The following is a 53,588-nucleotide window of genomic DNA, read 5'->3' on the forward strand; positions in this document are numbered from 1 at the left end:
TGATTCCCTCCGCGAGCGGCCCGTCATACCTGCTGGGTATGGCGGGCCGCTTCGCGTGGTCAGCTGTAGTGACCCGTGATCCAGCGAACGACCAAGCGCAGCAACGGTGTGGCGACGCTCGGCGGGGTGCGCAGGTCGAGTGGCTGTCCGCGGAGCCCGCAGTGTGCGACCCGTGCGACAGTCGAAGCGGGCCTGCGGGCGCAGCAGGCGCGGCTCGACTGGTGTGATTGGTTGCAGCAGAGGTTGATTCGCGTCCAGCCGGGCTCAGGCGGCTAGCCCCAGCCGAGTTCGTGCAGCCGCTCGTCGCTGATGCCGAAATGGTGGCCGATCTCGTGCAACACGGTGACTCGGATCTGTTCCAGCAGTTGGGCGCGCGTGTGACAGTAGCGGGTCAGCGGGCCGCGGAAGATGTAGATGTGGTCGGGTAGATTGCCCAGCCCGTAGCCGGAGTCGCGCGCCGTGAGCGGCACACCGACATACAGGCCGAGCAATCCGGGTGTGCTGCCCGGTGCCGGCTCGTCCTCCACCGTGATCGCGACATTGTCGAGGCGGTCCAGCAGGTCCTGGGGGATTGTGTCCAGCGCGTCCGCGACGGCGTTCTCGAAGTCGTCCCGGCTCATCGCAATCGGCATGCGTGCAGACTAACCCGCGCCGTAACCCCTCGAGCGTCGAAGGTTACGTACGGCCCCCAGCCCGGACATGCGTCAGCCACGCCCCCGGAGTTGGGGAGCGCGGCTGACGGCGGGGGAGCGGAGGCTCAGTCCTGCTTGTCGTGCGGTGCCGGGTGACCGTAGGCGTGTGACGCCCCGATCTCCTCGGCGCCACCGTGAATGTGCCCGGACTCCGCCTCGTCGGGGTGCGACTCGATCGCCTCGGTGGCGTGACCGTCGTGGTGTGCTGCCGCCAGCTCCAGCGGGGTGACCGGCTCGATGCGGTCCTTGAAGAAGTAGTGCGAGACGCGGGCGCGGAGTCGTTCCTTGCGCGCACCCTTGCGGCGCACCCCGTGCTCGTCGGTGGCCGGTGGCAGCCCCATCGGCTCCGGCGACACGAAGTCGACCAACCGCCAGCGCTGGTAGGCGTCCAGTTCCTGGTGCACCTCGAAGAAGCGGCCCTTCCCGGTGCGCATCAGGCGACCCGTTTCACGACCGTGCAGGAGCAGGTCACGGTCCGCACGCTGCAGCGACAGGCACAACCGTTTGACGACCCAGAACACGACGATCGGCGCGACGATCAGCGCGACCCGGAAGGTCTCGGTGATGTCGTCGATCGACAGGTCGAACTTGATCGCGATGATGTCGTTGCCACATGCAGCGAACAGGATGCCGTAGAAGGTGATGGCTGCCATGCCGAGCCCGGTGCGGGTCGGCCGGTTGCGCGGGCGGTCCAGTAGGTGGTGTTCCTCGTTGTCGCCGGTCACCCACTTCTCGATGAACGGGTAGACGCCCATCACCGTCCACAGGATCGGGATCATCAAGATCGCCCCGATCATGATGTTGAAGCTCCACGTGCGATGGAAGAGATTGAATTCCAGGAAGCCCGGCAACAATCGCAACGCACCGTCGGCGAAGCCCATATACCAGTCCGGCTGGGAGCCGGCGGTGATCATGGTGGGCTCGTAGGGGCCGTACATCCAGATCGGGTTGATCGAGACCAGGCCGGCGATCAGTGCGGTGACACCGAAGACCACGAAGAAGAAGCCGCCGGCCTTGGCCGCGTAGACCGGCATCATCGGGAAGCCGACGACGTTCTTGTTGGTGCGGCCCGGCCCGGGGTACTGGGTGTGCTTGTGCACCATCACCAGGATGATGTGGGCCGTGAATAACCCGATCAGTGCCGCCGGCAGCAGCAACACGTGGATCGTGAAGAAACGGGGAATGATGTCCTGCCCCGGGAAGCCGCCGCCGAAGAGGAGGTAGCTGACGTAGGTGCCGATGACCGGGATGGACAGGATGAAGCCCTGCATGGCGCGGATGCCGGTGCCGGAGAGCAGGTCGTCGGGCAGCGAGTAGCCGATGAAGCCCTCGACCATGGCGAGCATCGCGAGCAGCAGCCCGATGATCCAGTTGATCTCGCGCGGCTTGCGGAACGCGCCGGTGAAGAACACGCGGAACATGTGCAGCGCGATGGACACCACGAAGATCAGCGCGGACCAGTGGTGGATCTGCCGGATCAGCAGACCGCCCTTGACATCCATCGAGATGTGCACGGTCGAGGCGAATGCCTCGCTCATCTGCACGCCCTTGAGCGGCACGTAGGAGCCGGTGTACGTCGTCTCGCCCATGCTCGGCACGAACCAGAAGGTCAGGAAGGTGCCGCTGATCAGCAGGATGATCAGCGAGTACATCGCGATCTCGCCCAGCATGAACGACCAGTGGTCCGGGAAGACCTTCTTCATCAGATAGCTGATGCCCTTGGCCGACCCCGTGCGCTCGTCAACCCAGCTGGCGACGGCGCCGACCGGGCCGCCGTCCTTGTTCGCGGGCGCGTCCTTCTTGTCGTCGGCACGCAGCGCGTCAGCTGTGCTGTGTGCCCTCTCCTGCCCGACAGCGGTCATCAGCCACGCTCCCAGAAGCTCGGGCCGACCGGTTGTTCGAAACCGTGCGGCGCGTAGAGGTACCCGTCATCGTCCACTTCGATCTGCAGTTGCGGCAACGGCCGCTTCGCCGGTCCGAAGATGACCTTGCAGTCGTCGGCCACGTCGAAGGTCGACTGGTGACACGGGCACAACAGGTGGTGCGTGGTCTGCTCGTAGAGGCCCACCGAGCAGCCGACGTGGGTGCAGATCTTGGAGAAGGCGACGACGCCATTCAGGCCCCAGTCGCGCTCCCGCGCACTCTTGATGAGGTTCTCCTGCATCGCGATCAGGATGACTGCGGCCTTGACCTTCTCGTTGGACGGCTCGGGCGTGTCATTGATGCCTTCGGGCAGCACGTGGAACACCGAGCCGAGGGTGACATCGGACAGCCGGATCGCGGTGCCATCGGGGTCGCGCATCAACCGGCGTGGACGGGTCACCACCTTGCCGTCCCGCATCTCCGGCTTACCGTCGGCGTTCAGCACCGGCACACCGGTGTCCCAAAGAGTGGTCTTGAGGTCGTGCACGTCGCCGCGGATGGGGCCGAGACCGCCGATGAGCTGCAGGCCGAGCGGCACGGCGAAGATGCCGAGAGCGCCACCCAGTGTGTACTTGATCAGCGGGCGCCGGTTGATCTGCGACCCTTCGGCGCCGCCGCTCATGACCGCGACGAATCCGGCGCGGGCCTCGTCACTGGAACGCATCGGGTGACGTTCTTCGACGACTTCCTCGTCGGGCATCAGCGTCTTGGCCCAGTGGATCGCGCCGAGGCCGATGCCGAGTAGTGAAAGCGCCAGGGTCACGCCGAGGGCGACATTGAGTGCGTGCACCTTGCCGAGGATCGGCAGGATCACATCGGCGTCCTTGCCGATCATCGCGTAGGCGATGACGAACAGCACGGTCGCGACCATCGAGATGGTGAAGAGCGCGGCCACCTGTCGTTCACTGCGCTTCGCAGCGGCCGGGTCGGTGTCGCCGAGGCGGTGCACATGCGGCGGCAGGCCCGGGTTCTCGAAGTGGGCGGGCGCGTGCTGCTCATCGCGGGTCGCGACTGCACTGCCCGACTCGTCCTGGCTCACGGCGGGCTCCTTCGGGATCGAGGCGTCGGTGTCGTCAGTCATCAGGCGGCCTTCTTACCGAGCCAGATGGCGATCAGGATCAGCACGCCGATGCCGAAGGTCCAGGCGAACAGGCCCTCGGGCACCGGGCCGAGGTTGCCCAAACTCCAGCCGCCGGGGCTGGGCTCAGTCTTGACGTTCTGCAGGAAGGAGATGATGTCCTTCTTGTCCTGCGGGCTGAGGTTGGAGTTGTTGAAGACCGGCATCGACTGTGGGCCGGTGAGCATCGCCTCGTACATGTGCCGGCCCGACACGTCCATCAGGCTCGGCGCGAACTTGCCGCGGGTCAGCGCACCGCCGGAGCCGGCGAAGTTGTGACACATGGCGCAGTTGACGCGGAACAATTCGCCACCCTTGGCAATGTCGCCGCCGCCGCTGGTCAGGCTACTGGGGGGAATCCCGGGGCCGACCCCGAGAGAGGCGACGTAAGCGGCCAGCTGGGAGATCTCCTCACTGCTGAACTGCACCTTGCCCTGCCGTGCTTGCACCGCGGGGTTGGCCAGCGGCATACGGCCCGTGCCGACCTGGAAGTCGACCGCTGCGGCGCCGACGCCCACCAGCGACGGGCCGCCGTCACCACCGGCCGCTTCGAGACCGTGACAGGTGGCACAGTTGGCCAGGAAGAGGTTGTGACCGGCCGCGACAGCCTGGGTGTCACCGCTGGCCGCGTCGGCGTTCTTCGGGGCGAATGCCGCGTAGAGACCGCCGGTCAGGATCAGGCCCAGCAGCAGCACAACCGCTATTGCTGCCGGATGGCGGCGGCGGGCAACGAGGGAACTCACGAAGTCGTCCTGTCGTCGGGGGTGGAGTAGTGGATGAGCAACATCGGAACGCTCCTCATCACTTGAGCAGGTAGATGGTCGCGAACAGGGCGATCCAGACGACATCGACGAAGTGCCAGTAGTAGGACACGACGATCGCGCCGGTGACTTGGTGGTGGGTGAACTTCTTGGCGGTGAAGGTGCGGCCGATGATGAGCAGGAAGGCCATCAGGCCGCCGGTGACGTGCAGCGCGTGGAAGCCGGTCGTCATGTAGAACATCGAGCCGTAGGCGTCGGAGTTCAGCGAGATGCCGTCGCCGAACATGTTCGAGTATTCGAGGACCTGGCCGGAGACGAAGATCGCACCGAAGAGGAAGGCCAGGACGTACCACTCGCGCATGCCCCAGGTGGTCACCTGCCACAGCCGGCCGTCGCGGTGCGGCTTGCCCGCCTCCGCCTTGAACACGCCGAACTGGCACCAGACCGAGGAGATCACCAGGATGCAGGTGTTGCCGAAGGCATAGCCGACCTCGAGGTGGCTGGTGCGTTCGTGCCACAGCGGCCCGGCGACGGAGCGAATGGTGAAGTACATCGCGAACAGCCCCGCGAAGAACATCAACTCACTGGCCAGCCACACCATGGTGCCGACTGCCGTCAGGTTGGGTCGACTGACAGGTCCATGACCTGCCGGGATCCGGGAATCGCTCGTATGAGCCGTCGTTGCGGTCGCCACGATCGCCATTATGGCCCTAACCGGCCCGGCGCGCGCGCGCGACCCCCTAGCGAGTTCTGTTTCGTGTCAGCCGAACTGCGAGATGGTGCGGCGGCGGCGAGAATCGGCCCGGCATTCTTAGGTGCGCCTTCCTCCAGGACAACGCCCGGCTGCCGTCATACGTTCCCGCCCGGGCCAGTAGCATCCTGGGTATGACGTCCTCCTCCGCAGTGGCACCCGCGGGCAATGCGACCGACGCGGTGCGTCACCTCACCGTCCTGCTCTACAGCGATGACATCGCCACTCGCGATGCGGTCCGGCTGGGTGTCGGCCGCCGGCCGGCGAAGGATGTGGAGATCGACAGCTGGCGTGAGTGCGCGACCCCCGCGGCGGTTGTCGAGGCCGTCGACAACGAGCGCTACGACCTGCTGATCCTCGACGGGGAGGCAGCGAAGCTGGGCGGTCTGGGCCTCTGCCGGCAGCTGAAGAACGAAGTCTTCGACTGTCCGCCGGTGCTGGTGCTGACCGGCCGTCCGTCCGATGGCTGGCTCGCGGTGTGGTCGCAGTGCGACGCGGCGGTTCCGCACCCGATCGACCCGCTGGCGATCGGGTCGGCGATCGCCGACCTGGCGCGCCGCGGTCCTGTCGGCGGCTGAGGGCGCTCGGATGGCAGCCGACGTCTCCTGGCCACGACTGCTGAACACGCTGCTGGACGGTGTCGACCTGTCCACCTCCGAGACCGAGTGGGCGATGAACCGGATCATGTCCGGGGAGGCGACCGGCTCGCAGATCGCCGGATTTCTGGTGGCATTGCGCGCCAAGGGGGAGACCGCCCCCGAGTTGCGGGGTCTCGCGGACGAGATGATCCGGCACGCGGTGCCGATCGAGGTGCCGGGCCGGACCCTCGACATCGTCGGGACGGGCGGCGACGGCGCACACACGGTCAACATCTCCACGATGTCCGCGATCGTGGCTGCCGGTGCTGGTGTCACGCTGGTCAAGCACGGCAATCGGGCGGCATCGTCCAGTTCGGGTGCCGCGGACGTGCTGGAAGCCCTCGGCATCCGGCTGGACCTCACGGCGCCCCAGGTCGCCCACGTGGCGCGGGAGGCGGGCATCACCTTCTGTTTCGCGCAGACCTTCCACCCGTCGTTCCGCTTCACGGCGCCGACGCGCAGCGAGCTCGGCGTCCGCACGGCGTTCAACGTGCTCGGCCCGCTGACCAATCCGGCGGGTCCGCGCTACGCCTCGATCGGCGCTGCCGACCCGCGCATGCTGCCGCTCATGGCGGGGGTGTTCGCCGACCGCCGTCGCAATGCCGCAGTGTCCCGCGGCGACGACGGTCTGGACGAGGTGACGGTGACGACCACCTCGACCGTCCACTGGGTCAGTGACGGCGAGGTCAGCGTCCACTCCATCGATCCGCGCGACCACGGCGTGAGCATCGCGCAGCTGGAGGCGCTGCGCGGGGGAGACGCGGCATACAACGCGCAGGTCGCCCGCGACGTGCTCGCCGGTGCTCCCGGTGCGGTGCGGGACGCCGTCGTGCTCAACGCCGGACTTGCGCTGGCAGTCGTGGCTGCGGGGGAGCAGCAGGGCCGGTTCGGCGGATATGACGACCTGAACGCGGCGCTGGACGCGGGTATGGCGCAGGCGCGTCAGTCGATCGACACCGGCTCCGCCGCGGCAGTGGTCGACCGCTGGGCCGTGGCCACCGAGCAGGTCCGGGCGTCGGCCTAGTCGTCCAGGCCGATGGCGAAGGCCGCGCCGAGGTCCTGGCTGGAGTAGGTGCGGAACGCGATGTGTGTCTGGGAGTCGCGCACGCCCTCGACCTTGTTGAGCCGGTCGGCGATGACGTCGGCGAAATCCTCGTGCCGGGGCACGCGCGCAACCGCGATCAGGTCGATGTCACCGGTGACGCTGTAGACCTCGGCGATGCCGTCGATCTCGCAGATCTCCTGGGCAACTTCGGGGATGCGGTGCACGTCCGCCTTGATCATCACGATCGCAGAAATCATGGACGTCAGCTTAGAGGCACTACGCCGTCGCCCGGCGGCGCACGGTGGACTCCTCGAAGCCCACGGCGTTGCCGCGATCGAGGGTGTGGTCGAGATCGGCCTGCGCGCCGGCCGCGCCGCCGACCGGGCAGATCCACACCCCGTCGATGTCGACCAGACGGACGCCGGGCTGTTCCAGCCAGCGCAGCACCTTCTCGGTTTCCTCGGGTAGGGCGGCCGGCACGGGCGCCTCGGGCCGCCGGACGTGCTCGGCGCTCTCGCGCAGCGCCGCGATGTAGCTGCGGGTGTCGGCGCGCGGCGGGCACACCGTGGCGCCGGCGAAGCGGCCGTAGCGCACGCAGGTGAACTCCCAGCCGCCACCGACGGCCGGGGCCGCGGCGACGATCTCCGGGCTGGTGGCCAGCGGGGTCATCCGCTGGGTGCGCGCCGCGGCACGCACCAGGGCGAGCATCCGGTCGCGGACCACCGCGGCGTCCTCGAAGCGCTCGTCGGAGGCGAGCCGGTCGAGCCGCGCGCCGAGAGCTGCGAGCACCTCGTGGCCGTCGCCGCCGAGCGCGTCGGCGACCCGGCGTGCCACCACCGCGTAGTCGTCGGGTGACTGACGGCCCTCGCAGGGCGCGCCGCAGCGGCCCATCTCGGCGAGGGCGCAGGCGGATCCGCTCGCCGCGCGGCTGAGCCGTTTGGTGCACTGCCGCAACGGCACCACCTCGTGCACTGCCGCGACGGCCTCCTCGGCGCCGCCTCGGGAGCCGAACGGTCCGGCGTAGGTCGCCCCGTCGTCCTTGACCGCACGGACGATGGACAGCCGGGGGAACGGCTCGGCCGTGAGCTTGACCCACATCGCCCGCTCCGGGTGCCGGGAGCGGCGGTTGTAGCGCGGCTTGTGCTCGGCGATCAGCCGCAGCTCGCGCACCTGGGCCTCCAGCGTCGTCTGGCACACGATCGGCGTGACCGACGTCGCCAGCCGGACCATCTCGGCCATCCGGGTGCGCTGCTCGCTGGCGGTGAAATAGCTGCGCACCCGTCGCTTGATGTCGACCGAGGTGCCGATGTAGAGAGGCTCGCCGTGCTCGTCCTTGAAGACGTAGACGCCCGGTGCCGACGGCAGGGTGTCGGCCAGGAACCGCTTGCGGCGCTGCTGCGGCGTCACCCGCGAGGAGTAGGACCGCAGCTCCTCCAGGGTGTGCACGCCGAGGTTGCCCACCCTCTCTATGAGTCCGTGCAGCACGTCGACAGTCGCCTGCGCGTCGTGCAGCGCCCGGTGGTCGGGGGTGACCCGCGTGCCGAAGACACGCGCCAGGGAGGACAGCTTGTGGTTGGGCGCCTCGTCGCGGGTGACCAGCTGGCGTGCCAGGTGCACGGTGTCCAGGACGGTGCTGTTGGGCCAGGCGAGTCCGAGCCGCTCGCAATTGACCTTCAGGAAGGTGATGTCGAACCGCGCGTTGTGCGCCACGAGCACCGCGTCGCCAATGAACTCCAGGAACGCCGGCATCGCCTGGCCGATGTGCGGCGCGGACGCCACCATCGGGTCGGTGATGCCGGTGAGCACCGAGATGAAGGCCGGGATCGGCTCACCGGGGTTGACGAGCGTCTGGAACTCGCCGAGCACCTCGCCGCCGCGGACCTTCACCGCGCCGATCTCGGTGATGCGGCAGTCGGTCGGGCTGCCACCGGTCGTCTCCAGGTCGAGGACGACGAAGGTGACCTCGGCCAGCGGGGTGCCGAGGTCGTCGAAAGTCGCCTGGATGGCTGCCGGGGTCGTCATACCCACGAACGTAGGTGTGCGGTATGACAATCCACGCAAGGCGCACCGTCAGCCGGTCAGCAGGAGCACGGCGACGGTGAGCATCGTGACGCCGATCAGCACGTCGAGGACGCGCCAGGTGACCGGCCGGCTCATCAGCGGGGCGGCGAGGCGGGCGCCATACCCGATGGTCGTGAACCAGCCGATGCTGCCCAGGCAGGCGCCGGCCGCGAACCACCAGCGGCCGGTGGCTCCCTGCTGGTTGGCGACGTTGCCGAGCAGGAGCACCGTGTCGAGGTAGACGTGCGGGTTGAGGAAGGTGATCGCGAGTGCGGCACCCACCACCGAGCCCCGGCTCGCGGCGCCCTGTGAGGTCAGCGTGCGTGGGTGGCGGGCGGCCAGCAGGGAGCGGACCCCGAACCAGACGAGGTATGCCGCGCCGGCCCAGCGGCATACCTCCAGGACGGTCGGGTGACTGCGGATCACCGCACCCACGCCCGCGACGCCGGCGTTGATCAGCGAGACGTCGCCGGCGATGCAGATCAGCACGACGTAGCCGATGTGCTGGCGCACGAGGCCCTGGCGCAGCACGAAGGCGTTCTGGGCGCCGATGGCGGTGATGAGCGACAGGCCGGTCACCAGGCCGGTCAGCAGGACGGGAAACATGATGCGGCCACCGTAGGAAGCGGTCGCTCATGCAGTCCACCGAAAGATTCTGATGAACCATTAGCATCTCTTCATGCTGGACGATCGATTGCAAACCCTGGTGGCGGTCGCGGACGAGGGGACGTTCGAGGCAGCGGCACGCCGGCTGCACCTGACGCCGTCGGCGGTCAGCCAGCGCATCCGCGCCTTGGAGCGTATGGCGGGAGTCGTTGTGCTGCAACGGAGTTCGCCGGTGCGCCCGACTGTCGCGGGTGAGGTGCTGTTGAAGCTGGCCCGGCAGCGTGCCGCCCTCGAGGCCGAGGCGCTGGAGCAGCTCGGCCTGCGGGACGGCGGCGCGGAGGAGCTCGCCGTCGCGGTGAACGCCGATTCGCTCGCGACCTGGTTCGGTGGCGTCCTGGAGGTGGTCGCGAGCTGGCCGGACGTCGCCCTGCGGTTGCGGGTCGAGGACCAGGCACACAGCAGCGCGCTGCTGCGGTCGGGTGCAGTGGTGGCGGCGGTGACCGCCGATCCGGTTGCGGTGCAAGGGTGTTCGGTCTCTCCGTTGGTGCGGATGCGCTATCTGCCGGTGTGCACGCCGCAGTTGCGGGAGTGGCATCGCAAGGGCCGCGGCGCCGATCTGGCGACGATGCCGTCGGTGCGCTTCAACGATCGAGACGACCTGCAGGCCGAGTTGCTTCGTGCACACGGAATCGAGACCGAGGCCGTGATGCACGAAGTGCCCTCGTCGGAGGCCTTCGTGGCGGCCGTGGTCGCCGGCATGGGCTGGGGGATGGTGCCGACCGCGCAGGCGCAGCGGCTGCTCGACGCCGGGGTGCTGGTGCCCGCACTGCGCGACCACGTCGACGTGCAACTGCACTGGCAGGCGTGGCGCCTGCGCACCGAGCGGCTCGACCGGCTGACGCGGGTGGTGGCGGACGCGGCCCGGGCGGGGTTGTCGTAGCTGGGTCGTAGCGTGCGTGGCAGAGGTCGACAGTGGCCCACGGACGACGAAGAGGTGAAGGCATGCGGATCGACTGCGAGACGTGTCCGGTGCGCGACCGGCAGTGCGCCGAATGCATGGTCACGGCACTGCTGCAGCTCGCGCCGCTGGAGCAGCGGCTGGACGAGGAAGAGCGACGCGCGGTGGACGTCCTGGCGTCGGTCGGGCTGATCACGGCGCACGAGGCGGTCTCGGCGACCGCACGGATCGAGCCCTGGGACCCACTACGGTCGACCGGGTGAGTGCACCGCTCTGCCAGCCGGTCAGCCGGCGCACGGCATGCCTGCTGGGTATGACGGCTGCGGCGGCGCTGCTCGGGGGTTGTTCGCGGAGAGCGGACGCTGCCCGCCCGACCAGCAGCGCGGCGTCGACGGCCGGGCAGGCGTGGCCGGGCGCGCGGACGCTGCACTCGGGCAACCTGTTGGTGGAGGGGACGGCGCCGCAGGAGCGGCTGCAGGCCGTGCTGGCTGCGGCTCCGACCGCGATCGCGCGGGTCCGGCGGATCTGGGGCGAGAGCGTCTTGCGCGGCAGGGTGGTCATCGACGTCCCCGGCGACGACGCGAGCTTCCGGGCCCGCGGCGGCTCGGTCGAGGGTGGCACGCAGATCGCGGCGACAACCACCCCGGACGGCCGGGTCGTGCTGGCCCCGGTGCTGTTCACCGAGGTGACCCCGGCCGGCCGGGTGGTCGTGCTCACCCATGAGCTGACCCACCTGGCGTTGCACCAGGCCGGTCTCACCGGGGTCGCGCGCTGGATCATCGAAGGATCGGCCGAGTTCACCGCCTATCGCTCCAGTGGCCTGCCGCTCGCGCAGCTGGCGCCGTCGGTCGCGTCCGCGGTGCGCGCCGGCCGCCCGCCCGCAGGTCCACCCGGTGACGCGGTGTTCGCGGCGGATCCGGCCGCGGCATACCAGCAGGCCTACGCGTGGTGCCGCTTCCTGGCCGGCCGGTTCGGCATCCCGCGGTTCGTCTCGTTCGTGCGCACCGCCGACGCGCACCGGCCGGTCGCCTTCACCACGACGTTCGGGGTCGCCGCGGCCACGCTGCGCACGCCATACGCGGACTACCTGCGCGCCGAGCTGGCCGTGCCGTCCACGTCGTGAACGGTCCGGGGCGATGTCGACGGACCGGCCTGCCAGGTCCGTCCGGCGGGTAGGCTCCCCGCATGGCTGACAGCACCAAGTCCTCCGTCTCGATCAGCGCCGCCCCCGCGCAAGTCCTCGACGTGATCGCCGACTTCGACGCCTACCCCGAGTGGACCGGCCAGATCAAGCAGGCCGAGATACTCACCGAGGACGAGCAGGGCTGGCCGCAAGAGGTGCGGATGACGCTGGACGGCGGCGTCATCAAGGACACCTACACGCTCGCGTATTCATGGGACGTCACCGAGGACGGCACCGGCGTGGTGTCGTGGCAGTTGGTCAAGTCCAGCATCCTGAAGGCGCTCGACGGCGCCTACCGGTTGTCCGTCGGAGCCGACGGCACCGACGTGACCTACGAGCTGAGCGTGGAGCTCAGCATCCCGGTGATCGGCATGATCCGGCGCAAGGCCGAGAAGACGATCGTCGAGACCGCCCTGAAGGGCCTGAAGAAGCGCGTCGAGTCCTGAGGTGACCGAACCGAATTCAGCTGCCGCGTCGTCCGTGGCCGACGAGGCCGCACGGCTGGCACAGGCCTTCTCGGTGTGGGCGCAGCGCGACGGCGAGGCGACCACGGAGGACACCGCACGACCCGGCGAGCATGACCGGTCCGAGGCGGCCGCGTGCGGCTGCTCGCACGGCGACGCGGTCGAGGCCGTGTGCCGCATGTGCCCCGTATGCCGGGCCGCCGGGCTACTGCAGGCCGTGCAGCCCGAGCTTCTCGACCGCATCGCCGACGTGCTGACCCTCATTGCCGGCGGTCTGCACTCGGCCGCCGACCAGCGTCGTGAGGAAACTCCGCGTGACTGAGCCCGCGCTCGCGATCGGCATCGACATCGGCGGGACGAAGGTTGCCGGCGGTCTGGTCGACGAGTCCGGTGCCGTCGTCGAGCAGGTGCGCCGCAGCACGCCGCACCGCACCACCGAGCCGAAGGTCGTCGAGGACCTGATCGTCGAAGTCGTCGAGGAGCTGCAGGACCGGACTGCGATTCCGGTGATCGCCGTCGGCATCGGCGCGGCCGGGTTCGTCGGCACGGACCGCGCAACCGTCGTCTTCGCGCCCCACCTGTCCTGGCGCGACGAACCGCTGCGCGACACGCTCGCGACCCGGCTGGCGGCGCCGGTCTTCGTCGACAACGACGCGAACGCCGCGTGCTGGGCCGAATACCGCTTCGGCAACGTGCAGGGCGAATCCCACGTGGTGATGGTCAATCTCGGCACCGGTATCGGCGGCGCGATCCTGGTGGGCGGGCGGATCGAGCGTGGCCGTTTCGGCATCGCCGGCGAGTTCGGGCACATGCAGGTCATGCCCGGCGGGCACCGGTGCGAGTGCGGCAACAGGGGCTGCTGGGAGCAGTACGCCAGCGGCAATGCACTGGTGCGAGAGGCACGTTCGCTGATCGCGGCCGGCTCTCCGCTCGCGCACGACCTGTCCGACCGGGCCGGCGGAGACCCCCAGTCGCTGACCGGGCCGATGATCACCGAGGCGGCCCGGTCAGGGGACCCCACCGCGGCTGAACTCCTCGCCGAGATCGGCACCTGGCTGGGCACCGGCCTGGCGAACCTCGCGGACGCGTTCGACCCCGGCGCGTTCGTGATCGGCGGCGGGGTAAGCGCGGCCGGCGGGCTGCTGCTCGACCCGGCCCGTGACTCCTTCCGGCGGCACCTCGCCGGACGCGGTTACCGGCCGGAGGCGCGCATCGTGCAGGCCGCGCTGGGCAACGAGGCGGGTTTCGTCGGTGCTGCCGACCTCGCGAGGACCGCCGTGCTGAGGAAGGAGGATCGCCGATGAACGACGCCGCGGGGGCCCACCGGGTGCGGATCGCGTCATACAACGTGCGGGGGCTGAAGGACGACCACGCTGCGGTGGTCGACGTCATCCGCGCCATCGCGCCCGACGTGCTGTTGCTGCAGGAGGTGCCGCGGCACCCGCTCTCCGGTCACCGGATCGCGAACTTCGCCGACGAGCTGGGGCTGACCTGGTTCGGCGGCGCGCGCTTCCGGATGAGCACCACGCTGATGACCGATCTGCGCCTCGACGTGCTGGACGCCCGGCACGGGAAGCTGCCGACCCGCCGGTTCGACGAGCCGCGCGGCTTCGGTATGGCGACCGTGCGGCTGCCCGGCCATCGCCCGTTCGTCGCGTGCAGCGTGCACCTGTCGCTGCGGGAGACCGACCGGATGCCGGAGACCGAGGCAGTGCTCGCCGCGATCGGCTCGGCGGACGCCGTGGTCGGGGGTGACCTCAACGAGGAGGCGACGGGCACGGCGTGGCGCCGGCTCGCCGGGCGGCTCCCGGAGGTGTCCGAACGCGCACCCAGCTATTCAGCGGCGAACCCGCACAAGCAGATCGATGTCGTCTTCGCGTCCTCCGGACTGACCGGGCAGACACCGCGACTCGACCTCGAACCCGCCCTGCTCGCGGCGGCGACCGATCACCTGCCCGTCGTCGTGGACCTGGACGTGTCGAGCCTCGCCGAATAGCGGCGGGGCGGTGCGGTCAGAGGACGGCGCCGTCGTCGTCCGGATCGTCGTCGCGGTTCTTGGGGGAGCGCATGATCAGCTGCACGACGCCCGCCACGAAGACCGCACACGCGAGCACCCACCACAGGGACTGCGCATAGCGATCGAAGAAGAGCAGGTAGAGCAGCCACAGCGGGCCGCCGATCAGGCAGCCGAGCATGGTCCAGAAACCGAGGTCCTCGTCGCTGCTCGGCAACGGCTGCGGTGGTGCCGGCACGAACGTGTCGTCCTCGAAGTCCTCCAGGAAGGACGGGGCACCGCTCGGCGGCATTCGCCATTGAGTGGGCAGGCCGGCCAGCGGCGACGGCTCCGGCATACCGGGCTCGTCGGGGGCGCCGGCTTCCGCGTCGGGAGCGTCCGGATCATCCTGACCGGCCGGCTCGAACTGCGCGACGATCTCGGCGAACCGGCGGTCGATGTCGGTCTGGTTGTCCGGCTCCTCACGGCCGCCGAGGGTCATGGGGTGGCCCGATCGTCCATGAGGTCAGCCGCCTGTGACGCGGTGGATGAACTGCACGGTCTCATCCTCGATCAGCCGGGCATCGTTGTCGAGGGTCGCGACGTGGTAGCTGTCCTCCAACAGGATCTCGGTCTTGTCCGTGCTGGAGACGCGGGCGAGCACCAGCGCCGAGCACTCCGGCGGCACGACGTGGTCGTCGGGCGAGTGCAGCAGCAGCAGCGGCTGGGTGATCTGCGGCAGGTCGCGGGTGACCTGCTCCCACATCTGTCGCTGAGATTGCAACGCGCGCAACGGTGTTCGCTCATACGCGAGCTCGGTCACGCCAGGCTTCTTGATGTCGCCGGCGATGGCGGGGATCGACGGCAGCACGTGCTGCAGGATCGGCAGCGCCTTGAGCCGGATGTCTTTCATGACGTATGCCGGGTTGATCAGCACCAGCCCGTCGATGCCGTGCGGATACTTCTGCGCGGCCAGCGTCGCAAGCGTGCCGCCCATCGACATACCGACGGCGACGACGTGATCGCAGCGCGCGGCGAGCTCGCCATACGCGCCGTCGATCGCCGACCACCAGTCGCTCCATCGGGTGCGGTTGAGGTCCTTCCAGTGCGTGCCGTGCCCGGGCAGGCGCGGCAGCCGGACGGTGAAGCCCTCGTCGGCGCACCGCGTCGCGAGCGGCAGCATGCTCTGCGGTGTCCCGGTGAAGCCGTGGCACACGAGCACACCGGTGGTCGAGCCGTCGTGAGCGAACGGTTCCGCTCCTGGCAACACGTTCATCGTCATTCCTTCGGGCGGCGGATCGCGGTGTGGTCCGGACACATCCTTTCACCTCGGCGCCAGCTGCGGTGCTGCTGCCGTATCCTGCACGCGACCTAAGTTCGAAGGAGACCCGGTGTTCTATTGGCTGCTCAAGTGGGTGCTCCTGGGCCCATTGCTCAAGGGCATCTTCCGGCCGACGGTCGAAGGCGCCCAGAACGTGCCCGAGGAAGGGCCCGCGATCCTGGCGAGCAATCACCTGTCGATCGCCGACTGGCTCTTCATGCCGTTGCTGATCCCGCGCCGGGTCACTTTCGTGGCCAAGGCCGAATACTTCAACACCCCCGGCGTGAAAGGACGGATGCAGAAGGCGTTCTTCTCCGGCGCCGGTCAGGTCCCGATCGACCGATCCAGTGGCACCGCGGCTGCGGGCGCGCTGGAGACCGGCCTGCGGATCCTGCGCCGGGGTGAGCTGTTCGGCATCTATCCCGAAGGCACCCGGTCACCGGACGGCCGGCTCTACAAGGGCAAGACCGGCATCGCCCGCATCGCCCTGGAGTCCGGAGCGCCGGTGATCCCGGTCGGCGTCATCGGCACCGATGTCATCGCACCGCAGGGCAAGCTGTTCGGCCGAATCGTCCGGCCGAACGTGCGCTTCGGCAAGCCGATGGACTTCTCGCGCTACGAGGGAATGCAGGACGACCGGTTCGTGCTGCGTTCGATCACCGACGAGGTGATGTACGAGATCATGCTGCTCAGCGGGCAGGAGTATGTCGACGTCTACGGCTCCTCGGTGAAGAAGGGCCTCACCCAGAAGGCCAAGGAGATCGGCGGGGGCGCTGCCGCGCTGGCCAGCCAGGCGAAGGACCGGCTGCAGCACCACGGCAAGGACGACGAGGCCGCCGCAGCTGCGGACGACGCCGTGGTCGAGGAGCCGGCGGCGCCCGACGACGAGAAGTCCCAGTAGGCAATACCGCTTCCGGCAGACCTGCTGGGCGCCCGTACCCTTGTCGGGTGAGCACGACGACCCCCGACGCCTCCACGATGCAGCGCCTGTTGACCGAGCAGGTCGACTGGCCGCAGTTGCCGGCTCTGCAGCAGCCGCAGTGGCCGGATGCCGACGCGGTCCGCCGGGTGCGCGGTGAACTCGCCGCCGCACCGCCGCTGGTCTTCGCCGGCGAATGTGACGTGCTGCGTTCGCGGCTTGCCGCCGCTGCGGTCGGCGACGCGTTCGTACTGCAGGGCGGCGACTGCGCCGAGCGCTTCTCCGAGGCCACCGCCGACAACATCCGCGACCGGGTCAAGACCATCCTGCAGATGGCTGCCGTGCTGACGTATGGCGCGAGCACCCCGATCGTGAAGATTGGCCGGCTGGCCGGGCAGTACGCCAAACCGCGCAGCAAGGACACCGAAACCCGGGGTGGCGTGACCCTGCCGGCGTTCCGCGGCGACATCATCAACGACTTCGAGTTCGACGCGGACGCGCGCACACCCGACCCTGAGCGGCTGCTGCGTGCCTACCACACCGCGTCGTCGACCCTGAACCTCGTACGCGCTTTCACCACAGGCGGTTTCGCCGATCTGCGGCAGGTGCACGAGTGGAACCGCGGCTTCATCGCCAACGCGGCATACTCCCGCTACGAGAAGATCGCGCGGGAGATCGACCAGGCGATGAAGTTCATGCTCGCGTGCGGTGTCGACTTCGATGCCACTCCGCTGTCGGGTGTGGAGTTCTTCGCCAGCCACGAGGCGCTGCTGCTGGACTACGAGCAGCCGCTGACCCGCATCGACTCCCGCACCGGCAACCCCTACGCGGTGTCCGGCCACTTCGTGTGGGTCGGTGAGCGCACGCGGCAGCTGGACCACGCGCACGTGGACTTCGCCGCGCGCATTCACAACCCGATCGGGGTCAAGCTCGGTCCGACCGCCGACCCGGACGAGGTCGTGCAGCTGATCGACCGGCTCGACCCGGAGCGCAAGCCCGGCCGGCTGACCTTCATCACCCGGATGGGTGCCGGGAATGTCCGTGACAAGCTGCCGGCCATCGTGCGGCGGGTGACCCAGACCGGGGCCCAGGTCGTCTGGATCTGCGACCCGATGCACGGCAACACGTTCGAGTCCTCGACCGGCTTCAAGACGCGCGAGTTCGACGACATCATCGAGGAGGTCCGTGGTTTCTTCGAGGTGCACCGCGACCTCGGCACCGTGCCCGGGGGCTTGCACGTCGAACTCACCGGCAACGATGTCACCGAGTGTCTCGGCGGGTCCGAGAAGATCATCGACGCCGACCTCGAGAAGCGCTACGAGACCGCCTGCGACCCGCGCCTCAATCACCAGCAGAGCCTGGAACTCGCTTTCCTCGTGTCGGAGATGCTTTCCGGGCGCTGAGGAGCAGCTTTCCGTCCCGAGTGGGCACTTACTGGTGAGTATGGGGGTGTACTCGTCGGTAACCGCACCGAGTGGGCAGTTACTGGCGGGTAACGGATCGGTGCTGGACTGGGTGACTTCCCGGTCAGCGTACGAACGTGAACCAGTGGTCGGCAGGTTCGAGCGGCTGCCGTTCGCCGGCGAACCGGTGCGTGCCGACGGACCACGTGTCACCGTCCGGTGCGACGAAGGAGATCTCCTCGAATCCTGCCTCCAGGAACCACTTCCGCACCCGCGGTGTGACGTCCGGCTCGGCCCGATGTCGCGTCCACACGACCTGAGCGTCGGTTGCGCATAGCTGCGGCAGCGCTTCGATGGTTCGCTTGATGTCCCGGTCGCTGATGTTGCCGAACACTCCGCACATGAGCACGAGATCGGCCGGAGCAGCGTCAGCGTAGATCGCCGCGTCGGCTGCGTCGGCGCACGTCACCGTGAGATGGGCGGCCAAGCCGTCCGCGGTGGCGCGTGCGCGTGCGGCGAGCGTCACGTCATACTCCACGAGCAGCCCGGTCACCCGGCCGGCATCGTCGCGAATGGCCAACGCTCCCAAGAGATCTCGGCCATCACCCGCACATGCGCTGATGATCCGAACCGGGGCAGGGCGCGTTCGGTCCAGGAAGTGATGGATCGACTGTCGCACGGAGTCGAGCCGGTCGTTCAGGCCCGAGCCGGGGCGTTCGTAGGCTTCGTGCTATTCGCTCCAGTCAGTCACCAGCGAATGCTAGGCCCATCTGTCTGTCCCGAACCTTCGACTGTCGAGGGTTGCGTATGCCGGGGGCGACCCGACACGAGCTCGCTCTACTCGGCCGCCCGCCCGAGCGCCGTGATCGTCGCGGTCAGGACGATGCAGAGCAGGATGACCCCGATCCCGAGGACTCTCCATCCCTGTACGGTGGCGAGCAGGCCCGCGGTCAATGAGCCGATGACCTGGAAGGTTCCGGTGATTGCTTCGGCGACCGGCTGGACCTTGCCTCGCTCGGCGCGCCGGTAGGAGGCGGCGATCATCGCGCTGCCGCCGCTGTAGGCAAGGTTCCACCCGACGCCGACCGCGAGCATCGCGGTGAGGAAGGACCAGGTCGCTGTGCTGTAGATCGCTGCCGCACCCGCGAGGAACACGAGAGCGACGCCGGTGACGGTGATGATCCGTTCGCCGAGGCGGTCGATCACCCGGGCGACGAGGAAACCGGGCGCGAACATGCCGATCATGTGCAGCTGCACCGCGAACGCGGCCTCCGACGCGGTGTGACCCATCGCTACCCCGGCGATCGGCCCGGCGGTCATCATCGAGCCCATCGTGACCGCGGCGAACGCGGTCGTGGCGACGCCGGCCAGTAGAGCCGGCTGCTGCCACAGCTCCGTGCGAGAGCGAGCTCCGACAATCGGCGTGTGGCTGTCGGTGCCGGCCGGAGGTTCGGCGAGCGTGCCGGGCAGGGTCGAATTCCAGACTGCCGCGAGTCCGCCGAGGACCGCCACGAGCAGGTAGCTGGCGACATACACCACGGGCAGCACGTGCGCAGCCCAGGTCGCGAGGAACGGCCCGATCAGGGCCGCCACCAGCCCGCCGGCGAGCACTGTGGTGATCGCCGCCGCCCGCGCCCCTCCGGAAGCATCTGCCGCGGCGTAGCGGTAATAGCCGGCGCCCGCGTTGTAGACGCCGATCAGGCAGGTGCCCAGGCAGAACAGCCAGAAGGAGCCGGTCTGGACCGCCATCGCCGAGATCACCCCGGCGATCAGCGCGACACCCGCCACTGTGACGAACACGGCCCGGTACCCGTGCCGTCCGATCAGTCTCGATACCAGGAAGGTGGAGACCACTGTGCCGGCCGAGATCAGGCTGAACGGCAGCGTCGCCAGGTCGCGGCCCGGTGCCAGCCGATTTCCCACAATGCCGGTCAGGGTCAGGTCCACAGAGCTACCGAAGACGTACAGCGCCTGGGACGGTGCGAGGCGGCGCGCGATGTGCAGGTCGGCTCGCCGGTCTGTTGGGGCGGACACGGTGTTCATCGCAGTCCATGCTCCGGGCGCGAATTCCTGCCAACAAGTGGCAGGAAAGACTACTTGCGATAGATTTCTGCCATGGACAACGAACCGGCAGCATCCGTTCCGGCGCGGCGCCATCAGGTCGCGGTGCTTGCCCTGGCAGGGGCCTATCCGATGGAGGTCGGGATGCCGTTCCATATCCTCGGCCGTCCCGGCCTGCCGTATGACGTGCAGCTCTGCGCCACCGCCGCCGGGCCGGTCGACACCGCAGACGGCTGGCAGATGGTCGTCCCGCACGGCCTCGACGCCGTGGCCCGCGCAGACACGGTGATCATCCCCGCGTTCAAGCACCACCTCGACGGAGCCCCGGATGACGCCGCAGCCGCACTTCGCCGCGCCCATAGGCGCGGTGCCCGGATCGTGTCGATCTGCACCGGAGCGTTCGCGCTCGCGTCCGCCGGGCTCCTCGACGGTCGTCGCGCCACAACCCATTGGCGAGAAGCGGGGGACCTGCAGAGGCGCTACCCGGCGGTCACAGTCGACGCCGACGTCCTGTTCGTCGACGAAGACAGCATCGTGACCTCCGCCGGTGTCGCCAGCGGCATCGACGTCTGCCTGCACCTGTTACGCGCCGACCACGGCGCTGCCCTCGCGAACTCCGTCGCCCGGCAGATCGTCGCGGCCCCGCGCCGCGAAGGCGGCCAAGCACAATTCATCGAACGCGACGCGCCACCAAGCCGCCAGCAGGGACTCGGCCCAACGCTGGAATGGGCGCTCGCCCACCTGGACCGGCCGCTCACCGTCGCCGACCTGGCAACCCACGCACACCTGTCGCCCCGCACCTTCGCACGCAGCTTCACCGCCGAGACCGGAACGACCCCGGTGCGATGGCTCAACGCCGCCCGCGTCGACCGCGCCCGTGAACTCCTGGAAACGACCGGTGCCGGCATCGACCACATCGCCGACCTCTGCGGACTCGGCACACCGGCCAACCTCCGCCAGCACTTCCACCGGATCACCGGAACCACGCCCAGTGAATACCGCCGAACGTTCGCGACGGCGGAGAGGGACTGACGGCTCCGCCTTACGGCTCGAGATTGAGCTCCTTGGGCAGCTTGTGGATCTTCTGCCGGCGCTTGCGGCGCTTGGGGATCATCGAGCGCATCTCCTCCAGCTTGCCGAAGCAGAGCAGCCGGTCGTCGGCCTCCAGCACGGTGCCATTGCGCGGGTTGGGCACGACCCCCGTGCCGCGGTGCAGGGTCAGCACGGTGATGTCGCGCTCGCGCAGGCCGGAGTCACCGATGGACTTGCCGACGATGTCCGCGTCGCCGTGCACGGCGAGTTCGGCCACGCCATACCCACGGGAGACGGTGAGACGCTGGCGCACGTCGATCTCGGGGAACGCGACCTGGTTGTCGACGTAGTCGATGATGGCTCCGGCGACGTCGAGCTTGGTGGCGGCCTCGATGCCCTCCAGACCGGGGGAGGAGTTGACCTCCATGACGAGCGGCCCGTCCTCGCCTTCGAGCATGTCGACGCCCGCCACCTTCAGGCCCATGATCTGCGCGGCACGGACCGCCGTCTCCTCGAATTCGGGTGACAGTTCTACCTTTTCGACCGAGCCTCCGCGATGCACGTTCGAGCGGAACTCGTCGCCCTTGGCGACGCGGCGCATGGCCGCGACCACTCGTTCCCCGACAACCAGTGCGCGTATGTCGCGACCCTTGCTCTCCTTCACGAACGACTGGATCAGCACGTTCTGCTTGGTGCTCTGCAAGGTCTCGATGATCGCCTCGGCGACCTTGTTGTCGGGTGCCAGGATCACGCCGATGCCCTGGGTGCCCTCGAGCAGTTTGATGACCACCGGAGCGCCCCCGACCCGCTCGATCGCGGGCAGCACATCGCCACGGTTGCGCACGAAAGCCGTCGGCGGCATACCGATGTGGTGCCGGGACAAGATCTGGCTCGCGCGCAGCTTGTCACGCGAATTCGTAATGCCGGTAGCCGTATTCGGTGTGTAGACGTCCATCTGCTCGAACTGCCGCACGACGGCGGTGCCGAAGTAGGTGACCGAGTTGCCGATGCGCGGCAGGATCGCGTCGTAGTCCGACAGCGGCCGGCCACGGAACTGCAGGTCCGGGTCGGGGCCGGACAGGTCGATCGCGAACCGCAAGGTGTTGAGCACCTTCACCGTATGACCCCGTTCCAGGGCTGCGGAACGCAGTCGCTGGGTGGAGTAGGCGCGCGGAGCGCAGGACAGGATCGCGAGCTTCACGTGGGTACCTGCAAAGATGTCGGGGTGTCCGGGACGAACCATTCAAGCATCACCGTGGGGTGGCGTGAGTGGGTGAGTCTCCCCGAACTCGGTGACCTGCGGATCAAGGCGAAACTGGACACCGGAGCGCGCACTTCGGCGTTGCACGCGTTCGACGTGGAAGAGGTGCGGCAGGGCGACACCGACTGGGTGCGCTTCTCGATCCATCCGTGGCAGCGCTCGGCGGAGGACGCGGTGCGCCTCGCCCTGCCGGTGCACGACCGGCGCGCGGTGCGCAGCTCCTCGGGGCATGTGGGGCATCGTGTCGTCGTTCTGATGGACGTCGTGCTGAGCGAGCAGCGCACCACCGTCGAGGTAACCCTCAGCCGCCGTGACGAGATGGGCTTCCGGATGCTGATCGGCCGCGAGGCCCTCCGGCAAGGGTTTCTGGTGGATTCCAGCAGGTCCTATCTCGGTGGCCGTCCGAAGCGCGCGATCCGCCGCAAGAACCGGGGCCGGTGATGCCGCGGGAGTCCTTCGCGATCGGCTCGGTGCGGATCCGTCCGGGCACCACGCGCGAGGTCGGCCTGCCGATCACCCGGCTGGTGACCGGATCCGAGGTGAGCCTGCCGGTGCGCGTCGTGCACGGCCGTCACGACGGACCGACCATCTGGGTCACGGCCGCCACGCACGGCGACGAAGTGGTGGGCATCGAGGCGGTCCGCCGCGTCCTCGCCGCCCTCGACCCGAAGGCCTTCCGCGGGACGCTGGTCGCCGTCCCGATCGTCAACGTTCTCGGCTTCACCGCGGGCGACCGCTACCTGCCCGACCGCCGCGATCTGAACCGTTCGTTCCCCGGCTCGGCGCGCGGGTCGCTCGCCGCCCGCATCGCCCACCTGCTGATGGCGGAGGTCATCAGCAGGGGTGACGTCGGCATCGACCTGCACACCGGCGCCTTCGGCCGCACCAACCTGCCGCAGATCCGTGCCGACCTCGACGACCCGCGCACCCTGGCGCTGGCACAGGCGTTCGGTGCACCGGTGATCCTGCACGCCAGACTGCGCGACGGCTCGCTGCGCGCGGCTGCCCGGGAACGCGGCTGTGCAGTGCTCGTCTACGAGGGTGGCGAGGCCTGGCGCTTCGACGAGTGGGCGATCGAGGCGGCCGTGGCCGGCGTACGGCGGGTGCTCGCCGCGCTGGAGATGACCGATCCGGTCGACGAGCAGCCGCCGTCACCGAGCCTGATCTCCCGGCAGAGCAGTTGGGTCAGGGCCCGTCGCACCGGCATCCTGCAACTGGATGCGGTGCTCGGTCAGCGGGTCGAGGCGCAGGAGCGCCTCGGCGGACTGTCGGATTCGTTCGGCAAGCGCCTGCGCCTGGTGCACGCGGCCGGTCCCGGCGTGGTCATCGGACGCACGACCGCGCCGCTGGTCAACCGCGGCGACGCACTGGTGCACATCGCAGTGGAGGAGGACGGCCATGACGTATGACGAGCAGCTGGCGCGCCGGGTGCGCGAGATCCTCGCCGACGAGTCGGGGCTGAGCGAGCGGAAGATGTTCGGCGGCCTGGGGTTCATGCTCGACGGCAACATGGCGGTCGCCGCAGGCAGCGGTGGCGGACTGATGATCCGGGCCGATCCGAGCGATCCGGACGGACTCATCGACGGAGACCTCATCGTGCCGATGGAGATGGGCGGACGGGAGATGACCGGCTGGCTGCTCGCGGATCAGCGCGCGATCACCTCCGACGAGCGGTTGCGCGAGCTGGTGCAGCTCGGCATCGACCGGGCGAGGTCCTTCCCGCCGAAGTAGCCCGGTGGCCGGGGCGGCCGCTCAGGCGGTCACCGTGTCCAGGGCTCGCACGTGCAGCCGGACCGCCTCGGCGAAGGTGGCCATCGACTCGTCGAGCAGTCGTGCGTCCCGCAACAGCAGTTGTGCCGGGGTGATGCGGTCGGCGTCCGCCCGGCTGGTCGCGATCTCGTCGAAGAGCGACGCCGACCGGACATAGGTGTAGCGGCTGCTGTCGTTGTCCTGCGTGAGGGCTTCAGCGATCGCGCCGATCGAGTCGCTCAGCCGGCGCCGCGCATCGTCCAATCGGCCAGCGTCTGCATCAAGGCCGCTGCCCGGCGCGCTCGAGGCGGCAATGCGGCGGCTCTCGTGCAGCATGGTTCGTGCACGGTGCACGGATGCGGCGGCAGATGACCGCAGCTGGCGGTGGATGGTGCTCGCCAGGCCCGGTATGCCGCGCAACGGATTCAGCGATGCGACCAGTGTCTGGTGCGCTGCGTCCAGCACCCGCGCTGCGGCGAGCAGTTCGGCGTTGCTGCAGTGGCCGGTGGCGTTGCGCAGGGCGCCGTCGGCAAGCGTACGCACGGCCTCGGCATGTGCCCGGGCGGCGACCCGCACCACTTGCCGGGAACGGATCGGCAGGATGAGCACGACGGTGAGGATCGTCACGGCGGCGCCGATCGCGGTCTCTTCCAGGCGCAGCCGCAGCAGGGAGTCGGAGAACTCCCCGAGCTGGACGTACAGCTGCGACACCATCACGGTGATCCCGATGACCATGAACGCGTAGCTGATCCGCATCAGGTAGATGCCCAGCCCGATGGCAATCAGCACGGTGAGCACGGCGAGATCGGCGCGATGCCCGACCAGGTGGGCGAGCACGGCACCGACGAACACCCCGACGAGTGTGCCCAGGACGCGGTAGATCCCCTTGCGGATCTGTTCGCCGGCGTTGTTCGCGCCCATGAAGGTGACGAACGCGGCGATGACAGCCCAGTAGAAGCGGCGCTCGGACAGCATGCTGCCCAGGACGATGGCGGCGGTGACCGCAACGGCCATCTGGATGGCGATCCGCACGTTCGGCGCGAGCCGGACCCGATCGATCGGGCGCGGCCCGAGCTCGGTGGAGGCGTCTGCGCTGGCCATCGCCGACCCGGGCAGCCAGCCGCCCATGAGTTGCACCGACGACCTGAACTCCGGTGTGTCGCCGTCCTGGCGCGGCGGCAACGGCGTCTCGGCCAGATCCGCCCAGTCCAGGACGCTGGTGGCGAACCGGTGCACGATCACCCGCCGGTTGCGTTCGTTCTCGTCCGCCGGCGGTCGGACGGCGACGTCCCGCAACTCCTCGATCAGCCGGGTTGCTGCGTGCCGGGCGGTCTGCGGATCGTGGTCACCGACGGCCATCAGCGAAGTGCGCACCAAGCCGCGGGACCCGCGGCTGAGGCCGGATCTGCCGAGGGTGCCGGCAAAGCGGGCCATGTTGGCGAGGGTCTGTTCGGCGTCGAAGACGAACTGGTGCACGTATGCCGCCGACCCGCCGTCGCGGAGCGCGCCGGGTGCGGCCAGCGCGGCGTCGATCATCAGGGCCGTCTCGTTGAGGTGCACCGTCCGCTGCCGGAGCCTGGCGGCAGCACGCTGGTCGTCCGGATCGTCAAGCACCTCCAGCGCGACGTCGACGAGGGCGCGCGCCCGGCTGCCGAAGCTGCGCCGGACGCGCCGCAAGGTGCGTCGCTGGCTGGGATGGAACAGCACGAGTTGTGCCAGGCAGGCGACGATGGCACCCAGGAAGACTTCGGGTGCGAGCCACTTCAGGGCGGAGAAGGGTAGTTCCGCGCCCAGGAAGAAGCCCATGAAGTCGCCCATGAACAGCATCTGGGCGCCGAGGAACCCCCACGGGCCGAAGCGCCGCAGATAGGCGCCGCCGGCCAGGATCACGGCCAGCAGGGTCAGTGCGAGTGTGCGGTGATGTGCGACGGCCAGGCCGATCGCCAGTCCGGCGATCATCGGGACCGGCATCGCCAGGATCACCAGGTAGGACTGCCGCACCGTTGCGAACATGGGCGCCCCGAAGGACGCGATCATGCAGATCATCGCGCCGACCATCATGCTCACGACGAGCATCGCGTGATTGCCCGCGTCGACCTGGGCAGCGACCGCGGGTGGCAGGCCGGCGGTGGAGTGCTGCAAGGCGCCGGTCGTCTGCACGAAGATGCGCTCCGCCAGCAGCGCCGCGGCGATGCTCACCACGACCTGCAGCGCCATCCGCAGACGGTTCAGGCCTGGGTCCTGAGCGAGGAACCAGTCGGTCAGGTCGGACCGCGGCCGGTAGGGCTTGGGCGGTGGCGCCAAAGCTGCAGCTTCCGGTCCGGCACTCACGAAATGACTCTAGCGGGTGGGCTTTTCGGGACGAGCGTGCAGTCGACCCATCAGACGACGTCGATGGTGATCGTGCTGCCCTTGGGTGCCGGGTCGCCGGCCTTCACCGATTGTCCTTGCACCTGGAAGAGCACCGGCACCAGCAGCGGGTACTTGACCTTGACCTGGAAACCGAGCGCCTGCAGCGCGTCCTTTGCGGCGCCCGAACTCATTCCGACCACCTTGGGCACCTTCACCATCACCGGACCCTTGGACACGATCAACTGGATGTCGTCGCCCTTGTGTCCGGTGCCACCGGACGGGGTCTGGCTGATGATGTCACCGGCCGCGACGGTGTCACTGTGCGTGGCCGCGCCGAAGGTGACGGTGAAGCCCAGGTCGGTGAGCTGCTTGGTGGCGTCCTTCTTGGACGACCCGGTCACGTCCGGGATGTCGATGGGCTGCTGGCCCTTGCTGACCACCAGGTCGACGGTCGTCCCCGGCTTCTGGGAGCTGCCGATCGCCGGGTCGGCGGAGACGACCTTGCCTGCAGGGATCGTGGCGTCATACGCCTGCGTGACGGTGCCGACGACCAGGTGCGCCTGCTGGATCGCCTGGCGCGCGGCGGCCCCGGTCATGCCGCGAACGGACGGCACGGTGAACCGCTCGGGTCCCTTGGAGACCGAGAGGGTCACCGTCGAGCGTTTGCGGGCGTCGTGGCCGGACCCCGGATCGGTCGACACGACAACACCGCTGACGACGTGCTCGGAGAAGACCGGCTGCACCTTCGCATGCAGTCCCGCGTGCTGTATGGCGCTGACCGCGCGCCCCTGCGTCTCGCCCACCACGCGAGGCACCCGCACCTCGCCGAACGGCCCCACAGTGAACGCCCACGCGCCGAGTCCGCCGATCACGAGCAGCACAGCCACCAGGATGCCGGCCACCCACGGCCAGCGGCGACGCCGCGTCGGCAGCACTGGCGGCAGCCCGCCGCGGTCGATGTGCCGGGTGTGATCGCCGGTCAGCGGGCCGGTGTCGTGCGGTCCGCGCGGCTTCTCCTCCAGCACGGTCGAACTCAGCCGGGTGCGGGTGGCGCGCAACTCCTGCAGCATCGCGCCGGCGTTCGGGGGCCGGTGGTCCGGGTCTTTCGCCGTGGCCCGCAGCACGAGTTCGTCCACCTCGGTCGGCACGGACGGCACGGCATCGGACGGGCGCGGCATGGTGCCGTGGACGTGCTGGTAGGCGACGTTGATCGGGGAGTCGCCGGGGAAGGCCTTCTCACCGGTGAGCATCTCGAAGAGCAGCAGCCCGGTGGAGTAGACGTCGCTGCGCTCGTCGGCGCGGCCGCGCTCGACCTGCTCGGGCGCGAGGTATGCCGCGGTGCCGAGCAGCACGTCGCTGTCGCCGGTGACGGTGTCGGTGGTGACGGCGCGGGCGAGCCCGAAATCGGCGACCTTCACTGCGTCGGTGCCGATCAGGACGTTCTCCGGCTTGACGTCCCGGTGCACCAGACCGGCCCGGTGGGCGGCGTCCAGCGCCTGCAGGATGCCCTCGGTGATCTCGAGCGCCTCGCCGACCGGCAGGGGAGCCCGGCTGCGGATCAGCTGGCGCAGCGTCTGCCCGCGGACCAGCTCCATGGCGAGGAAGACGAACTCCTCGTCGGATCCCTGGTCGGTGACCGCGACGACATTGGGGTGGGTCAGCCGGGCGGCCGACCGGGCTTCGCGGCGGAATCGCAGCACGAAGTTGTCATCTCGCGCGAGGTCGGGCCGCATGACTTTGAGCGCGACCTCTCGGTCGAGGCGCTCGTCGAGGGCGACATAGACCGAGCCCATGCCACCGTCCGCGAGATGCTCGCGGACGACGTATCGCTTGTCGATCGTGCGACCGACAAGCGATGGTGCGGAAATGGACACACTCAAAGTCTACGAACCCCGCATTTCAGTGCTGGCCACGGCGCGCCATGGCCGATCTGTCTCTTAGAGACGGTCCATCAGGGTGCGGACGTTCCGGATGTATTGCCGGGTGTCCGCATAGGGCCCGTGCTTCTGCATCGCGCCGAGGCCCTGGTAGTAGCCGCCGATCGCCTGATCGAGGTCGTGGGCATTGCTGGTCAGGAAGCGCAGGATCGCGATCCCGGCCGTGACATTGTCGTGCGCGTCGAGCAGGTCGAGGTGCCGGCCGACCAGGCCGGACGCCCATTCTCCGGACTGCGGCATGACCTGCATGGTGCCGATCGCGTTGACCGGCGACACCGCACGCTGGCTCCAGCCCGACTCCTGCCAGCCGATGCCCAGGGCGAGGCGCGGGTTCACGCCATACCGGCGGGCGGTCGTCTCGATCAGTGCCTTCGTCTGGGTGCGGCTCGGCACCGACTCCCTCGCCAGGGCCGCCCGGGTGGCTGCGACGGTCGCGCTGTCGTGGGGGCGGTGGACCGGGGTCTTCGGGATGGCGGTCTTCGCCCTCTTCGGGGCGGCGCGGTGAGGCGCCGGCTTGCTCACCGGCTGCTGCCTGGCCGCCTGCGGCAGGCGCACGACCGACCCGCTGAGCACGACGTTCGGGTCGCTGAAGTAATTGGCCTTTAATAGTGCGGCCAGTGAGATGCCGTGCCGGGCGGCGATCGCGCTGAGCGTGTCGCCCGCACGGACGCGGTATGGCGCGGCGGTGCGCACCACGCGCTTTGCCACGGTGGTGCTGCGGCGCGCGTGCAGCTTCGGCGCGGTGGACTTCCTCGGGGCGGCGTGGCGTTTCGCCGTCTTCTTCGCCGCGGCGTGCTGGTCGGCCTTCGCGTGGATCGCGTGCGCGGCGGGCTGCGCGCCGGTCGTGATCGGTGCCATGGGGTCTCCTTCGCTGAGCGGCACACGTGCCGGATGTGACAGCTGGGGCAGGTGTGACGACACGCCAACCTAGTCGCTGTCGCGGTCCCTGTGTCCCAAGCGCACCGGCAGGCGTGTCGGGGGACCGCCTAGAATCTCCTGCGTGACTGAAGCGACGAGCGACCTGGAAAGCCTGGTCGGCAACTGGCTGTCGATCCCGGAGCTCGGCGACGCGCTGGGCCTGACCCAGCGGCAGGCGCGGCGGCTGGTCGACGACAAGGTCGTCCTGGCGCACCGCGTGGGGCCGAACAACGCACTGTGCGTGCCGGCGGCGTTCGTCGAGGACGACCACCTGCTGACCGGCATCGAGGGCACCATCACCGTGCTGCTGGATGCCCGGCTGTCCCGGGACGAGGCGCTGGAGTGGCTCTTCACCGCCGACCCGACACTGCCGGTCGAGGGCTCGCCGATCACCATGCTGCAGGCACATCGCAAGGCCGAGGTCCGCAAGCGGGCCGCCGAGCTGGCCCACTGAGCGCGTGCGCCACCTGGCGTATGCCGCGGCGCTGGTCGCCGCTCTGGTGGTGACGGTTCCGCTCGTGCCGCTCTTCGGGCTGCGCCGGGTGCGGCGGCTGCGGGTGCTGCTGCCCGCGATCGCTTGCGCCGCAGTGCCGTTCGTCTGCTGGGACGTGTTCGCCACCCACGCCGGGCAGTGGCATTTCGATGGCAGGCAGGTGTTCGGCCTGCGCGTGCTCGGTCTGCCCGTGGAGGAGTGGGCGTTCTTCGTGGTGATTCCGTTCGCCGCCATCGCCTGCTACGAGGCGGTCGGGGCGCTCCTGGGGCGGCGCGGGCGATGACCTACACCGCCTTGTCCGGCATTGCCGTGGTCGTGGCGCTGGTGCTCGATCTGGCGGTGGTTCGCACCCGTGTCGTGCTGACCCGCCAGTGGTGGATCTCCTATGCCATCTCGCTCGCCGGCCAGCTCGCGGTCAATGGCTGGCTGACCGGCCGGCGCATCGTGACGTATGACGGTGCGGCGATCCTCGGCACGAATCACCAGCAGTTCCTCGGGGATTGGCGGATCTGCTACGCGCCGGTGGAAGACATTGGCTTCGGTTTCGCGCTCATCCTGGTCACCGTCGTCTCCTGGCGCTGGTGGGCCGCCCGGGATGCGGGAACGCAGTGATCTCGGTCGATCCTTGGCCCGCGGGCTGCCGGAGGAGGGCGTGATGGCACGCTTTCGAGAGGCGACGTTCGTGACATCAGCGGCCGCGGTACCCCTGGCAAGCTGCTCTTCCGGGTAGGACGCCGCCGTCCGCCGCGTCGTCACTGCTGGAAAGTGGTGCCGGCAGGTTTGGGCGCACAATGATCCGAAACCCTCACCCCATCGAGACCGCCTGTTGACCGTCACTGATTTCGCGCAATAGAGGACGGGGTGGTGTTCGCCGCATCGCATCCCGAAGCGGCGCGACTCAGTTCGGAGACGAGATGTGTCGAGATGTACTCGGCCCGTCAGTCCGGGTGGGAGAGGTGTCCCTCCAGTGGCTCGCCGACCCGTGGCCCGAACCTGCCCCGACTGTCCCTGGTCTGGTGCCCGGCGAGCGATGCCGGATTCCGCTTCGTGCGGTGTGTGCCTGCGATCGTGGTCGGGGCCGGATGACCTGTACGCGCTCGGCTGGCGAAGTCCTCGGCATGGCGCGAGAGCCTCGGTAAGAGCCGCTGCAGGATTTCCCTGCCGGGATTCCCGAGTCCGGACAACACATCCCGGAAGGCGTCTGGTGATGCCTCGGCCAGTGACGCGGCGCGATCAGGCACCTCGAGGGGATCCAGGCGCAGCTGCTGTGCGTGGCGGACAATGTGTCGTTGCATCACTTCTCCGAACTTCCGGCGCCCACCGATCGACAGTGCCGCACCCGACAGGTTGTACCCGCTCTTTCGTGGCTCGCACGCGAAGGCCGAGGAAAGGTCGTATAGCGGAGCCATTCGGGCGCGCCCGGCCTTCAGTGGTGACGGTAGCTCGGCCCGGGCAGCAGGGAACGGGTGACCGCGACACCGCGACGGGCTCCCGGCACCACCGTGCGGCCGCGGCATACCTCGGAGCCGGATCGCTCGATTTCGTCCAGGATGGCCGCGTAGAGCGCGCTCGCGGCACGCAGGCAGGCTCGCGCTGCCGGGTCGACCTCACCGATGCCGGGCCCGGCTGCGGCATACAGCTCGCGGGCGCGGGCGGTCTCCCGGGCAACAACCCGGCGCAGTGCCGAGCTGCTGGTGCCGGTGGCGACGTCGGTGCCCAGCTGGTCCTCACTGAGCCCGCACGCGCGTAGATCCTCCAGGGGCAGGTAGATCCGCCCCCGCTGCCAGTCCTCGGCGATGTCCCGGATGAAGTTGGTCAGCTGGAACGCCTCGCCGAGCGCTGCTGCGTGGGGGAGGGCGTCGGCCCCGGCCCCGAGGATCGGTGCCGTCATCTCCCCGATGGCCGCGGCGCTGCCCCTCATGTAGGCCCGCAGGTCCGTCCAGTGCGGGTAGCGGAACGTCGTGAGGTCCTGGCGCATAGAGACGAAGAACTCCTCGAAAAGCGTTGCCGGTATGGCGAACCGCGTCACCGTGTCCTGCAGCGCGAGCAGCACCGGGTCACGCGGCGCTCCGCCGCCGAGCACGTCGAGCACCGCGGTCTCCCACTCGTGCAGCTGGGCCGACGGGTCGGCGCCGGCCGCCGGGCGGTCCACCAGGTCGTCGCTGCGCCGGGCCACGGCATACAGCGCCCACACGTGCCGTCGTCGGCGCGGCGGCAGCAGGCTGGTCGCGCGATAGAACGACTTGCCGTGCGTCGCATTGATCTCCTGGCACGCGCGGTAGGCGGCGGCGAGCTCACTCATGCGCCAGCACTCGCTCGGCGGCCAGCCGACCGCTGATCAGGACCATCGGCACCCCGATGCCGGGGGTGGTGCCCGATCCGGCGAGCGCGAGCCGTGGGCCGAGCCGGTTGGGCTGCCGGAAAGGGCCGCTCTGGCGGAACGTGTGCGCGGCGGAAAACGGTGTGCCCCAAGGCATTCCGCGCTCGGCCCAGTCGACGGGCGTGAGCAGGTGCTCGCCCACGAGCGTCGACACGGCGTAACCGGCCGTGCTCAGGCGGCGCAGCAGGTGGTGGCGGTAGGGGCCGCGCAAGCGCTGCCAGTCGATCCCGGCACCTGCGCCGTGCCGGGCCGGTGCCGGGAACAACGCATAGAGCACGTCCCCGCCGGGCGGCGCCAGCCCCGGGTCGGTGCGGGTCGGCACGGACACCAGAAAGCTCGGGTCGCGCATCGGCCGCCCGGCGGTCAGGTCGTGCAGGGCGCCGATCAGCGACCCGCCGAAATGCACGTGGTGGTGCCCGCTCCCGGGCAGCCCAGACGGTATGCCGGCAGCGAGCAACACACAGCTGGGCGAAGGTGTGGCGACCGGCCGGATCGCCGCCGGATCGCCGAGCAGCGTTGCGGCGACTGGTGGTTCGCAGGTGAGCACGACGGCGTCGGCATGCTCGGTCCCGTGCGCGGTCGTCACGTCATACCCGCTGCCGGCCGGGCGAACGGCACTCACCGGCTCGCCGAAACGGAACCCGACGCCGTGCCGCTGCGTGACCTCGACGAGGGCGCGGACGATCGCGTGCATGCCGCCGACGGGGTAGCTCACCCCGTGCACCAGGTCCATCGCGGCGACGACGGCGAACATCCCGAGGGCCCGATCCGGTGGCACCCCGACATACAACGACTGGAAGCTGAACGCCTGCCGCAACCGCTCGTCGCGGAAGTGCGAGGCGACCAGCGCGTCCAGTCGCCCGAAGCCGCGCAGCGCCGCCAGCCGCAGCACCGACGGCCTGATCAGTGAAGCGGTCCCGTCGAGGTTGCGGTCGATGAAGTGCGGCATCTCGACGTCATACATGCGCCGGACGCGCCGGACGAACCGGTCGTAGCCGGCCGCCTCCCGAGCACCCGCGAAGTCGGCGATCACCGTGTGCATTCGTGCGGGGTCGGTGTGCATCGGCAGCAGGCTGCCGTCGGCGAAGTGCGCTGTGTATGCCGGATCCAGCGGCACGAGGCCCAGCCACTCGCTCATCGACTCCCCGAGGGCTTCGAAAACAGTTGCCAGCTGCTGGGTTTCGGTCAGCACCGTCGGCCCGAGCTCGAGCCGGAAGCCCTCGGTCGTGACATCGGGACAGCGTCCGCCCGGTGTCGTCTCGGCCTCGATCACCGTCACGTCGGCGCCGGCGGCGCGCAGGTGCGCCGCGGCGGATAGACCCGACAATCCGGCACCGACGACGACGGCACGTAGCGGTCGTCCGGCGCCCGGCCTCACGAGGAGCGGGCCGTCGCGAGACCGATCAGTTCCAGCAGCGCGGCGCGCCCGGTGTCGGTGAGGCCGGCGTGATCGAGGGCGCGGCGGGCTGCGTCGGCCTGTGCGGTGATCAGCTTCTCGGTCTGGTCGACGGCCCCGGAACGCACGCATTGCTCCCGCAACCAGGTGAGGTCCTCCGGGGAGATGTCCGGGTCGCCGAAGGCGTCCCGGAAACGGGTGGCATCGGCGGGACTCAGCCCCTCGAGCAGGTAGGCGATGAGCACCGTGCGCTTGCCCTCGCGAAGGTCGTCGCCCGCCGGTTTGCCGGTCTCGTCGGGATCGCCGAAGACACCGAGCAGGTCGTCGCGCAACTGGAACGCCTCGCCGAGCGCGAGGCCGTAGTCGGACAGTGCGGCCAGGGCCGGCTCGGAAGCGCCGGCGCACGTCGCACCGATGAGCAGCGGGTGCTCGATGGTGTATTTCGCGCTCTTGTAGCGGATCACCTTGCGGGCGCGCGCGATTCGATCGGCGGTCGGCAGCCCGTCCCAGGTCTGCGCCGCCTCCGCGACGTCGAGATATTGCCCGCCCATCAACTGGGTGCGCATCGTGTCGAGCACCCGTCGGCCGCGTGCGAGCTCCTCGGCGGGCAGGCCACTGGTCGAGTAGATCTCGTCGGTCCAGTTCAGGCACAGGTCGCCGGCCAGGATCGCGCCCGCCTCGCCATACCGCTCCGGGTCGCCGCTCAGCCCGCGCTCCCGGTGCACTTCCGCGAGCCGCCGGTGCGCAGCCGGCATACCCCGGCGGACGTCCGAGTCGTCCATCACGTCGTCGTGCAGCAGCGCGGCGGCCTGGAAGACCTCCAGCGATGTCGCTGCCCGCACCAGCGCGTCCGAGTCGGCGCCGCCGGCCGCGCGATAGCCCCAGTAGAAGAAGCCGGCGCGCAGCCGCTTGCCGCCGCTGAGCAGCGCGAAGACCGGGTCCAGCAGATCTGCCATCTCGGGGCCGAGCGGGGCCAGGATCGCCTCCTGCGTGCGGCGCTCCTGGTCGAGCGCGTGCTGCACACGGGATCGCAGGTCGTCGAGGTCTGCGGTGGGCACGACGGTGGTCCTTCCGAGATGGTGAACGAATTGAGCGTAGTCGTGAGGCGCGCGGAGCTGTCCGTCGGTCTCCAGACTGCCCGTCCACGCTGCCTGCCTGAACGGCGGGTGCGGCGCATCTGGATGGTGGGGCGGGAAGTGTCCTGTCGGATAGGAAAGGACTCGACCTTTGAACGGAATTTTCCCAGGGTAGCGAAATTGTCGATGAGAGATAACTCACAGATGCAAACTTCGGCACTACGTTTCGAGCGATCGATCGCGGCCGGCAATGGCCGGTCCGAACCATTTCCATGAAGGAAACCAACATGGCAACTTCTTCCAGCACGGCTGCAGAAATCGAGGACGTGCCCGCCAGGAATACCGTTGCGGTGCCGCTCGGTGATCCTGCGATGATCGGTGTGCCGACATTCCTGATCGGGTCGCTGGCGCTGGCGCTCAACCTGGTCGGGTACGTCGACCAGGGAACGACCGGCGCACCCATCGCGATCATCGCGTTCGCGACCGGAATCGGGCAGCTCATTGCCGCGATCTGGGCGGCGAGCCTGGCGCAGAACGCGGTCGCGAGCATCTTCGCGATCTTCTCCGGATTCTGGATAAGCTACGCCGCGCTCGTTTTCGGTCTTGTGCATGGTTGGTACGGCCTGACGGCGGCGACAACCATTCCGACGGTCAAGATGTTCCTGCTCTCCTGGCTGATACTTATCATCATCCTCACATTGGCGACACTCCGGCTGCCGCTGGCTTTCACCGCGCTTTTCGTGTTGGTCGATCTGGCACTGGTCTTCGTGCTGATCGCCTACAGCAACTTGTCGAAGGCCGCTGCCGCGAACTCCGGCGATCTGCGCCTCGGCGGCATTTTTGCATTCGGATTCATCCTCGTCGGCGTGTATCTGTTCTTCGGTGCCGCGAGCGCAGCGACCGGAGGAAAGCCACTCCCGCTCGGCCGTCCGGTGCTGAAGTAGCGCCCTTCCGCTGAGCGGGCACGGGCAACCGCCTGCCGTCGGTCCTCCTAGGATCGGCGGCATGTGGAGCCCGAGAGAACGCCCTGATCAGCAAAATGCGTCGATTCCGTCGCTGCTGAACACCGGTGCACCGACGGTCAGCTTCGAGTTCATGCCGCCGCGCAGCGAACGCGCCGAGGCGGTCCTGTGGAACTCCGTGCGCCGCCTCGAACAGCTCCGCCCGACCTTCGTCTCCGTGACGTATGGCGCGGGCGGCTCGACTCGCGACCGCACGGTCCGCATCACCGGGCGGATCGAGCAGGAGACCACGCTGCGGACCGTGGCGCACCTGACCTGCGTGGGGTCGTCGGTGGCACAGTTGCGCAGCGTCGTGGGCGCGTATGCCGCCGTCGGCATACGCAACGTCCTGGCGCTGCGCGGTGACCCGCCCGGCGGCCCGTCGTCGCCCTGGGAGGCGCACCCGGAGGGGCTGGACCACGCCGACAGATTGGTCGCCCTCGTGCGTTCGCTGGGCGACTTCACGGTCGGCGTCGCGGCGTTCCCCGACAAGCACCCGGAGTCGGCGTCCCTGGACGACGACGTCGACACGCTGATCCGCAAGGCCGACGCGGGCGCGGCGTTCGCGATCACCCAGATGGTCACCGACGTGGACGCCTACCTGCGGCTGCGGGATCGGCTCAGCCGGCGCGGCTGCAGGATGCCGGTCATCCCCGGGCTGCTGCCCGTGACGGCTCCCGGCCAGTTGCAGCGCCTCACCGAACTCAACGGGCAGCCGCTGGCAGCCGACGTGATGCGGCGGATCGCGGAGGCCGGCGACGACGTGGACGCCGTGCGGCGCGAAGGCATCGCCATCTGCACCGAGCACTCCGAGCGACTGCTGCGCGAGGGTGCCCCAGGGCTGCACTTCATGACGATGAACAAGTCCACGGCGACCCTGGAGGTCTTCGCCACGCTGCGCGAGCTCGGTCTGGTCTGAGGCCGGCAGGCAGCCGTTGTCGGCGGTCGCGGCTACTCTCGACGCATGTCGAACAGAGGTTCGACTTCTGCCTTGAGGAGGACCGCATGTCAGCTCACCCCGTGTCACCCGCACCGGTCGCCGGAGCCGTGCTCGATCTGGTCGACCGCACGCGCATCGGGTTGCTGCAGGCCTGTCACGCCGAGACGGCCGACGAGCGCTTCCGGCTGGCGCACCTCGCGGCGCTGCGGGCGGCGGCAGCGGTGCTGGCCGCCGACGCCCGCCGCAACCCCAGGTCGGGTCCGCGCAACGTCTGGGCGGTGTTGCCCGGTGTCGCGCCCGAACTGGCCGAGTGGGCGCAGTTCTTCGAGGGGACGGCCCGGCGGCGTGCCCTCGTCGAGCAGGGCACGGTGCTGATGCCGACCCGCGAGGCCGACGATCTGGTGCGTCAGGTCGAGGCGTTCCTCGAGCTCGTGCTGGTCCATCTCGGGCTGCCGATGGGCGAGTCGTTCACGGCCTGCGTGGCGCCGACGAGCACCGCCGGATGACCCGGCGCAGATCGGTTCCGAGAGTTTTCTGCCCGAACACCATGAGGGCACCTACCGTCCCGTATCGTGGCGACCTATCCTTAGAGGTAGATCACATCCGACGTCAGTCGGCGGTTCGGGTCTCCGCGTGGTGGCGACCCGAGGACATTTGGAGGTCAACGTGCCGCTTTCAGAGCACGAGCAGCGCCTACTCGACCAGATGGAGCAGGCGCTGAAGGTCGAGGACCCCAAGTTCGCCTCGCACATGCTGGCTCATCCGGGCCGCAGCCGGCTCCGCCGGCGCATCGCGATCGGCGTCTGCGGTCTTGTCGTGGGGCTCGCCCTGGTCGTCATCGGCATGGCGAGCACTCAGATCTGGCTCGGCGTCGTCGGGTTCGTGGTGATGGTCGCGGGGGCGGCATACGCCTTCAAACCGGACCGGGTGCGCGACTTCGGCACCGTCGAGGACGACGGCTCCATCACCACCGCACGCCCCAAACGCGCCAGCCGCGGCAATGACAGCTTCATGCAGCGTCTCGAAGAGCGCTGGGACCGGCGCCGCGGCCAGGGCTGGTAACCGTCGGCCATCCGACGTCGAAAAGGGCGGCGCACCCAGTGGGTGCGCCGCCCTTTTCGTGTGACGAGCGTGTCGTCACACCTGAATGGTCGGGGACTCCGGCTGCAGCCGGTCGGTCTCGTCGATCACTTCTTCGGCGATCGCACGAAGCTTGTCCAGGTGCTCGCGTCCGTGGTGGGCGCAGAAGAGCAGGTCCTGGTCGGAGCTGAGCCGGGCGCGGATGAATGCCTGCGCGCCGCAGCGGTCGCAGCGATCGGATGCTGTCAGGGTCGGGGCAACTGCGGTAGTCACGGTCGTCATCCTCTCGTTGCAGGTCTACTCGGGGCCACACCCCGGGTTTCCGTCGTCGAAGTAGTCAACAGTCAATCACGCACGGGGATTCCCGGCGAAACATATCCACCGTGTGTGGCGTCCTTCACAAGGTTGTGACCTTCGACGGGCGGTCGTGGCGCCGCATTCCTCGCCGTGCCTGCGCGGTGTCGTCGGTGCCGGGCGTTAGTGTGCCCCTCGTGACCGCAAGCCCATCAGCAACGTCATCCAGCGAATACACCGCACGGCATCTGCAGGTTCTCGAAGGCCTGGAAGCCGTCCGGAAGCGACCGGGCATGTACATCGGGTCGACCGACGGCCGCGGCCTCATGCACTGCGTATGGGAGATCATCGACAACGCGGTCGACGAGGCACTCGCCGATAGAGGCAACCACGTGCTGGTCACGCTCTACGCCGACGGGTCCGTCTCGATTGCCGACCAGGGCGCCGGCATACCCGTCGACATCGAGCCGCGCACGGGGCTCACGGGCGTCGAGGTCGTCTTCACGAAGCTGCACGCGGGCGGCAAGTTCGGTGGGGGCTCCTACGCCGCATCGGGCGGTCTGCACGGTGTGGGTGCCTCGGTGGTCAACGCGGTGTCGGCGCGGCTCGACGTCGAGGTCGACCGGGGCGGCAAGACCTATGCGATGAGCTTCCGGCGGGGGGAGCCCGGGATCTTCGCCGACCCGAAGTCCGGCCCGAGCCCCGACTCGCCCTTCACACCGTTCACCGCCGGTAGCGAGTTGCGGGTGGTCGGCACGGTGCGCCGCGGCGTGACCGGCACGCGCATCCGCTACTGGACCGACCCGCAGATCTTCCTCAAGGACGCGAAGTTCGACTACGACCGGCTGATCTCCCGGGCGCGGCAGACGTCGTTCCTCGTGCCGGGGCTGGCGCTGGTCGTCCGCGACGAGCGAGGGCTGCCGGACACTCCGGGCGCGGACGGGCCGCACGAGGAGGTCTTCCTGCACGAAGGCGGCATCTCGGAGTTCACCGAGTTCCTGGCGCCCGACCCTTCGGTCACCGACGTATGGCGCCTGGAAGGCGAGTCGACCTTCACCGAGACCGTCCCGGTGCTGGATGCCGAGGGTCACATGACGCCGACCGAGGTCGAACGCACCTGCGGCGTCGACATCGCGGTGCGCTGGGGCACCGGCTACGACCAGCGGCTGAAGTCGTTCGTCAACGTCATCGACACGCCCCACGGCGGCACCCACGTCGCCGGGTTCGAGCAGGCGCTGCTCAAGGTCTTCCGCAAGCAGCTGGAGGTCAACGCGCGCCGGCTGAAGGTCGGCGGCGACAAGGTCGAGAAGGACGACATCATGGCCGGGCTGACCGCCGTGGTCACGGTGCGGCTGGCCGAGCCGCAGTTCGAGGGTCAGACCAAGGAAGTGCTCGGCACCTCGGCGGTTCGGCAGATCGTCAGCAAGGTGGTCGAGCGCGAGCTGACCGAGCGGCTGACCTCGACCAAGCGCGAGTTCAAGACGCAGTCGCTGCAGGTGCAGGAGAAGGTCGTCTCCGAGATGAAGGCGCGGATCCACGCGCGCGTTCAGAAGGAGACCCTCCGCCGCAAGACGGCGCTCGAATCCTCTTCGCTGCCGGGCAAGTTGAAGGACTGCCGGTCCAATGACACCGAGCACACCGAGCTGTTCATCGTCGAGGGCGACAGCGCTCTCGGCACCGGTATGGCGGCGCGCAACTCGGAGTTCCAGGCGTTGCTGCCGATCCGCGGCAAGATCCTCAACGTGCAGAAGGCGTCGATCGGCGACATGCTCAAGAACGCCGAGTGTGCCTCGATCATCCAGGTCGTCGGCGCCGGGTCCGGCCGCACGTTCGACCTGTCACTGGCGCGCTACGGCAAGGTCATCCTGATGACCGACGCCGATGTCGACGGCGCACACATCCGCACCCTGCTGCTGACGCTCTTCTTCCGCTACATGCGCCCGCTGGTCGAGGCCGGCCGGGTCTTCGCCGCGGTGCCGCCACTGCACCGCATCGAGACGGCCGCGCAGGGCCGCGCCAAGGGCGAGGTCGTCTACACCTACTCCGAGCAGCAGATGCGGCAGGTGATGTCGCAGCTGGCGAAGAAGGGCCGCACCGTCAAGCAGCCACAGCGCTACAAGGGTCTCGGCGAGATGGACGCGCACCAGCTGGCCGAGACGACCATGGACCCCCGGCACCGCATGCTGCGCCGGGTGACGCTGACCGACGCCGAGAACTCCGAGCGGGTCTTCGACCTGCTGATGGGCAGTGACGTCGCGCCGCGCAAGGAGTTCATCGTCGACTCGGCTCGCGAGCTCGACCGCGAACGCATCGACGCCTGAGCAGAGCGTCCGCGCGTAGGCTTGCCAGGTATGGCGACCTGGGACGACGTGCGACGCATCGTGGCCGACCTGCCGGAGGTGGACACGAAGGTGTCCTGGGGGCACCTCATGTGGCGGGTCAAGGGCACGAGCTTCGTGTGGGAGCGGCCGCTGCACACGAAGGACCGGGCCGACCTCGGGGCCGACGCACCGGATGGTGAGATCCTCGGTGTTCGCGTGCCGGACGATGGCGCGAAAGAGGCTCTCCTTGCTGACGGCTCGGGCATCTACTTCACGATCCCGCACTTCAACGGCTACCCGGCGGTGCTGGTGCGGCTGGACGAGATCGACGTCGCCGAGCTGACCGAGATCGTCACCGAAGCCTGGCTGGACCGAGCGCCAAAGCGACTGGCCGCGGCATACCTCGCCGAGCACCCGCTCGACCCCGAGCGCCCCTAGAGCAGCCGGCCGCCGATCCAGACCTGCGTGAGGTCGGCGGGGGTGCCCATGGCGAAGATCTTCGCCAGCGCGTCGTCCGGGCCGGCGGCGTGCCGGATGCCGACGCCGAGTGGCGAATCCGCTTCGGGCGCAACAAGAACAGCATCGAACTGCTTGCCGACACTCAGCTCGCCCACGTCATCGCGCAGCCCCAGGGCGTCGGCGCCGGCGGTCGTGGCGAGGTGCAGCAGGTGCGCCGAGGTCAGCGGCACACCCTGGTCGCCGAGCAGGCTCTGCATGAAGTAGGCCTGCAGCCCTTCCTTGAGCATCGAGAAGCCGGTGCCGCCGCCGACGTCGGTGCCCATCGCGACCCGCACCCCGTGCTGGAGGTGCGCCGCGAGCGGGAACATGCCGCTGCCGAGCGAGGAATTGCTGGTCGGGCAGTGCGCGACCGCCGCGCCACTAGCAGCGAGCATGTCGAGTTCGGCCTCGGTAGGATGCACGTTGTGCGCGAGCACGGTGTGCGCGCCGAGCAGACCGTGGTCCTGGTAGGTGCCGACGTAGCTCGACCCACCGAAAAGCCTTGCCACTTCTGCGACTTCGGTGACGTTCTCGTTGACGTGGGACGTGCACCAGGCGCCCGTGATGTCCTTGTATGCCGCGCCGCACGCGTCGAGCAGCTCGGCGCTGCAGGAGTAGGAGAAGCGGGGGGTCACGGCATACCGGAGCCGGTCGTGCCCGGCCCAGCGTGCTGCGAGCGTGACCGACTCGTCATACGCGCGCTCGGGCGTGGTGAGCAGTTCGTCGCGCAGCAGCCGGTCGGAGACGACCAGCCCGCTGGTGACCCGCACCCCGATCGCCTCGGCATGGGTGAAGAGCACGTCCACCGCGGACGCGAAGTGCGACCCGAAGACCAGCGCCGAGGTGGTGCCCGCACTGGTTAGCCCGTGCAGGAACTCCGCAGCGATCTGCTGGGCGTATGACGTGTCGTGCAGCCGTGCCTCCTCGGGCAGCGCACTGTGCTGCAGCCAGTCGAGCAGCGGCATCCCCAGCGCGCCGATGGCGCGGACCTGCGGGTAGTGCACGTGGGTGTCGACGAACCCGGGCAGCAGCACGCCGTGCCGCAGGTCGACGATCTCGTCGTCCGGCGCGCCTGCCCGGACTTCCGCCAGCGGGCCACGGGCGCTGATCCGCCCGTCGGTGACGGCCAGTGCGACGTCGGACTCGCTGCGCAGCGTGCCGCCCTGGAACGGGTCGACCGGGGTGTCCAGCACGGTGGCGCGATAGATGGTCATCGGGTCACCGCCGCGCTCGGGGCGACCGCGAAATGACGGGCCAGCTCGGCGGCGACGCTCAGCGCGATAACCGCTGGCGCCTTGCCGGGCAGGTCGGGCAGCCCGATCGGAGTGGTGATGCGCGCGAGCGCGGCCTCGTCGTGACCTTCCTCGCTCAGCCGGCGCCGGAAGCGGGACCACTTCGCGGACGAGCCGATCAGGCCGATCGAGCCCAGGTGCGCGCAGCGCAGCGCCGTGTCGCAGATGGCGATGTCCTCGGCGTGGTCGTGGGTCATCACCAGCACGTGCGTGCCGGGCGGCACCTCGCCGAGCACGATCTCGGGCACCGGCGCCCGGTGCGGTATGACGCTGGCGATCGCGTCGTCCAGCACTGCGAGCCGCTGCGGCGTCAGGTGGTCCGCGCGCGAGTCGACCAGATGCAACTCGACTTCGTGGCGGGCCAGGATCCGCGCGAGTTCGAGGCCGACGTGGCCGACGCCGAAGACGGCGATGGACTCGCGAACCGGCAGTGGTTCCAGCAGGATCCGGACTTCTCCGCCGCAACACTGCACGCCGTGCTCGGCCGGGGCCCTGTCGTTGAGCGCGAGGGTCAGCTCCTGCGGGCCGCCGAGCACGTCCGCGGCCAGCGTCTCGCGGGCGCGGGCGACTGCGGTCTCCTCCAGATTGCCGCCGCCGATCGTGTCGAAGACGGCATCCTGGGTCACGACCATCTTGGCTCCGGCCTCGCGCGGCGCGTGCCCGCGGACGTCGACCAGGGTCACCAGGACGGCGGGACGGCGCTGCTGCCGGAGCCGGCCGATGGCGTCATACCAGTTCACGTCATACCCCTGTCGGCACGCCGTACTGGCCGCGCTCGGCGTTGGGCAGCATCGGCTTGGTGTCGGGCACCGAGGTGGTGCTCTTGGCCGGAATGCCTTCGATGACAAGGCCGTTCGAGCCTCCGGCGCGTGCCTCTTCGATGGCCCAGTAGACCGCCTCCGGCGTCGCGGGTGATGCCAGGTTGACGCTCGCGCCGACCGGGCCGAACGCACCCGCAGCCTGCCGCAGCGCTTCGCGCACCGAGAACGCCAGCATCAGCGGCGGTTCGCCGACCGCCTTCGAGCCGTAGACCGCGCCCTCCTCGTGCGCCTTGTCCAGCAACGCGATATTGAACTCCACCGGCATCTCCGAGAAGCTCGGCAGCTTGTAGGTGCTCGCCGCCTGGGTCGACAGCCGTCCGCGGGTCGGACCGTCGCGGTCGTCCCACCGCAGGTCCTCCAGCGTCAGCCAGCCGGCACCCTGCACGAAGCCGCCCTCGATCTGGCCGAGGTCGATCAGCGGCGACAGCGAGTCGCCCACGTCATGCACGATGTCGACGCGCCGCGTGGTGTAGGCGCCGGTGAATCCGTCGACCTCGACCTCCGTCGCCGCAGCGCCGTAGGCGAAGTACTTGAACGGCTCGCCCTGGAAGGTGGTGGCGTCCCAGTGCAGGCCCTCGGTGCGGTAGAAGCCGGCTGCGGACAGCTGGACCCGCTGGAAATACGCCTTGTTGACCAGTTCTTCCCAGCTGACTTCCGCATCGGTGCCCAGCCCGCGCACGATGCCGGCCTCGAAGCGGATGTCCCGGGGCGGCACACCGAGCAAGCCGGACGCGACGACCGCGAGCCGCTCACGGATCTGCTCGCAGGCGTTCTTCACCGCACCGCCGTTGAGGTCGGTGCCCGAACTTGCAGCGGTTGCAGAGGTGTTGGCGACCTTGTCAGTGCGGGTGGGCGCGAGCCGGACCGTCGACAGCGGCACCCCGAGCGCGGTCGCGGCGACCTGCAGCATCTTGGTGTGCAGGCCCTGACCCATCTCCGTCCCGCCGTGGTTGATCAGCACCGACCCGTCCTTGTAGACCAGCACCAGGGCACCGCCCTGGTTGAACGCGGTCAGGTTGAAGGAGATGCCGAACTTCACCGGGGTGACCGCGATCGCGCGCTTGGTGTCGGCGTGGGTCGCGTTGAAGGCTGCGATCTCCTGCTGGCGCCGGTCGACGTCCGCGCTCGACATGACCTGGGACCAGGCGGCTTCCATCCGCTCCGGGTGCCGCACCGGCATACCGTATGGCGTTGCCTGTCCCTCGGCGTAGAAGTTGCGCCGGCGCAGCTCCATCGGGTCCAGGCCGAGCAGGGGAGCGCACCGGCCCAGAATGTCCTCCAGGACGAGCATGCCCTGCGGGCCGCCGAAACCGCGGAAGGCGGTCTGAGATGTCTTGTGCGTCTTGGCGATTCGGCCGTGCACCCGGATGTTGGGCACCCAGTAGGCGTTGTCGATGTGGCACAGGGCTCGCGCGAGCACCGGCTCGGACAGGTCGATGCTCCACCCGCCGTCGGCGACGAGCGTGGCGTCCAGTGCCTGCAGCAGGCCGTCGTCGGAGAAGCCGACCTTCCAGGTGGCGTGGAAGCCGTGCCGCTTGCCGGACATGGTGAGGTCCTGGGTGCGGTTGAGCCGGATGCGGACCGGGCGGCCGGTGAGGGTCGCGCCGATCGCGGCGATGGCGGCATAGCCGTGCGGCTGCATCTCCTTGCCGCCGAAGCCGCCACCCATCCGCAGGCACTGCACCGTGACCGCGTTGGCGGGGATGCCCATGACGTGCGACACGATGTCCTGCGTCTCGGTCGGGTGCTGGGTGCTCGACTGGATGAAGATCTGGCCGTTCTCGTCGACGTGCGCGAGCGAGCAGTGCGTCTCCAGGTAGAAGTGCTCCTGGCCGGCGAACTCGAACTCTCCGCTGAAAACCTTCGTGGCCGACGAAAACCCGGAGTCGATGTCGCCACGTTCGAGCGTCGGCTGGGCGCCCTGGTAGCTGCCCGCCTCGATCGCGTCGGTGACACGCACCAGCGAGGGGAGGTCCGTGTAGTCGACCTCCACCGCCTGGGCGCCCAGCCGCGCGGCTTCGAGGGTTTCCCCGAGGACCCACGCCACCGGGTGGCCGTAGTACATGACTTCGGAAGGAAAGAGAGGCTCGTCGTGCCGCGTGCCCGCATCGTTGACACCGGGCACATCGTCGGCGGTCAGCACACGGACGACACCGGGGACGGACATCGCCGGCGTCGTGTCGAGCCGGGTGACGCGAGCGTGGGCGTGCTCGCCACGCACCGGGTAAGCGTGCAGGACCGCGTGGGTCCGGCCGACCAGGTCGTCGGTGTAGAGCGCCGTGCCGGTCACGTGCAGCCTGGCTGCTTCGTGCGGCATCGACTCTCCGACAACGGGATTCGCGGGACGTTGGGACAGTTCACTCATGATGCGACCTCCGTCGAAACGGTCTCGGCATACAACTTGCGCAGTGAGGTGCCGAGCATCGCCCGGCGGTACTTGCTGCTCGCGCGGTGGTCGTCCATCGGGGTGCCTTCCTGTTGCAGCACGGCCGCAGCGGCGCGGGCGGTGTCGGCGGTCCACGGTTTGCCTTCGAGCGCGGCCTCGACCGCGGTCGCGCGCAGCGGAGTGGCTGCGACGCCGCCGAGACCGATGCGCGCCGTGCGCACGACGCCGTCGGCCACGTCGATCGCATACCCGACCGCGACGCTGGAGATGTCGTCGAAACGGCGCTTGGCGATCTTGTGGAATGCGGTGATCCCCGCGAGTGGCAACGGGATGCGCACGGCCTGGATGAGCTCGCCCGGCATCCGCACGGTCTGCCGGTAGCCGGTGAAGTAGTCGGCGAGCGGCACTACGCGGCTGCCGTCGACGCCGGCGAGCACGAGCTCTGCCTCCAGGGCGAGCAGTGCCGGCGGGGTGTCGCCGATCGGCGACCCGGTGCCCAGGTTGCCGCCGATGGTCGCGCCGTTGCGGATCAGCCGTGAGGCGAACTGCGGAAAGAGCTGCGCCAGCAACGGAATTCGACCGTCCAGCGTGCGCTCGATCTCGGTGAGGGTGAGTGCCGCGCCGAGTTCGATGTAGTCGGCGGTCTCCCGCAGGGTGCGCAGCTCGGGGAGCCGGTCGAGGCCCACCACGAGGTCGGCGCGGGTGGACCTGATGTTGACGTCGACACCCCAGTCGGTCGACCCGGCGACCGGGACGGCGCCGGGCTCGTCCTGCAGGATGCGCAGCGCCTCGTCGAGCGAGGCTGGTCGCACGAACCGCCGGCCGCCGCAGCTGTATGACGTGCGCACCGCTTCCGGTGCGGGACGGTCGCGCCGGGCTCCGAGCGCGTCGTCGTCCGGGACGTCGCCGAGTGCGAACGCCGCGTCGCGGATCGGCCGGTAGCCGGTGCAGCGGCACAGGTTGCCCGACAGCGAGTGCAGGTCGAAACCATTGGCACCGTGCTCAGGGCCATCTGCCGCGTGGGCATCGTCAGGTCCGCAGGCACGCTCCGGCCGGTAGTACTCCGCCGCCATACTGCAGATGAATCCCGGTGTGCAGTAACCACATTGGGATCCGCCGCGCAGCGCCATCTCGTGCTGCACCGGATGCAGCGAGTCGACGGTGCCGAGCCCTTCGGCGGTAATGATCTCCTGGCCGGCGAAGGCTGCCGCCGGTGGCAGGCACGCGTTGACCGCGGTCCACCGGGTGTGTCCCTCGCCGTCGGGCCGGGCCACGAGCACCGAGCAGGCGCCGCATTCACCTTCGGCGCACCCCTCCTTGGCGCCGGTGAACCCCTCGGAACGCAGCCAGTCGAGCAGGTTGGTGTGGATCTCGTCGGCGAACGTGTGCAACTGCCCGTTGACGGTCACGTCCAGGGCGGATGGCTGATCGGTCATCAGAGACTCCTTTCGAGCCGGGAGCGCAAAGTAAAACTCTACGGCTCAACATTTTGTTGAACAAGGATCGTGTGGCGCCGTGTCGGTCACGGCGGTCCGGGCATGCCGACGAGCCGCGCCGCCTCGCGTGCCTCGGTCGCGAGTTGCGCCTCATCGGCGCGAACCAGGCGTCCGTGCTGCACCACCGGCCGGCCGGCGACGAGCAGGAGCTCGAGCGGCGGCGGTGCGCCGAGCACCAGACCGGCGACCGGGTCGGCGATGCCGGCGTGGGCGAGCGTGTCGAGGCGCCATACGGCCAGGTCGGCCTGCTTGCCCGGCTCCAATGACCCGATCTGGTCCGCCCAGCCGAGCAGCCGGGCACCGCCGAGCGTGGCCGCCTCCAGTGCCTGCCGCACCCCGAGCGCGGTCGGTCCGCCCATTGCTCGGGCGAAGAGCAAGGCGTGGCGCGCCTCTTCGAGCATGGAGGTCGCTTCGTTGGACGCTGCGCCGTCGACGCCGAGGCCGACCGGGACCCCTGCCGCCAGCAGGTCCCGGGTGCGGCAGATCCCTGCTCCTAGCCGCGCGTTGGACGACGGGCAGTGGGCCACGCCGGAGCTGGTGCTCGCGAGCTGCCGGATCGCGTCGTCGTCGAAGTGGATCCCGTGTGCGAACCACACGTCGTCGCCGAGCCAGCCGACCGACTCCATGTAGCCGACCGGAGTCAGCCCGAAGCGCTCGCGGCAGAAGTCCTGCTCGTCGAGTGTCTCGGCCAGGTGCGTATGCAGCCGCACTCCGCGGTCGCGCGCGAGTGCCGCGGCCTCCCGCAGCAGGTCGGTGGTGACCGAGAACGGCGAGCACGGTGCGACGCCTACGCGCACCATGGCGTCGGCGGACGGGTCGTGATGTTCGTCGATCGCGGCGGAGGTGGCGGTCAGGATGTCATCGAGCGACTCGACGACATGGTCGGGCGGGAGCCCGCCATCGCTGTGTCCCAGATCCATCGACCCGCGGGTGGCGAAGAAGCGCACCCCGATGCGGTCAGCGGCGCGGATCTCCGCACCGAGCACATCGCCGCCCTCGCGAGGGAAGACGTAGTGGTGGTCCATCACCGTGGTGCACCCGCTCAGTGCCAGCTGCCCGATGCCGGCCGCTGCTGCCTGCCCGACGATCTGCTCGTCGATCCGCCCCCATACGGGGTAGAGCGTGGTCAGCCACTCGAAAAGTGTTGCGTCCACGGCATATCCGCGGGTGGCCCACTGATAGAGGTGGTGATGGGTGTTGACCAGACCGGGGGTGACGACACACCCGGTCGCGTCGATCAGGTCGACGTCCTCTCCCGTCGCGGCATACCGGCCGGGAGCGACCGACCGGATCCGGCCCCCGTCGACCACGACGTGGCCGACGGGGTGCTCGTGCCGGCCGGCGTCCATCGTGACGACGGTGCACCCGTCGACGACGGTCACCTGGGACGGGCTCATTGCGGGTTTGCCATGGAGGCGCGCGCGGTGCCGATCGGATCTGCGTCGGCAATCAGGTCGTCGAAGCGGTGCCCGGCGATCTTGGCGCTCTCGACCAGAGCCGTCACCAGCTCCTGATGACGCGAGTTGTCCAGCCGGGCACGTCCCTGGGCGACCAGCTGGTCGACCGAGCCGGCGTCACGGACGCAGATGACCAGCGGGAAACCGAACTTCTCGCGGTATGCCGAGGTCACACCCGCCAGTTCTTCGCGTTCGCCGTCGCGCAGCTGGCTGAGCATGATAGCTGCGCGGTCCCGGATCGAGGCGTCGCCCAGCTCACCCGGCGCGATCTCCTGGCTGCCGAGATCGGGGTAGCCGGCGATCAGCTCGCGCTGCTTCTCGTCGGACGCGGAGAACAGTGCCTCCTGGAACGATTCGCGTAGGTCCTGCGTGTCCTTGAACGGCCGGCGGTCGAAGGCGTCCGCGATGATCCAGGTGTTGCCCTGGAAGAGCGGCTCGAAGGTGTGGACGAAGTCTTCCTTGGGCATGGCATTGATCTGGGCCAGGCCGATGACGTCGCCGCTCGAGGTCGTCGCGATGGCTGCCCCGCGGCTGTTGCCCACGTGGAAGAAAACCATATAGAGGACGAACGCGGTGATCGAGCCGATGGTGATGCCCGAGCCGAGGAAGACCTGGTAGTCCTTCGGCAGCAGGGTGGACACACCCGGCTCAGCCGTGACCAGCATCGCCAGGCCGAGAGAGGTCGCGACGATGATGCCGTTGCGGTGGTCGTTGAAGTCGACCTTGCCGAGCGTCTGGATGCCGACCACGGCGACCGTCGAGAACATCGCCAGGCCCGCGCCACCCAGCACGCTGGAGGGTATGCCGGCGACGATCGCACCGGCCTTGGGCAGCAGGCCGAGGATGATCATGAACACCGCGGCGGTGGCCACGACATACCGGCTCTTGATCTTGGTGAGCCGCACCAGGCCGACGTTCTCGGCGAAACAGGTATAGGGAAAAGAGTTGAAGATGCCGCCGATGAAGGTGGCCACGCCGTCGGCGCGCAGTGCCCGCGCGACGTCCTCGCCGTCGACCCGCTTGCCGACGATTTCCGCGGTCGCGAAGACGTCACCGCAGGTCTCGACCATCGTCACGAGCATCACCAGGACCATCGAGATGATCGCGGCGAGAACGAACTTCGGCATGCCGAAGTGGAAGGGGGTGGTGACGCCGACCCAGCTGGCGGTGCGCACCGAGTCGAAGTGTGCCTCGCCGGCCAACCAGGCGATCAGGGTGCCGATGACCAGGCCGAGCAGCACTGCGATTGTCTGGACGAAGCCGCGGAAGAGACGCTGGATGACGACGATGATCACGACGGTGCCGAGGGCCAGGCAGAGGATCTTCCAGCCGCCGGACGCGAGGTGCCAGTTGCCGTGGGCGTCGGTGCTGAGCACCGACTGGCTGTAGGAACTCGTCTTGGGATCCCAGCGCAAGATGGCGTCACCAGCGGCCACGGGCAGCAGCGAGAAGCCGATGACGGTGATCACCGTGCCGGTGACGACGGGTGGGAAGAAGCGCACGATCTTGCCGAAGAATGGGGCGAGCAGGAACGTGACGACACCGGACACGAGGACCGCGCCGTAGATGGTCAGCAGCCCGTTGACGCCGCCGCCGGCGTTGACGCCGATGATGATCATCGGCGAGACGGCGGTGAAGGTGACGCCCTGCAGCAGGGGGAGGCGGACGCCGATCTTCCAGAAGCCGATGGCCTGCAGCAGCGAGGCGATGCCACAGGTGAACAGGTCGGCGTTGATCAGATGGATAAGTTGATCCGGGGTGAGGCCGATCGCGCTGCCCAGCAGGATCGGGACGATCACCGCACCGGCGTAGAACGCCAGCACATGCTGGAATCCGTAGATGGCCAGTTGTTGCGGGGGGAGAACTTCGTCGACCGGATGTTTGGCGGGTGGACGCACCTTCTCGGCGGTGGCAGCAGGCATGACGAGCGGTCCTTCCAAGTCCAGGGGGGGGACATCAATGATGTGGTGGCAAGGGCATTCTCGCGACTGTGCGGCCCGGCCGGGAGAGATTCCGCTGGTCATGCGAATCACATCGGAGTGGATGGTCGGCGGTATGACGGCCGCGGAACCAAATCTTCGCTTATACGGAATTTAAGTTTCGTGATATGGAATTGTCTGCGTGGAAGAGAGTATGCCGTAGGTCACACCCACGTCAACAGATTGTTGAAACTCGTTTCCTCGTGCTCCGCGTCAGCCCTGGACCCGGACACGGTTCAGGTAGTTGTAGATCGTGAAGCGGGACATGCCCATCGCTTCGGCGACCGTTTCGGCCGATCGGCGCATCTCGAAGGCTCCGCGTTCTTCCAGCAGGCGGACCGCGTGTTGTTTCTGGGTGCGGGAGAGTGCCGCGAGGCTGCTGCCGAGTTCGGTTTCGACACTCTGAATGAGCCTGGCCAGGCCGTCTGACAGGTCGCGGTCATTGGCTACTCGGACGTGAATTGTGCTGCCGTTCCAGGTGATCGGGACGTCGTCCGGTTGCGGATCGCGGTCCACGACCGTCGCTCCGACACGATCGAGCAACGGCTGCAGAGCCGCGACGAATGACTCGTCACGCATCGATGATCTCGATCTGCAGGCTGACCCGGGTGGCGCCGGCGGAGAGTGCGGCGCGCACGGCGTCACTCATCGACGACACGACGGCGTCGTCGGTGCCTTCGACGGTGGTGCCGAGTGGGCCGATTTCCGGCTCCAGCCCGCCGGTGCGCAGGGCGTCGGCAGCGGCTTGCGCATGTGCGGGCAGGGGGCCTTCGCCGCGGAATGGTTCGGTGGTGACTTCCCCGCGCACTCTCATTGCGCTGCCTTGGCCTTCGCCTTCGCGGCCTTCTTGAACTCGCGGACCTTCTGCAGCGAGGTCTCGTCGACGACGTCCGCGACGGACCGGAAGGAACCCGCCTCGGCATACGGGCCGATCGCCTCGCGCCAGCCGTCCGGGGTAATACCGAGCTGCTTGCCGAGCAGTGCGGCGAAGATGCGCGCCTTCTGATCGCCATACCCGGGAAGGGCTTTGAGACGTTTCAGCAACTCGGCCGTCGATCCGGCGGTGGTCCAGATGCGGGCGGCGTCGCCGTCATAGTCGTGGACGACCACTTGGGCGAGTTGCTGCACGCGCCCGGCCATCGACCGGGCATACCGATGTATGGCGGGAGGCGTCGAGCAGAGGTCGGCGAACTGCTCCGGATCCTGCGCGGCGATGACGGCCGCGTTGAGCGTGCCGAGCTTGGCGACGATCTTGGCCGGCCCGCGGAAGGCATGCTCCATGCCGTATTGCTGATCGAGGAGCATGCCGACCAGCAGTGCGAACGGGTCGGTGGAGAGCAACTGATCCGCGGCGTCGTCCTGTGCGATCCGGATGTTCGGCATACCGGCAAGCGTAGGCCGTGGTCGTTGAGGCGGGGGAGTGTTGGATGGTCGAGTAGGCGGGCGAGCTGTATCGAGACCATCCACCCGGGCGAAAAATCGGTGGCCGCTGTCGGCGGTCGCTTCTACGGTCTGCTGCATGACTGCTGCCACGACACCCGCACCCGATCCTGCGACTCGCGTCGACCCGCCGGTGCACGCACCCGAGACCGAGACGCTGCTCGGTTACCTGAACTACCAGCGCGACACCTTCCGCCTGAAGACCGGCGGTCTGGGCGCCGAGCAACTGGCCACCACGCTCGGGCCGTCACCGATGACGCTTGGCGGGATGATCAAGCACCTGGCGCTGGTCGAGGTGTCCTGGCTGCACCGCGTGCTGCATGGCGAGGACGAGCCGGAGCCGTGGGCCTCGGTCGACTGGGACAAGGACGCCGATTGGGACTGGCACTCGGCGGCGTCGGACACGCCCTCGGAGTTGTCGGCACTCTTGGAGGAGTCGGTGCGGATTGGGGACGCCGGCATCCAACGGGCGCTCGAGGCGGGCGGCATGGACGCGCTGTCGAGTAAGCCGAGCCGACGGACGGGTGAGCCGTTCACTCTCCGGTGGATCGTCACGCACCTGATCGAGGAATACGCGCGGCACAACGGACACGCCGACCTGATTCGTGAGTCGATCGACGGCAGCACCGGCGAGTGACGAGTGGTCAGCCCGTGAGCGCGGCCCGCCATACGGTGCTCGGGCTGGGTGCCTTGGCACACGACGACTTGAGCTCCGGCCCGTCCTCTGCGGTGACGTCGACCGTCCAGCTGCGCCCGTCAGTGTGGCTGACCGTGCACTGCCAACCGCCATCAGGTTCCTGGCTGCCGACAGCCGTCAGGGCCGCGCCGTGCAGCTCCGAAATATGTTGCCGCACCAAAGATTCGGCGACCTGAACCGGTGGCTTGAAACAACTGCGCCCTCTGTCGTGAGCCTCCGTCGCGAGCCCGGCCGGCACCTCGCGGCGTCGCTCGGCCTGCAGCGCGAGCGCGGCGAGTTGCGTCGTCAGTCGGGCATAGGTGTGGCCCGAGGGCAGCGCGATGCCGGTGGGCGCGAACCGGTGCCCGCCGGTGTGTGAGCACTCCCAGACGGCATCCGGATGGTCGCCGGCGAGGTCGAGCGCGAGTGGCCGGCCGCGCACCGCGCAGCACACGTCGCGCTTGCCGTTGGTGCAGATCAGCAGTGCCGGGTCGCGGGTCTCCTCCAGCTCGGGCAGCCGTTCGGTGACCGCGTCGGGGTCGTCGGCCAGCAGGTCGTCCCAGGGGAGGGAGAGCAGCTGTGCCGGATCATCGATCTCCCCGGTGAGCAGCCACGGATCGCGGTCGAGGCAGCCGGCGATCAGCACGGTGTGCGGCCCGTGGTGCGCCGTCTCGTCGTGCCGTCCGGATCGTCGGATCAGCAACAGCCGACCCGAGTGGTCGGCACAGGCGCGTTCCAGCGTCATACCCAGGTCATGGTCGAGATGCGACTCGGTGATGGCGCTATGTCCCCACGGGCCGTTCTGCTCCAGGCACACCCAGAAGCGTGCGTATGACGCCGACCCCCACGCGGGCAGGGCCGCGTCGTCCCACTCGACCGAGCAGGCGTCGGGCGGGCGCGGTGCAGCGTGGGATGTCGTCATCGTGGGGTGGCCTTCCGTCGGGCAGAACTCGGATCGGGTTTAGCGTAGGGCGGATTCGCGGTCAGCGGCGCGGGCGGTCCGGTCTCCATGCGGGGATGCCGTGCGCCGCCGCGCGGGCGGCTCGTGGGGCCGGCTTTCACGTCGTTCGGTGAGTGGTTCAGGTTGTCCACATCCCCTTGGGTTGGGGTGGGGATTGTGGATAAGGTTGTTCGTGAAAAGTGTTGCACCACAACAGGTTCCGTGGGTATGCTCGAACACATGGACGACGATGTGGCGGTCATCTTCGGGGACACGGCACCCCGCTGGGATGATGCCGCGGTCGCGTCGGTGCACCGGATGCTGACTGATGCGCTGGTCGGGGAAACCGATGGTTTGGCGCAGATCCGGGTGTTGGAAGAACTCAAGGGCGCGATTTGTGCCCGGCAAGCTAAGGTCACGGTCGCGGTGCATGAGCGGCAACGGGCTGCGGACGCGGCGCGGGGGTTGGACCGGGGG

The 53,588-nt window shown here is 69.0% G+C and carries 57 protein-coding genes (1 of these 57 running past the window's edge); 27 read left to right on the plus strand and 30 right to left on the minus strand.

All coding sequences use genetic code 11. The features are described 5' to 3' along the window. Nucleotides 1-3, plus strand: partial view of a cytochrome c oxidase subunit 4 gene (locus EFY87_RS05410; RefSeq protein WP_123270435.1) — the final stretch only. 399 nt of this gene lie to the left of the window's left edge; the window shows 3 of its 402 coding nt (coding positions 400-402); the start codon falls outside the window, past its left edge; the stop codon is at nt 1-3. A 269-nt stretch (nt 4-272) separates the two neighbouring features. On the opposite strand, the gene EFY87_RS05415 is transcribed toward EFY87_RS05410, so the two are convergent. The 5 genes from EFY87_RS05415 to ctaE all read right to left on the minus strand — a co-directional run bounded on the left by EFY87_RS05415 (nt 273) and on the right by ctaE (nt 5,196). After that, a complete protein-coding gene (locus EFY87_RS05415; RefSeq protein ID WP_123270436.1) occupies nt 273-632 on the minus strand; it encodes a metallopeptidase family protein in 360 nt (119 codons plus the stop codon). Nucleotides 633-757: 125 nt separating this feature from the next. Next, the gene (qcrB, locus tag EFY87_RS05420) at nt 758-2,554 is read right to left on the minus strand and encodes a cytochrome bc1 complex cytochrome b subunit (protein WP_123270437.1); all 1,797 of its coding nucleotides are present in this window, start codon (nt 2,552-2,554) and stop codon (nt 758-760) included. After that, complete coding sequence (gene qcrA, locus EFY87_RS05425; RefSeq protein WP_123270438.1) at nt 2,554-3,696, minus strand: cytochrome bc1 complex Rieske iron-sulfur subunit; 1,143 nt, start codon at nt 3,694-3,696, stop codon at nt 2,554-2,556. Before qcrA ends, qcrB begins: the two co-directional genes overlap by 1 nt. Then, nucleotides 3,696-4,475, minus strand: a complete 780-nt coding sequence (gene qcrC, locus EFY87_RS05430; RefSeq protein WP_123270439.1) for a cytochrome bc1 complex diheme cytochrome c subunit — start codon at nt 4,473-4,475, stop codon at nt 3,696-3,698. The genes qcrA and qcrC overlap by 1 nt, the downstream gene beginning before the upstream one ends. A gap of 58 nt (nt 4,476-4,533) precedes the next feature. Next, complete coding sequence (gene ctaE / locus EFY87_RS05435; protein WP_123270440.1) at nt 4,534-5,196, minus strand: aa3-type cytochrome oxidase subunit III; 663 nt, start codon at nt 5,194-5,196, stop codon at nt 4,534-4,536. A 182-nt stretch (nt 5,197-5,378) separates the two neighbouring features. Here ctaE and EFY87_RS05440 point away from each other — a divergent pair, with 182 nt between their 5' ends. Together EFY87_RS05440 and trpD are read left to right on the plus strand one after the other, a co-directional pair. Continuing rightward, the gene (locus EFY87_RS05440; protein WP_123270441.1) at nt 5,379-5,822 is read left to right on the plus strand and encodes a response regulator transcription factor; all 444 of its coding nucleotides are present in this window, start codon (nt 5,379-5,381) and stop codon (nt 5,820-5,822) included. 10 nt (nt 5,823-5,832) lie between these two features. Next, a complete protein-coding gene (trpD, locus tag EFY87_RS05445; protein ID WP_123270442.1) occupies nt 5,833-6,906 on the plus strand; it encodes an anthranilate phosphoribosyltransferase in 1,074 nt (357 codons plus the stop codon). On the opposite strand, the gene EFY87_RS05450 is transcribed toward trpD, so the two are convergent. From EFY87_RS05450 to EFY87_RS05460, 3 genes are read right to left on the minus strand one after another with little or no spacing between them, the layout of a single operon-like run. Continuing rightward, nucleotides 6,903-7,184, minus strand: a complete 282-nt coding sequence (locus tag EFY87_RS05450) for an Lrp/AsnC family transcriptional regulator (RefSeq protein ID WP_123270443.1) — start codon at nt 7,182-7,184, stop codon at nt 6,903-6,905. The two genes, trpD and EFY87_RS05450, sit on opposite strands and share 4 nt — an antisense overlap. Before the next feature lie 19 nt (nt 7,185-7,203). Then, a complete protein-coding gene (locus tag EFY87_RS05455) occupies nt 7,204-8,949 on the minus strand; it encodes a DEDD exonuclease domain-containing protein (RefSeq protein WP_123270444.1) in 1,746 nt (581 codons plus the stop codon). 48 nt (nt 8,950-8,997) lie between these two features. Further along, on the minus strand, nt 8,998-9,594 hold the full coding sequence (locus tag EFY87_RS05460; protein ID WP_123270445.1) for a LysE/ArgO family amino acid transporter: 597 nt from the start codon (nt 9,592-9,594) through the stop codon (nt 8,998-9,000). Between the two features lie 73 nt (nt 9,595-9,667). Between EFY87_RS05460 and EFY87_RS05465 the strand changes: the two genes are divergently transcribed. The 7 genes from EFY87_RS05465 (at nt 9,668) to EFY87_RS05490 (ending at nt 14,195) form a co-directional block, all read left to right on the plus strand. Further along, a complete protein-coding gene (locus EFY87_RS05465; protein ID WP_123270446.1) occupies nt 9,668-10,534 on the plus strand; it encodes a LysR family transcriptional regulator ArgP in 867 nt (288 codons plus the stop codon). Nucleotides 10,535-10,596: 62 nt separating this feature from the next. Further along, nucleotides 10,597-10,815 carry a hypothetical protein gene (locus EFY87_RS05470; RefSeq protein WP_123270447.1) on the plus strand — a complete coding sequence of 73 codons (219 nt, stop codon included), beginning with the start codon at nt 10,597-10,599 and terminating at the stop codon, nt 10,813-10,815. Then, nucleotides 10,812-11,675: a hypothetical protein gene (locus tag EFY87_RS05475; protein WP_123270448.1), complete on the plus strand. Its 864-nt coding sequence runs from the start codon at nt 10,812-10,814 to the stop codon at nt 11,673-11,675. Before EFY87_RS05470 ends, EFY87_RS05475 begins: the two co-directional genes overlap by 4 nt. A 62-nt stretch (nt 11,676-11,737) precedes the next feature. Beyond that, the gene (locus EFY87_RS05480; RefSeq protein WP_123270449.1) at nt 11,738-12,181 is read left to right on the plus strand and encodes an SRPBCC family protein; all 444 of its coding nucleotides are present in this window, start codon (nt 11,738-11,740) and stop codon (nt 12,179-12,181) included. A 1-nt stretch (nt 12,182) separates the two neighbouring features. After that, a complete protein-coding gene (locus EFY87_RS19985) occupies nt 12,183-12,521 on the plus strand; it encodes a hypothetical protein (protein WP_148043260.1) in 339 nt (112 codons plus the stop codon). After that, nucleotides 12,514-13,503 (plus strand): ROK family glucokinase, encoded by a 990-nt coding sequence (locus EFY87_RS05485; protein WP_220093518.1) that lies wholly within the window; start codon nt 12,514-12,516, stop codon nt 13,501-13,503. Before EFY87_RS19985 ends, EFY87_RS05485 begins: the two co-directional genes overlap by 8 nt. After that, nucleotides 13,500-14,195, plus strand: a complete 696-nt coding sequence (locus EFY87_RS05490; RefSeq protein ID WP_123270451.1) for an endonuclease/exonuclease/phosphatase family protein — start codon at nt 13,500-13,502, stop codon at nt 14,193-14,195. Before EFY87_RS05485 ends, EFY87_RS05490 begins: the two co-directional genes overlap by 4 nt. 16 nt (nt 14,196-14,211) lie before the next feature. Here the strand turns inward: EFY87_RS05490 and EFY87_RS05495 are convergent, their stop codons facing one another. Next, on the minus strand, nt 14,212-14,694 hold the full coding sequence (locus EFY87_RS05495; RefSeq protein ID WP_123270452.1) for a hypothetical protein: 483 nt from the start codon (nt 14,692-14,694) through the stop codon (nt 14,212-14,214). Between the two features lie 24 nt (nt 14,695-14,718). Further along, nucleotides 14,719-15,468 carry an alpha/beta hydrolase gene (locus tag EFY87_RS05500; protein WP_123270512.1) on the minus strand — a complete coding sequence of 250 codons (750 nt, stop codon included), beginning with the start codon at nt 15,466-15,468 and terminating at the stop codon, nt 14,719-14,721. A 115-nt stretch (nt 15,469-15,583) separates the two neighbouring features. Between EFY87_RS05500 and EFY87_RS05505 the strand changes: the two genes are divergently transcribed. Both EFY87_RS05505 and EFY87_RS05510 read left to right on the plus strand, forming a co-directional pair. After that, complete coding sequence (locus EFY87_RS05505; RefSeq protein ID WP_123270453.1) at nt 15,584-16,414, plus strand: lysophospholipid acyltransferase family protein; 831 nt, start codon at nt 15,584-15,586, stop codon at nt 16,412-16,414. Between the two features lie 77 nt (nt 16,415-16,491). Next, nucleotides 16,492-17,835, plus strand: coding sequence for a class II 3-deoxy-7-phosphoheptulonate synthase (locus EFY87_RS05510; RefSeq protein ID WP_123270513.1), 1,344 nt, complete (start codon nt 16,492-16,494; stop codon nt 17,833-17,835). A 124-nt stretch (nt 17,836-17,959) separates the two neighbouring features. On the opposite strand, the gene EFY87_RS05515 is transcribed toward EFY87_RS05510, so the two are convergent. Beyond that, nucleotides 17,960-18,415 (minus strand): hypothetical protein, encoded by a 456-nt coding sequence (locus EFY87_RS05515; protein WP_220093519.1) that lies wholly within the window; start codon nt 18,413-18,415, stop codon nt 17,960-17,962. Nucleotides 18,416-18,672: 257 nt separating this feature from the next. Continuing rightward, entirely contained in the window at nt 18,673-19,878 is a 1,206-nt protein-coding gene (locus EFY87_RS05520; protein WP_158607519.1) for an MFS transporter, read from the minus strand. Nucleotides 19,879-19,950: 72 nt separating this feature from the next. Here EFY87_RS05520 and EFY87_RS05525 point away from each other — a divergent pair, with 72 nt between their 5' ends. Beyond that, a complete protein-coding gene (locus EFY87_RS05525) occupies nt 19,951-20,928 on the plus strand; it encodes a GlxA family transcriptional regulator (protein ID WP_123270514.1) in 978 nt (325 codons plus the stop codon). 10 nt (nt 20,929-20,938) lie between these two features. Here EFY87_RS05525 and EFY87_RS05530 read toward each other — a convergent pair whose 3' ends face one another. After that, nucleotides 20,939-22,129 carry a RimK family alpha-L-glutamate ligase gene (locus EFY87_RS05530; protein WP_123270456.1) on the minus strand — a complete coding sequence of 397 codons (1,191 nt, stop codon included), beginning with the start codon at nt 22,127-22,129 and terminating at the stop codon, nt 20,939-20,941. Nucleotides 22,130-22,183: 54 nt separating this feature from the next. On the opposite strand from EFY87_RS05530, the gene EFY87_RS05535 reads away from it, so the two are divergent. From EFY87_RS05535 to EFY87_RS05545, 3 genes are read left to right on the plus strand one after another with little or no spacing between them, the layout of a single operon-like run. Then, nucleotides 22,184-22,630, plus strand: coding sequence for an ATP-dependent zinc protease family protein (locus tag EFY87_RS05535; protein WP_484103573.1), 447 nt, complete (start codon nt 22,184-22,186; stop codon nt 22,628-22,630). Beyond that, a complete protein-coding gene (locus EFY87_RS05540) occupies nt 22,630-23,598 on the plus strand; it encodes a succinylglutamate desuccinylase/aspartoacylase family protein (RefSeq protein ID WP_123270458.1) in 969 nt (322 codons plus the stop codon). The genes EFY87_RS05535 and EFY87_RS05540 overlap by 1 nt, the downstream gene beginning before the upstream one ends. Continuing rightward, complete coding sequence (locus EFY87_RS05545) at nt 23,588-23,920, plus strand: TfoX/Sxy family protein (protein WP_123270459.1); 333 nt, start codon at nt 23,588-23,590, stop codon at nt 23,918-23,920. The genes EFY87_RS05540 and EFY87_RS05545 overlap by 11 nt, the downstream gene beginning before the upstream one ends. Nucleotides 23,921-23,941: 21 nt before the next feature. Here the strand turns inward: EFY87_RS05545 and EFY87_RS05550 are convergent, their stop codons facing one another. The 3 genes from EFY87_RS05550 to EFY87_RS05560 all read right to left on the minus strand — a co-directional run bounded on the left by EFY87_RS05550 (nt 23,942) and on the right by EFY87_RS05560 (nt 29,085). After that, nucleotides 23,942-26,269, minus strand: a complete 2,328-nt coding sequence (locus EFY87_RS05550; protein ID WP_123270460.1) for an FUSC family protein — start codon at nt 26,267-26,269, stop codon at nt 23,942-23,944. Between the two features lie 50 nt (nt 26,270-26,319). After that, entirely contained in the window at nt 26,320-28,164 is a 1,845-nt protein-coding gene (gene pknB / locus EFY87_RS05555) for a Stk1 family PASTA domain-containing Ser/Thr kinase (protein WP_245988460.1), read from the minus strand. Between the two features lie 63 nt (nt 28,165-28,227). Next, nucleotides 28,228-29,085 (minus strand): lytic transglycosylase, encoded by an 858-nt coding sequence (locus EFY87_RS05560; RefSeq protein ID WP_123270461.1) that lies wholly within the window; start codon nt 29,083-29,085, stop codon nt 28,228-28,230. 142 nt (nt 29,086-29,227) lie between these two features. Between EFY87_RS05560 and EFY87_RS05565 the strand changes: the two genes are divergently transcribed. The 3 genes from EFY87_RS05565 to EFY87_RS05575 are packed head-to-tail and all read left to right on the plus strand — an operon-like array spanning nt 29,228 to nt 30,250. Continuing rightward, a complete protein-coding gene (locus EFY87_RS05565; protein WP_123270462.1) occupies nt 29,228-29,599 on the plus strand; it encodes an Rv2175c family DNA-binding protein in 372 nt (123 codons plus the stop codon). Nucleotides 29,600-29,603: 4 nt separating this feature from the next. Beyond that, on the plus strand, nt 29,604-29,921 hold the full coding sequence (locus EFY87_RS05570; protein WP_158607520.1) for a lycopene cyclase domain-containing protein: 318 nt from the start codon (nt 29,604-29,606) through the stop codon (nt 29,919-29,921). Further along, the gene (locus tag EFY87_RS05575; RefSeq protein WP_123270464.1) at nt 29,918-30,250 is read left to right on the plus strand and encodes a lycopene cyclase domain-containing protein; all 333 of its coding nucleotides are present in this window, start codon (nt 29,918-29,920) and stop codon (nt 30,248-30,250) included. The genes EFY87_RS05570 and EFY87_RS05575 overlap by 4 nt, the downstream gene beginning before the upstream one ends. 814 nt (nt 30,251-31,064) lie before the next feature. Here EFY87_RS05575 and EFY87_RS05585 read toward each other — a convergent pair. Genes EFY87_RS05585 through EFY87_RS05595 form a run of 3 tightly spaced genes read right to left on the minus strand, consistent with a single transcriptional unit; the run spans nt 31,065 to nt 34,472 of the window. Beyond that, the gene (locus EFY87_RS05585; protein ID WP_123270466.1) at nt 31,065-31,940 is read right to left on the minus strand and encodes a phytoene/squalene synthase family protein; all 876 of its coding nucleotides are present in this window, start codon (nt 31,938-31,940) and stop codon (nt 31,065-31,067) included. Beyond that, on the minus strand, nt 31,933-33,396 hold the full coding sequence (locus tag EFY87_RS05590; RefSeq protein ID WP_123270467.1) for a phytoene desaturase family protein: 1,464 nt from the start codon (nt 33,394-33,396) through the stop codon (nt 31,933-31,935). Before EFY87_RS05590 ends, EFY87_RS05585 begins: the two co-directional genes overlap by 8 nt. Beyond that, on the minus strand, nt 33,393-34,472 hold the full coding sequence (locus EFY87_RS05595; protein ID WP_245988462.1) for a polyprenyl synthetase family protein: 1,080 nt from the start codon (nt 34,470-34,472) through the stop codon (nt 33,393-33,395). The genes EFY87_RS05590 and EFY87_RS05595 overlap by 4 nt, the downstream gene beginning before the upstream one ends. Before the next feature lie 290 nt (nt 34,473-34,762). On the opposite strand from EFY87_RS05595, the gene EFY87_RS05600 reads away from it, so the two are divergent. The 4 genes from EFY87_RS05600 (at nt 34,763) to EFY87_RS05615 (ending at nt 37,493) form a co-directional block, all read left to right on the plus strand. Further along, a complete protein-coding gene (locus tag EFY87_RS05600; RefSeq protein WP_220093521.1) occupies nt 34,763-35,434 on the plus strand; it encodes a GPR1/FUN34/YaaH family transporter in 672 nt (223 codons plus the stop codon). A gap of 61 nt (nt 35,435-35,495) precedes the next feature. Continuing rightward, nucleotides 35,496-36,410: a methylenetetrahydrofolate reductase gene (locus EFY87_RS05605; protein WP_123270468.1), complete on the plus strand. Its 915-nt coding sequence runs from the start codon at nt 35,496-35,498 to the stop codon at nt 36,408-36,410. Between the two features lie 86 nt (nt 36,411-36,496). Further along, complete coding sequence (locus EFY87_RS05610) at nt 36,497-36,937, plus strand: SAV_6107 family HEPN domain-containing protein (RefSeq protein WP_123270469.1); 441 nt, start codon at nt 36,497-36,499, stop codon at nt 36,935-36,937. Nucleotides 36,938-37,097: 160 nt separating this feature from the next. Beyond that, a complete protein-coding gene (locus tag EFY87_RS05615) occupies nt 37,098-37,493 on the plus strand; it encodes a DUF3040 domain-containing protein (RefSeq protein ID WP_123270517.1) in 396 nt (131 codons plus the stop codon). A 75-nt stretch (nt 37,494-37,568) separates the two neighbouring features. On the opposite strand, the gene EFY87_RS05620 is transcribed toward EFY87_RS05615, so the two are convergent. Continuing rightward, on the minus strand, nt 37,569-37,784 hold the full coding sequence (locus EFY87_RS05620) for a DUF7455 domain-containing protein (protein WP_425459352.1): 216 nt from the start codon (nt 37,782-37,784) through the stop codon (nt 37,569-37,571). Nucleotides 37,785-38,002: 218 nt separating this feature from the next. Between EFY87_RS05620 and EFY87_RS05625 the strand changes: the two genes are divergently transcribed. Further along, complete coding sequence (locus tag EFY87_RS05625; RefSeq protein ID WP_245988465.1) at nt 38,003-40,126, plus strand: DNA gyrase/topoisomerase IV subunit B; 2,124 nt, start codon at nt 38,003-38,005, stop codon at nt 40,124-40,126. Nucleotides 40,127-40,156: 30 nt separating this feature from the next. Further along, nucleotides 40,157-40,564, plus strand: a complete 408-nt coding sequence (locus EFY87_RS05630) for an MmcQ/YjbR family DNA-binding protein (RefSeq protein WP_123270472.1) — start codon at nt 40,157-40,159, stop codon at nt 40,562-40,564. On the opposite strand, the gene guaD is transcribed toward EFY87_RS05630, so the two are convergent. From guaD to EFY87_RS05675, 9 genes are all read right to left on the minus strand, one after another. Continuing rightward, entirely contained in the window at nt 40,561-41,838 is a 1,278-nt protein-coding gene (gene guaD / locus EFY87_RS05635; protein WP_123270473.1) for a guanine deaminase, read from the minus strand. The two genes, EFY87_RS05630 and guaD, sit on opposite strands and share 4 nt — an antisense overlap. Next, nucleotides 41,835-42,656: a xanthine dehydrogenase accessory protein XdhC gene (xdhC, locus tag EFY87_RS05640; RefSeq protein ID WP_123270474.1), complete on the minus strand. Its 822-nt coding sequence runs from the start codon at nt 42,654-42,656 to the stop codon at nt 41,835-41,837. Before xdhC ends, guaD begins: the two co-directional genes overlap by 4 nt. 1 nt (nt 42,657) lies before the next feature. Next, nucleotides 42,658-45,102: a xanthine dehydrogenase molybdopterin binding subunit gene (xdhB, locus tag EFY87_RS05645; RefSeq protein WP_123270475.1), complete on the minus strand. Its 2,445-nt coding sequence runs from the start codon at nt 45,100-45,102 to the stop codon at nt 42,658-42,660. Beyond that, nucleotides 45,099-46,559: a xanthine dehydrogenase small subunit gene (locus EFY87_RS05650; protein WP_123270476.1), complete on the minus strand. Its 1,461-nt coding sequence runs from the start codon at nt 46,557-46,559 to the stop codon at nt 45,099-45,101. Before EFY87_RS05650 ends, xdhB begins: the two co-directional genes overlap by 4 nt. Nucleotides 46,560-46,645: 86 nt before the next feature. Beyond that, nucleotides 46,646-48,016 carry an 8-oxoguanine deaminase gene (locus EFY87_RS05655; RefSeq protein ID WP_123270477.1) on the minus strand — a complete coding sequence of 457 codons (1,371 nt, stop codon included), beginning with the start codon at nt 48,014-48,016 and terminating at the stop codon, nt 46,646-46,648. After that, nucleotides 48,013-49,998: a 2-oxo-4-hydroxy-4-carboxy-5-ureidoimidazoline decarboxylase gene (gene uraD, locus EFY87_RS05660; protein WP_123270478.1), complete on the minus strand. Its 1,986-nt coding sequence runs from the start codon at nt 49,996-49,998 to the stop codon at nt 48,013-48,015. The genes EFY87_RS05655 and uraD overlap by 4 nt, the downstream gene beginning before the upstream one ends. Before the next feature lie 270 nt (nt 49,999-50,268). Further along, nucleotides 50,269-50,634 (minus strand): helix-turn-helix domain-containing protein, encoded by a 366-nt coding sequence (locus EFY87_RS05665; protein ID WP_123270479.1) that lies wholly within the window; start codon nt 50,632-50,634, stop codon nt 50,269-50,271. After that, complete coding sequence (locus tag EFY87_RS05670) at nt 50,627-50,869, minus strand: thiamine-binding protein (RefSeq protein WP_123270480.1); 243 nt, start codon at nt 50,867-50,869, stop codon at nt 50,627-50,629. The genes EFY87_RS05665 and EFY87_RS05670 overlap by 8 nt, the downstream gene beginning before the upstream one ends. Next, the gene (locus tag EFY87_RS05675) at nt 50,866-51,438 is read right to left on the minus strand and encodes an HhH-GPD-type base excision DNA repair protein (RefSeq protein ID WP_123270481.1); all 573 of its coding nucleotides are present in this window, start codon (nt 51,436-51,438) and stop codon (nt 50,866-50,868) included. The genes EFY87_RS05670 and EFY87_RS05675 overlap by 4 nt, the downstream gene beginning before the upstream one ends. A gap of 136 nt (nt 51,439-51,574) precedes the next feature. Here EFY87_RS05675 and EFY87_RS05680 point away from each other — a divergent pair, with 136 nt between their 5' ends. Beyond that, nucleotides 51,575-52,132, plus strand: a complete 558-nt coding sequence (locus EFY87_RS05680) for a DinB family protein (RefSeq protein ID WP_123270482.1) — start codon at nt 51,575-51,577, stop codon at nt 52,130-52,132. 7 nt (nt 52,133-52,139) lie between these two features. Here the strand turns inward: EFY87_RS05680 and EFY87_RS05685 are convergent, their stop codons facing one another. Further along, complete coding sequence (locus EFY87_RS05685; RefSeq protein ID WP_123270483.1) at nt 52,140-53,093, minus strand: ferredoxin family protein; 954 nt, start codon at nt 53,091-53,093, stop codon at nt 52,140-52,142. Between the two features lie 258 nt (nt 53,094-53,351). Here EFY87_RS05685 and EFY87_RS05690 point away from each other — a divergent pair. Then, nucleotides 53,352-53,588: hypothetical protein (locus EFY87_RS05690; RefSeq protein ID WP_148043262.1), on the plus strand; the 237-nt coding region annotated here is incomplete at its 3' end.

The sequence above is a fragment of the Flexivirga caeni genome, from assembly GCF_003724155.1.
Lineage (GTDB): Bacteria > Actinomycetota > Actinomycetes > Actinomycetales > Dermatophilaceae > Flexivirga > Flexivirga caeni.

Coding starts and splice junctions, on each gene's coding strand:
- EFY87_RS05415 (WP_123270436.1), bottom strand. CDS start 632: ATGCCGATTGCGATGAGCCGGGACGACTTCGAGAACGCCGTCGCGGAC.
- qcrB (WP_123270437.1), bottom strand. CDS start 2,554: ATGACCGCTGTCGGGCAGGAGAGGGCACACAGCACAGCTGACGCGCTG.
- qcrA (WP_123270438.1), bottom strand. CDS start 3,696: ATGACTGACGACACCGACGCCTCGATCCCGAAGGAGCCCGCCGTGAGC.
- ctaE (WP_123270440.1), bottom strand. CDS start 5,196: ATGGCGATCGTGGCGACCGCAACGACGGCTCATACGAGCGATTCCCGG.
- EFY87_RS05440 (WP_123270441.1), top strand. CDS start 5,379: ATGACGTCCTCCTCCGCAGTGGCACCCGCGGGCAATGCGACCGACGCG.
- trpD (WP_123270442.1), top strand. CDS start 5,833: ATGGCAGCCGACGTCTCCTGGCCACGACTGCTGAACACGCTGCTGGAC.
- EFY87_RS05450 (WP_123270443.1), bottom strand. CDS start 7,184: ATGATTTCTGCGATCGTGATGATCAAGGCGGACGTGCACCGCATCCCC.
- EFY87_RS05455 (WP_123270444.1), bottom strand. CDS start 8,949: ATGACGACCCCGGCAGCCATCCAGGCGACTTTCGACGACCTCGGCACC.
- EFY87_RS05460 (WP_123270445.1), bottom strand. CDS start 9,594: ATGTTTCCCGTCCTGCTGACCGGCCTGGTGACCGGCCTGTCGCTCATC.
- EFY87_RS05465 (WP_123270446.1), top strand. CDS start 9,668: ATGCTGGACGATCGATTGCAAACCCTGGTGGCGGTCGCGGACGAGGGG.
- EFY87_RS05470 (WP_123270447.1), top strand. CDS start 10,597: ATGCGGATCGACTGCGAGACGTGTCCGGTGCGCGACCGGCAGTGCGCC.
- EFY87_RS05480 (WP_123270449.1), top strand. CDS start 11,738: ATGGCTGACAGCACCAAGTCCTCCGTCTCGATCAGCGCCGCCCCCGCG.
- EFY87_RS05490 (WP_123270451.1), top strand. CDS start 13,500: ATGAACGACGCCGCGGGGGCCCACCGGGTGCGGATCGCGTCATACAAC.
- EFY87_RS05495 (WP_123270452.1), bottom strand. CDS start 14,694: ATGACCCTCGGCGGCCGTGAGGAGCCGGACAACCAGACCGACATCGAC.
- EFY87_RS05500 (WP_123270512.1), bottom strand. CDS start 15,468: ATGAACGTGTTGCCAGGAGCGGAACCGTTCGCTCACGACGGCTCGACC.
- EFY87_RS05510 (WP_123270513.1), top strand. CDS start 16,492: ATGCAGCGCCTGTTGACCGAGCAGGTCGACTGGCCGCAGTTGCCGGCT.
- EFY87_RS05520 (WP_158607519.1), bottom strand. CDS start 19,878: ATGAACACCGTGTCCGCCCCAACAGACCGGCGAGCCGACCTGCACATC.
- EFY87_RS05525 (WP_123270514.1), top strand. CDS start 19,951: ATGGACAACGAACCGGCAGCATCCGTTCCGGCGCGGCGCCATCAGGTC.
- EFY87_RS05540 (WP_123270458.1), top strand. CDS start 22,630: ATGCCGCGGGAGTCCTTCGCGATCGGCTCGGTGCGGATCCGTCCGGGC.
- EFY87_RS05545 (WP_123270459.1), top strand. CDS start 23,588: ATGACGTATGACGAGCAGCTGGCGCGCCGGGTGCGCGAGATCCTCGCC.
- EFY87_RS05560 (WP_123270461.1), bottom strand. CDS start 29,085: ATGGCACCGATCACGACCGGCGCGCAGCCCGCCGCGCACGCGATCCAC.
- EFY87_RS05575 (WP_123270464.1), top strand. CDS start 29,918: ATGACCTACACCGCCTTGTCCGGCATTGCCGTGGTCGTGGCGCTGGTG.
- EFY87_RS05585 (WP_123270466.1), bottom strand. CDS start 31,940: ATGAGTGAGCTCGCCGCCGCCTACCGCGCGTGCCAGGAGATCAATGCG.
- EFY87_RS05600 (WP_220093521.1), top strand. CDS start 34,763: ATGAAGGAAACCAACATGGCAACTTCTTCCAGCACGGCTGCAGAAATC.
- EFY87_RS05605 (WP_123270468.1), top strand. CDS start 35,496: ATGTGGAGCCCGAGAGAACGCCCTGATCAGCAAAATGCGTCGATTCCG.
- EFY87_RS05610 (WP_123270469.1), top strand. CDS start 36,497: ATGTCAGCTCACCCCGTGTCACCCGCACCGGTCGCCGGAGCCGTGCTC.
- EFY87_RS05630 (WP_123270472.1), top strand. CDS start 40,157: ATGGCGACCTGGGACGACGTGCGACGCATCGTGGCCGACCTGCCGGAG.
- guaD (WP_123270473.1), bottom strand. CDS start 41,838: ATGACCATCTATCGCGCCACCGTGCTGGACACCCCGGTCGACCCGTTC.
- xdhB (WP_123270475.1), bottom strand. CDS start 45,102: ATGAGTGAACTGTCCCAACGTCCCGCGAATCCCGTTGTCGGAGAGTCG.
- EFY87_RS05650 (WP_123270476.1), bottom strand. CDS start 46,559: ATGACCGATCAGCCATCCGCCCTGGACGTGACCGTCAACGGGCAGTTG.
- EFY87_RS05655 (WP_123270477.1), bottom strand. CDS start 48,016: ATGAGCCCGTCCCAGGTGACCGTCGTCGACGGGTGCACCGTCGTCACG.
- uraD (WP_123270478.1), bottom strand. CDS start 49,998: ATGCCTGCTGCCACCGCCGAGAAGGTGCGTCCACCCGCCAAACATCCG.
- EFY87_RS05665 (WP_123270479.1), bottom strand. CDS start 50,634: ATGCGTGACGAGTCATTCGTCGCGGCTCTGCAGCCGTTGCTCGATCGT.
- EFY87_RS05670 (WP_123270480.1), bottom strand. CDS start 50,869: ATGAGAGTGCGCGGGGAAGTCACCACCGAACCATTCCGCGGCGAAGGC.
- EFY87_RS05675 (WP_123270481.1), bottom strand. CDS start 51,438: ATGCCGAACATCCGGATCGCACAGGACGACGCCGCGGATCAGTTGCTC.
- EFY87_RS05680 (WP_123270482.1), top strand. CDS start 51,575: ATGACTGCTGCCACGACACCCGCACCCGATCCTGCGACTCGCGTCGAC.
- EFY87_RS05685 (WP_123270483.1), bottom strand. CDS start 53,093: ATGACGACATCCCACGCTGCACCGCGCCCGCCCGACGCCTGCTCGGTC.